The following is a 57,671-nucleotide window of genomic DNA, read 5'->3' on the forward strand; positions in this document are numbered from 1 at the left end:
GGCATCAGAGAAGCCAGTGCCACCAGTTGGGAAATGGTGTGTTCAAACAAGCCGATAACGCGTGAGGCGACAAACGCGGTACACAAATTTATTGCCAGCCACGCCCAGCGCGCTTTAACCGCTTTACTCACCGGGGCAAACACATCTTCTTCTGCGCTCAAGCCACCCATCCGGCGCAAATCATTGTCGGTTTCTTCGTAAACCACATCAACGATCTCATCAATCGTCAGGCGACCAATCAGTTTGCCGCTGCTGTCGATGACCGCCGCACTGACTAAGTCATCACGTTCAAAGGTACGCGCCGCAACTTCGTCATTGTCTTCGGGAGCAAAGCAGGTTGGGTTGTCGTCCATCACGTTCATGACCAGCGTCTGCGGAGCATGCAGTAAGATGGTGGTTAACCCCAGCTCCCCAAGCAGCGTTTTATCCCGCGTGGTGACAAAAACTTTATCCGTGTTTTGCGGCACTTTGCCGCGTAAACGCAGGAATCGTTGTACCACCGCAAGCGTTACATCCGCCCGTACGGTGATCACTTCGAAATCCATAATCGCGCCAACACTGTGCTTTTCGTAGTGCAACACTTGCCTGACACGGACGCGTTGTTCCTGTGGCATGGTCGCCAGCAAACGCCCCATCAAGTCGCGAGGCAGATATTGCGCAAGGTAAATTTGGTCGTCGATATCCAATGGGCGAATGATATTGAGCAGCGCTTTATCGCTCATCCCTTCAATCAGGTCATCCCAAACAGTTTCCGAGGCTTCAATTAATATCTTACCGCGCTGATCATCTTTGAGCAGTCGCCATAACGCATGGCGTTCTTCCGTCGGTAAGGCTTCCAGGACGTCAGCAAGATCGGCCGCGGGCAGTCTTGCCACAAGCGTGGCTACCTCTGAAATATCCTGTTCGGGAGTGTGGGCATCAGGTTGCGGCAACCTGCCCAGAATGCCTGTGGCAACGGCTTTATTGGTTAATAGAATTTGGAGGATGCGGGCTCGGTCTTGCGCACGTTGTTTAGTGCTGTACTTTGGAGTGACAGACATCTGGCAATATTCCCTGAGAACGACGAGCTAAGTTATAGTCCTTTCAAGCCCATAAAACAAAAAACCAGCCGATTAAGGCTGGTTTTATTGATCAGTTGACCGTTCGCGCGACGGCGTCGCGCGAAGCATGCTCTCGCTCGTGGCCGGTTAACTCACCGAGTTGCCCGTGGCGCATTTCCAGTAACCGATCCGCATGAACAAAATAGTGATCGTCATGACTGATGGCAAAAATGGTTTTGCCCATTTGCTGCATTAGCGGCAATAGCGTCTGGTAGAACTCGCGGCGGAAATGCGGGTCCTGGTCGGCGGCCCATTCATCTAACAAAATAATGTCGCGCTCTTCCGCTAACGCCAGCAGTAAGGCCACGCGTTTTTTCTGCCCTTTCGACAGTTTCAAATTGAGAATAGTGCCGTTTTCCAGCTCGAGCTTGTCGCTCATTTTCAGGCGCTCAATCCATTGCGTAACCAACTCTGGGTTAGCCTGTTCACCCTGTGGCCCGAGCAGGCGGTCAAACAACCAGACGTCGGTGAACACCGCAGAAAACAGCTTGCGATAATCGTCCTGATTACCGGCATCAATCTTTTTACCGTCCAGATAAATAGCGCCAGATACTGGCTGATAAAGCCCGGTCAGCAGCATCGCCATGGTCGATTTTCCGCTACCGTTGCCGCCAATGAGGAACAACAATTCGCCACGTTCAATTTTGAGATTCAGCGGCCCAACGGAGAAGCTGTTGTCACCGTACTGGAACACCACATCGCGCATTTCGAGGGTTTGCCAGTGGGCAGGTTCAAGGCTTCGTGGGAATGCGGCATCGTAAGGTGCAAGATGGAATTTGTTCAGTTTGTTGAATGCCACCTGCGCGGTAAGCAACGTCGGTAATGCGCCAATCGCCGACAACATCGGCGTGCGTAAGAACAGAAGTGTCAGAGAAAACGTGGCGGCAACGTTGGTATCAGACCAACCGAGGCTGTTTGCCATCCAGAACACCAGGCCAATCACGCCGAGCATCATAATATTCGACCAGTTCACCGCACTCAGATGGTAGGTATCCGCGCGAATAATATGGCTGCGATAATCGTTAGCATGAGGAATATAAGTGTCTTCATAGACGCGTTCAGCACGTTCGCGGTTTAAAGCCAGTTCTTTGCGCCCTTCAATCACGGTCTGGTAATCGTTGTAAAGCTGGTCTTCAATTTCGCGCAGTTGCGCAAGGTGCTTGTAAACTCGCGCCACCAACACATAGCCGCCATAGATGGTTACAGCGACCCAAATCGCCGTGACACCCAGCATTTTTGGTGACAGCCAGGCCAGATATGCCGCTGAACCAAAGGTCAAAATAATGCCCTGCACTAGTTCCGGCAGGCGCACAAAGGCAATGGTAATATTGCGCACATCACTGGTTAAACCCGCCAGCAGTGCCGCATTGCCGAGTTGTTCAACCCGTTCCACGTGCGTGTCCATCAGGCGTTTAATAAATTCACTACGCAGGCGGAACACAAAATGGTGGCCGAGTGTGGTCAACGCCAGCTGCGAGCCTAATGTGACTGCCATTAATAGCAGTAATAAGCCAAGAAATTCGGGTAGCACCGAAAGAGAGAGATCGGGCGTTTCAATCAGCCGCAAATTAATAAAGGCAATTAAGCCGATACCTAACGCCGCGCTGAGCAGGCTTAATGCCATGACTGTCAAGAAAGGCCAGCGATACTGCCGGTAAACCACACGTAAAAGTTCCATCACTCACTACCCAAAATCGAAAACAGCGAGCAGTTTAAACGGCAATTACTGTACAGCAAGAATAATTCTTATTTATATTCGTGTTACCGGGTGCGGCGGAAAGTGAGATTGTAGCGAAACTCGTCAGTAGCAGGATGATGGCCCGGTTTAAGCGGTAAAATACCATGATAAAACAGCCTTGATGACCCGCCCCAAACCACGACATCACCGTGTTCGAGCATCACTCTTTTCAGCGGGTCATTGCGCTTAAGCCCACCAAACTGAAACACGGCGGGTAACCCAAGCGACACCGAAACAATTGGCTGTTGCAGATTTAGCTCATCTTTATCCTGATGCAGCGAAAGTTTAGCGCCCGGTGCGTAGCGGTTAACCAGGCAGGCATCAGGATTAAAATCAGGATACCCCGCAGCCTTTGATGCGGCATCGGACAACTGGCGAAAAACGGTCGGTATCGCGGGCCAGTGTTGTGACGTCAGCGGGTCAATCGGGGAATAGAGGTAGCCGTGAGCGTTAGTCGTCCAGCCGACTTCGCCGCAGTTGGTCATCGCCACCGACATCGTGTACCCGCCTGGCGTGACCATCTGGCGAAAGGGGGAAAATGCAGCAACTTCCTCAATTTGCGCGATAAGCAGCCGTGCATCCGCGCAGGCAAAGCGGCGCAAAATAACCGCGCCATCAGCCAACGGCTCTAGCCACGGTGCTTCATCGGCAAATAAATCGAGCATCACTCACTCCCCCTGCTGTTCGGCTTCGATCTTAAGAAGTTGGCGTTTACGCTCAACGCCCCAACGGTAGCCAGAAATCGCACCGTCATTACGCACAACACGGTGGCATGGAATAATGACCGCCAGTTTGTTTGCGGCGCATGCTCCGGCCACTGCACGTACTGCCTGCGGCTTGCCGATGCGTTCGGCAATGTCGCGATAGCTCGCAGTCTGCCCAGCAGGGATGTCACGCAACGCCTGCCAAACTTGTTGCTGAAATGCGGTGCCCTGAATATCCAATGGCAAATCAAACTGCTGGCCTGGGCGCTCCAGTAAACTCACCACCTGCGCGACATTTTGCGCAAAGAGTTCGTCGCCGGCCATTAATGCAGAGTGCGGGAACAGCGTTTCCAGTTCGGCAATCAGCGTTTTGGCCTCGTTACCTAACAGTATGGCGCAAATACCTCGCTCGCTCTGCGCGACCAGAAACGCCCCCAAACGACATGACCCCACCACAAATTGAATCACGGTGCGGTCACCTCCCTGGCGGTATTGTTTCGCCGTCATCCCTAAGACTTTATCCGCCTGCTGGTAATAGTTGCTTCCTGACTGAAAACCAGCGTCGAAAACAGCCCGTGTGACTGGCTCACCCTGGGCCAACTGCGCACGTAACCGTTTTGCCCGCAACGCCTTTTGCCACGCGTGAGGCGTTAGCCCGGTGACTTGTTTAAACAGACGATGAAAATGGAACGGGCTCATTGCTACTTGCGAAGCTAAGTCGGCAAGAACGATTGAATCGTTGCTGGCTTCAAGGATTCTGCAGGCCTGCGTGATGCGGTCAATACGTTGTTGCTCAGGTGCTTGTTTGTCCGGCTGGCAGCGTTTGCACGGGCGAAAACCGGCATCAACGGCGGCGTCAACGCTTTCAAAGAACAGCACATTTTTGCGTAACGGATGACGCGCGCTGCAAGAAGGACGGCAGCAGATCCCGGTAGTTTTCACCGCAAAGACAAACTGCCCATCAGCGCGACTATCACGGGTTTCCACAGCCTGCCAGCGGCTTTCATCGTTGGCTTTATCAAAAAAATGATTCATGACTGGCTCCTGTATTTTGCTGTCATGGTATGACTTTGACAGTTTGAGGACGCTGGGGAACCCGCAATCTTGCTTTCTAATTTTACTCGCTAAGTAAGAAGGTTTTAAACTGAGGAGACATCCAGGTGGTAAAACTATCGCCCTCTTTGGTTATTAAATAAACCGCCAGCCCCTCTTTTTCAGCCACCTGTTTGGCTTTTTCAGTTCCAAGCACCATCAAACCAGTATCCCAACCGTCGGCTTCCATCGCCGTTGGTGAAATCACCGTCGCGGAAACTAATTTATGCTGAATCGGTTGGCCTGTTTGTGGGTCAATCACATGGGACAAACGCTTGCCATCAAGTTCATAATAATTGCGATAGCTGCCGGAGGTGCTTATCCCGTGCCCGTTGAGATCAACCACCGCCTGCACCGCGTTTTCGCGATCGGTCGGTTTCTGAATGGCGACGCGCCAGGCTTTGCCATCGGCATTCGTGCCACGCGTGACCACTGCCCCACCAACGGAAACTAAATAACGGCTGATGCCATTTTGTTCCATCAAACGCGCCAGATGATCGGCAGCATAACCCTCACCCATCGTGGAAAGATCAACATACAAACCCACAAGATCTTTCTGTAACCACTGTTTCCCGGCCTGGTTTATCACCGTGAGATGATGCAAACCGGTCAGCGCTTTCGCAGCATCAATCTGTGCCTGATTAGGCGTTTTTATCGGTTGTTTATCTGGGCCAAATCCCCACAGATTCACCAACGGACCGACGGTGATATCCATCGCGCCATCGGTCTTCGCGCCAATGCGCAAAGCCATAGTCACAATATCGCTCATTGCTTCAGCAACGGGATAAGGTTCCGTCGAAGAGGACTGGTTAAAGCGCGATAAGGCAGAATCTTTTTTGTAGGTCGACAAGAGGCGATCGTCACCATCTAGCAGTGTCTGAATTTTTTCCCGCAGCTCAGTCTGTCTTGCATTATCCACACCCGCGAGACTTGCACGCCAGTATGTCCCCATGGTTTTGCCTTCCAGCACCATGCCAGTATTACCTTTTGCTGCTGGGTTATCGCAGCCTGCCAAAGCACCCAAAACTATGGCAAACAGGCCATAGCGTAATAATCGTAAGTCCATTGTTTCTCTCTCCTGTTTGAGCGCAAAAGGGTACACCAACTGGCAAAGAATTGGATTAAAAGTGAAGGATTGTTGAGAGTTCAGACGTAAAAAAGGCGCCCTAAGGCGCCTTTTATAACGAACACTGCGAAAGCAGGAATTAGAACTGGTAAACCAGACCAACACCTACGATATCGTCAGTACCAATGCCAGCGGCTTTGGTGAACTCGTTCTCGTCCAGCAGGTTGATTTTGTAATCAACATAGGTGGACATGTTTTTGTTGAAGTAGTAAGTCGCGCCAACATCAACATATTTCAGCAGGTCCTGGTCGCCGTAGTTGGTGGCGCCATTGTTGATGTCCTTACCTTTAGATTGCAGGTAAGCAATGGATGGACGCAGACCGAAGTCGAACTGGTACTGTGCAACTACTTCGAAGTTCTGTGCTTTATCAGCAAAACCGTAAGCGTCCGAGTCAGAGCTGCCGCCGAAACGAGTTGCGTTATAAGTCTGGGTGTACTGTGCAGCCAGGTAGACATTGTTGGCATCATATTTCAGGCCACCGGTATAAGTCTCAGCACGGTCGCCGTTACCATAGATACCAGCTTCGCTGTTCTGGTCAGCAGTACGTTTGGAAGAAGACATCGCTGCACCAGCACCGAAACCTGAACCCAGATCGTAAGTTACAGACATACCGTAAGCATCACCGTTCTGTTTCAGAACGCTGCGGCCGCCAAAGTCTTCACCGCTGGTGCTACCGTTTTTACCCTGGTATTGCAGAGCAAAGTTCAGGCCATCAACCAGACCGAAGAAATCGGTGTTGCGGTAAGTTGCAACGCCGTTAGCACGGGATTGCAGGAAGTTATCTGCACCATAAGTGTCGCCGCCAAATTCTGGCAGAACGTCGGTCCAGGATGTTACATCGTAAACTACGCCGTAGTTACGACCATAGTCGAAGGAACCATAATCGCTAACGCGCAGACCAGCAAACGCCACACGAGTCCATGCATTGTTTTCGCTTTCAGAGGTGTTGCCCTGAATCTGGTATTCCCACTGGCCGTAACCGGTCAGTTGGTCATTTACCTGAGTTTCGCCTTTGAAGCCCAGACGCATATAGGTCTGATCACCGTCAGCGCTTTTGTCGTCGGAGAAGTAATGTAAGCCATCTACTTTACCGTACAGATCTAATTTGTTGCCATCTTTGTTATAAATTTCGGCCGCATGAGCGGTGCCTGCTACCAGCAATGCTGGAACCAGGAGGGACAGTACTTTAACTTTCATGTTATTAACCCTCTGTTATATGCCTTTTTATATGCCACTGCTTACTGATTAATTTACTAATCAGTCGGCTAACCCATTCTCCAAAACAAATACAGATTAATCCAATCCGAATATGATACTAAAACCACAGAGATGTTTCATTTGTCTATATACGTGTTTCAAAATGTAAATATGATGGAACTTTTTTCCGCACAAAAAGACAATGATATAAGCACTAATCGTCAAAAAAATTAAAATAATCAACAAAATCAATTTGATGAATTAAATAAATATACGTAGCACTGAATGATAAAACACACTCAATATTTATATATAAAATAACTCCCGCTATCATCATTAACTTTATTTATTACCGTCATTCAGCTTTGAATGTCTGTTTACTAGTATTTTGGACCGGATGCTTGCATCCGGTTTTTTTACGCTTCTTTACGTAACTTTAATCATTTTGTGCTACTCCCTTCAAAAAATAACGTCTATTAACAAATTGCCGCTTCGCTTACAGACAAATCTCACTTCTCATGCGGGAACTTTCTCAAAAAAGAAAACCTAAATAGACAATCATTTCATATTAAATAATTGTACAAATGAAATTAATTTGTACAAAAACACCGCGAAAGATTGGTTAAAATACACTCCGTTTAATGGCGTTATTTCGGCTAATTATCAACAGCCTGGAAATATCACGATTTCGAATTATACTCGTTGAGTTTTAAGACACAGACGATGACGCCAACGCCTGTTGCAGGTATTCTTAATCTGGATATGTTGGTTTACTTACTAACAGCTATAACGCCTGCTGGCTTGCCTTGCAGAGCAGTGGATTTTTTTAAGTGGCGAATGCTCGCCGGGTTGCGCGCTAACAATGAGTCAGTCAGACCGAATGATCCCTAATAAATTTTCGCTTATCCCCAGCAATATCACGCGCTTCTTCCTGCTATTGATAGTCGTGCTACTGGTTGCCATGGGGGTCATAGTGCAAAGTGCCGTCAACACTTGGCTTAAAGATAAAAGCTATCAGATTGTCGACATCACCCACGCGCTTCACAAAAGGGTCGATACCTACCGTTACGCTACCTGGCAAATCTATGACAACATCGCCGTCTCAACGGCGCCAGCAAGCGACGGCCTGCAAGAAACGCGTCTACGCCAGGATGTGTATTATTTAGAGAAGCCGCGTCGTAAAACCGAAGCCCTGATTTTTGGCTCACATGACAGCTCAACACTGGATATGACACAACGTATATCTACTTATCTTGATACGTTGTGGGGTGCTGAAAACAGCCCATGGTCGATGTACTATTTAAATGGCCAGGATAACAGCATGATCCTGGTCTCGACCTTGCCACTTAAAGATCTGTCTTCCGGTCTTAAAGAAAGCGGCGTCGGTTCCATAGTCGACTCACGCCGCGCTGAAATGCTTCAGCAAGCAAACGCACTGGATGAGCGCGAAAGCTTCTCTCAACTACGCCATCTTGCGTGGCAAAACGGTTATTACTTTACCTTGCGAACAACCTTTAACCAGCCAGGCCACCTGGCAACGGTCGTAGCGTTTGATTTACCCATCAACGATTTGATTCCACCAGGGATGTCACTAGACAGCTTCCGTCTGGAAAATAACGATGCTCCAATGGCGGCTAACGGCATAGAAAAAGAAGATCCGGATAGCATCGCCATTAATTTTAATGGCGCGAAGATTGAAATAGCTTCCCCGCTTGCTACAACCCATATGCGGCTGGTCTGGCAGGTTCCTCTCGGCACTTTGCTGATGGACACCTTGCAGAATATTATATTACCTCTGCTACTCAATATCGGCCTGCTGGCGCTGGCGCTGTTCGGCTTCACCACTTTCCGCCAACAGGCAGCCCGTCCCGTAGAAGTGCAAAACGGCAACGGCGAATTACAAATTTTACGTGCACTTAACGAAGAGATTGTCTCGCAATTGCCACTAGGCCTATTGGTACATGACCTGGATTCAAATCGCACAGTCATCAGCAATAAAATTGCCGACCATTTGTTGCCACACCTTAATTTGCAAAACATCATTGCCATGGCCGATCAGCATCAAGGTGTAATTCAGGCAACTATCAATAATGAACTGTATGAGATTCGCCAGTTTCGCAGCCAGATTGCGCCGCGCACGCAGATATTTGTGATTCGGGACCAGGACCGCGAAATTCTGGTTAACAAAAAGCTCAAGCAAGCTCAGCGTTTATATGAAAAAAACCAGCAGGGACGAATTACGTTCATGCAGCATATTGGTGAAGCGCTACAGCTACCGGTGAAAAATATCGCCGAACACGCCAGTGCACTAAATACTCCAGAGGGGCATGCAGTTGCCAATGAAGCCCAAAGCATTGTGCGCCTGGTGGATGAGATTCAGTTGCTGAACATGCTGGAAACCGATACCTGGAAAACTAATGCAACGCTGTTCGCAATCCAGCCATTGATTGATGAAGTTGCACTTGAGATGTTGCCCATTATCAAGCGTAAAGGTTTGCAGCTGCTGATTAACAACCATCTGGCAGCAGATGAAGAGCGTCATGGCGACCGGGAAGCACTACGTAAAGTGCTGCAGTTATTGCTGCATTATTCGGTAACGACTACCCAAATTGGCAAAATCACCCTGGATATTACTGAAGAAGAGTCCGGGCCTGACCGTCTACTATTCCGTATTTTGGATACCGGTGAAGGCATCAGTAGTGGTGAAGTCGATAATCTCCACTTCCCTTTCCTCAACGAAACCAGTGAAGATCGTTACGGGCGTGCTAATGGATTAACATTCTATTTATGCGATCAGCTTTCACGCAAACTCGGCGGGCATCTGAATATCAAGACCCGAGAGGAAATTGGTACACGTTACAATTTGCACATCAGAATGACAGCCGAACCGCAGCAGGAAGAGCAGGAAGAGAAACTGCTCGATGATGTGGTGGCGATGATTGATATCACCTCCAATGAAGTCCGAAATATTGTCACTCGCCTGCTGGAAAACTGGGGCGCGCAGTGCATCACTCCGGATGAAAGACTGGCAAGTCAAGAGTTTGATATCTTCCTGACAGATAATCCGTCTAATCTTACATCTTCGGGTTTGCTTTTAAGCGATGATGAGAACGGAATGCGGAGGCTAGGCCCGGGCCAGTTCCGAGTTAACTTTAATATCAGTAATGCTATGCAGGATGCGGTGCTGCAGCTGATAGAAGAGCAACTGGCGCAAGAAGGTATTTCAGAATCACCATTGGGTGGCGATGAAAATGCACAACTTCATGCCAGCGGCTATTACGCGCTGTTTGTCGACACAGTACCGGAAGATGTTAGGAGATTGTATACTGAATCAGCGGCGCACGATTTCGCAGCATTAGCACAAACAGCTCACCGCCTGAAGGGAGTGTTTGCAATGCTCAATCTGGTACCCGGCAAGCAGTTATGTGAAACGTTAGAGCATCACATTCGTGAAAGTGATGCTACCAACATACAAAAATATACCAGCGATATTGACACTTACGTCAAGAGTTTGCTGTAGCAAGGTAGCCTATTACATGAACAGTATGAACGTAATTATTGCCGACGACCATCCGATTGTCCTGTTCGGCATTCGTAAATCACTCGAGCAGATCGAGTGGGTGAATGTTGTCGGTGAGTTTGAAGATTCCACAGCGCTTATCAATAACCTGCCAAAACTTGATGCTCATGTTTTGATAACCGATCTCTCAATGCCTGGCGATAAATACGGCGACGGCATTACGCTTATCAAGTACATCAAGCGTCACTTCCCTAGCATTTCTATCATCGTTCTGACGATGAATAACAACCCAGCTATTTTGAGCGCGGTGTTAGAACTGGATATCGAAGGAATTGTGCTCAAGCAAGGCGCGCCAACTGATTTACCAAAAGCGCTGGCAGCACTGCAGAAAGGCAAAAAATTCACACCGGAAAGCGTATCTCGCCTGCTGGAAAAAATCAGCGCCGGCGGTTACGGTGACAAGCGTTTGTCTCCGAAAGAGAGCGAAGTTTTACGTCTGTTCGCCGAAGGTTTCCTTGTGACTGAGATTGCCCGCAAACTGAACCGCAGCATCAAAACCATCAGTAGCCAGAAGAAATCAGCAATGATGAAACTGGGTGTGGAAAATGACATTGCGTTGCTGAACTATCTTTCGTCGGTAAGCCTGTCTCCGGCCGACAAAGACTAATTCAATGTCGGATGACGCTGCGCTTATCCGACCGACAAGAAAGCAATTGTAGGGTGGATTAGCGTAAGCGACATCCACCATTTTTTTATCTGCCGCTACGCACCCTTGCAGCATACAGATCGACCGTCGTTTTCAGAATATCCAGCGTGACCGGTTTCGACAGGCAGCTATCCATTCCCGACTCAATACAGCGTTGTTTCTCTTCTGCCAGCGCATTTGCCGTCACCCCCACCACCGGCAAAGTCAAACCGAGCTGACGAATCCGTTGTGTCAGACGATAACCATCCATATTCGGCATGTTGACGTCGCTCAGCACAATATCAATGTGATTTTTACTCAACACATTCAATGCATCGACACCGTCGTTTGCCGTTTTACATTGATAACCCAACGATCCCAACTGATCTGCCAGCAAACGTCGGTTGATAGGATGATCATCGACAACAAGAATCATCATATCGTCATTTTTTTCATTGCTATCAACGGCTACCGGTTGGGTGGAGTCGGTCCCTGGCAGATTAACCGTAATGCTGTAAATGCGCCCAAGGAGCAGCAATAAATCATGGGGTGCTGCGAGGCTATGTAACCAGCAACCCGGTGAGGCTTCAATTGGGATCCCGATATGGCGACGGCAGAAGATAATGGCGCCGCGCCCTTCCCAGGCTTTTTCCAGCTCATCATCGGTTATTAAAATATCGTCGTTATCCGGCCTCTGACCCTGATACTGCCGAACATCGATTTGGTTACGAGCAAGCACAGACTCGAGATATTTACTCAGCGAAGCATTACGCACCGCCAGCCAGCAGCGTTTATTAACCAACCCTTCGACCTGGGATTGCTCGGCGTATTTTGCAGCGTATAAAGGAATACGGATCGTAAACTGGCTACCCATCCCCACTTCAGTATCTACGGCAATATCACCATCCATCATGCTAATTAGTTTCTCGCAGATGGCCAGCCCAAGCCCTGTACCCTGGAAGTTGTGCTGCACGCCTGTGCCCACCTGGAAGAATGGGTCAAATAAGCGCGTGACTTCTTTAGCCGGGATACCCACGCCGGTATCACGCACACGCCAGGAGAGGTAGTCCCCTTCCACACTGACGTGAAGAACAATACAGCCAATATCGGTAAATTTGATGGCGTTACTGAGCAAGTTGGAAATGACCTGCTGCAAACGCATTGGGTCGCCTTGCAGCGTTAACGGCACATCCGGTTCGATAAAACAGTACAGTCCGAGCTGTTTACGCACCACTAGCGGCAGGTAGTTTGCGGTGATATGGCTCATCACTTCACGTGGTGAGAACTCATGCGGCTCTATTTTTAACTGCTCGGATTCAATTTTTGAGAAGTCGAGAATATCGCTGATGATTTTCAGCAACAGGCTCGATGAGTTGTTCATCGCCGTCACCAGGCGATCGACCCCTTTCGGTAGCTCTTTAGTCTGCAATAAATCCAGGTTACCGATGATGCCATATAGCGGTGTGCGCAGTTCGTGGCTCACGGTGGCTAAGAACATAGATTTTGACTGGCTCGCCTGCTCTGAGGCTTGTGCCATTTCCTGGAGCGACTCTTCCATCTTGACGCGCGCACTGACATCCACCAGCACACAAATTGCGACGTTTTCATTACGATAACGCGAATGGACAAAGCTAATCTGCAAGTTGGTGTGGCTACTGGTCAACACATCGACAAAGTTAACCTGCTGGCCACAGATAATTTGCGTTAACCGCTGTCGGTCTTCATGTGTCAGCATATTGAGATAATTGTGCGCCAGTTCGTTACTCAGAATGTTTGTCCCATCCTGAGTGCGCAAAATACAGATACCGACCGGCGCTGAGGCGACAATTTTACGGTTGAACTGCTCGTGCTCTTCGAGGCGCAGGGCATCATTTTCCGCCGGAATAAAGATCCGTTTTTCATACATACGCGCCAGAGTAAACAGCACAACTCCAACCAGGATATTCAGCAGCACCGCATTGAGAATCAACATGCGAATGCGTTCCAGCACCATATCCACAGGTACGGAGTACACCACGCTCATCGATGACGGCGGCAAGTTTTTCTTGAGAATAAATTGCTTATATCCGGCGGTATAGCCAAACCAGGAACGTTCCTGAAGCCATTTTTCATCAGGCTGAATGTTTGCTTCCGGGCCGGTAAGTGAAATCAATGGATGGCTATTTTCATCGAGAATTGTCACGCCAATTGGCATTGAACCCGGTGAAAGGAAGTTCTCCATACGAATGGTTTGCTCAACCCCCAACAGAGCCTGCAAGCGGTTAGCCAGATACACCGGCGTAAGAGTATAGAAATACCCGACTCCTGGGCGTGAACCCTGACCAATCCAGTAAATACTATTGCTGCGCTCATCCTGTGGTGCATTGCGATATTTCATGATGCGCTCATGCAGCGTTTTCAACGCTTTTTCACGCTCAAGGGGCATTTCACGTAGGCCGAAATCCGCCATGCAAAGATTGTCACCGCCAATTAAAAAGACGCGATTGAGATCGTAGGCCGCCGAGAAATTGTCTCGCCAATAGCGTAAAAACCACGCCAGGGATTGCAAAGATGAACGCCAGGTTGAGCTGACAGCTGAACAGTCAGAGTCGGGGAACAACGGCATGAAACTCGGTGGGTCGACTCTGTTGTCATCATTTTCCACGGACGGCAACACGCCATTAGCGGCGGTCAGGCGATTTTCCGCAATGTACTTGAGCTCTTTCACCACATCAGACGTACGCTGGATATAACGCTGAGCCTGGTCAAAGCTGATATTAAATTCCTGGCGAATTTCTGACTCTTTTTCGTGTAGGGCATTCATGATGTAGAACACCGAAAAGAGCGCAATCAGCAGCCAAAGCAATAAAGCCAGTGCCCGAAACAGGTAGCGGGAGACTTTTAGTGTGGCGCGAAAGGAGACAAGATATTTCAAATTGAGCCTGGTCGTGGAAATAGCAAAACTTTGGATGCCGTTAAGGTAGCCGCAAAAATGGCAGCCCGCAACGGCAAACCGGTAAGGTTTATCGCGATCGATACCTACAAATTGCCGTGGCGGGCGCCTGTATTTATCCGATCGCGAGGTATTACTTTCAGAACTTTTCGATAACCTTGAAGTGCATCAACACCAGTGTCATATCCGGAGAGAACAGATCGTACTCTTCAAAAAAGCGTTTATGCTCGTTACGCCAGTACGCCAGCGTGCGGTCACCTTCACCTTCTGCCAGAGCGTGGGCTTCGCCCACCTGTTCAAAAGTAGTCATTTCCGTGGTGGTCAGTTCAATCGCGCAAACCGGCTTATTCTTGCCATCTACCACCACAAAGATATCGCCTGGCTGGGCAATACCCTCGCCATCCAGATTAGCGCAGGTGGCTGTTTTCACGCCATCGAGCACTAATTTAACCAGTTCGTCCGCCTGTTTTTCTGTATCACCAAACGCCCAGCGTTCTACATCTTCATACTTCTCAGGAATAGCCATTGAATTACCTTATGAGTTAAACCAAGCCTAACTTGATATTAAAATAAAAAACGCCCGATGCAATAAATGCATCGGGCGTTATGAGTCATATCAAACAACAAAATTCAGATTATTCGTCTGCTTCGTCGTCTGCTTCATCAGAAGCGTTGTCATCTACGTCTGCTTCAGGTGCGATTTCGTCATCACCTTCCGCAACGGTACCGTCGATAGCATCCAGTTCTTCTTCATCAACCGGTTCTGCAACACGTTGCAGGCCCACCACGTTTTCATCATCCGCAGTACGGATAAGAATAACGCCCTGGGTGTTACGGCCAACGACACTCACTTCAGAAACGCGAGTACGAACCAGAGTACCAGCATCGGTAATCATCATAATCTGGTCGGTATCTTCCACCTGTACCGCGCCAACAACACTGCCGTTACGCTCGGTCACTTTGATGGAAATAACGCCCTGAGTCGCACGTGACTTAGTCGGATACTCATCAGCTGCGGTACGTTTACCATAACCATTCTGCGTCACGGTCAGGATAGAACCTTCGCCGCGTGGAATGATCAGGGAAACGACTTTGTCTTCACCCGCAAGCTTAATACCGCGAACACCTGTTGCAGTACGGCCCATGGTACGAACGGCGTCTTCTTTGAAGCGCACCACTTTACCCGCAGCCGAGAACAACATCGCTTCGTTACTACCGTCGGTCAAATCAACACCAATCAGCTCATCACCCTCGTTGAGGTTGACGGCGATGATGCCCGCTGAACGTGGACGGCTGAAGTCGGTCAACGCAGTTTTCTTGACGGTACCGCTTGCGGTCGCCATGAACACGTTAACGCCTTCGGCATACTCACGTACCGGCAGGATCGCGGTAATACGTTCGTTCGCTTCCAGTGGCAGCAGGTTCACAATTGGACGGCCACGCGCACCACGGCTCGCTTCCGGCAACTGATAAACCTTCATCCAATACAGACGACCACGGCTGGAGAACAGCAAGATGGTGTCGTGAGTATTGGCAACCAACAGACGGTCGATGAAATCTTCTTCTTTAATACGTGCTGCGGACTTACCTTTACCACCACGACGTTGTGCTTCGTAGTCGGTCAGCGGTTGATATTTCACATAGCCCTGGTGGGACAGAGTCACAACCACATCTTCGCGGTTGATCAAATCTTCAATGTTGATATCAGAGGTATTTGCAGTGATCTCAGTACGACGTTTGTCGCCAAACTGATCGCGCATCGCAACCAGCTCTTCGGTGATCACTTCCATCAGACGTTCAGCGCTGCCCAGAATGTGCAGCAACTCAGCGATCTGCTCCAGCAGCTCTTTGTATTCGTCGAGCAGTTTTTCGTGCTCAAGGCCAGTCAGTTTCTGCAAACGCAGATCCAGAATTGCCTGAGCTTGTTGCTCGGTCAGGAAATATTGACCATCACGAATACCAAATTCTGGCTCCAGCCACTCAGGGCGCGCAGCATCGTCGCCTGCACGTTCCAGCATGGCAGAAACGTTGCCCAGCGCCCATGAACGGGCAATCAGGCCAGCTTTCGCTTCTGCGGCATTTGGAGAATGACGAATCAGCTCGATAATCGGGTCGATGTTCGCAAGAGCAATCGCCAGACCTTCGAGGATGTGTGCACGGTCGCGTGCTTTACGAAGTTCGAAAATAGTACGACGAGTCACAACTTCACGACGGTGACGCACAAACGCAGAAAGAATGTCTTTCAGGTTCATGATCTTCGGTTGGCCCTGGTGCAGCGCAACCATGTTGATACCGAAGGAAGTTTGCAGCTGAGTCTGAGAATAAAGATTATTCAGAACCACTTCGCCCACTGCATCGCGTTTGATTTCGATAACAATGCGCATGCCGTCTTTATCAGACTCGTCACGCAGAGCGCTGATGCCCTCAACGCGTTTGTCTTTCACCAGTTCAGCGATTTTCTCAATCAGGCGTGCTTTGTTAACCTGGTATGGAATTTCATGAACAATGATGGTCTCACGACCTGTTTTCGCATCTGCTTCAACTTCTGCACGGGCGCGAATGTAAATCTTGCCACGACCAGTGCGATACGCTTCTTCGATGCCACGACGGCCATTGATGATAGCGGCAGTTGGGAAGTCTGGGCCTGGGATGTGTTCCATTAACCCTTCAACGGTGATGTCTTCGTCTTCAATAAACGCCAGACAGCCGTTGATTACTTCAGTGATGTTATGAGGCGGGATGTTAGTTGCCATGCCTACTGCGATACCGGACGAACCGTTAACCAGCAAGTTAGGAATTTTGGTCGGCATAACATCAGGAATGCGCTCGGTTCCGTCGTAGTTATCGACGAAATCTACCGTATCTTTTTCGAGATCGGCCATCAGTTCGTGAGCGATTTTCGACATACGGATTTCCGTATAACGCATCGCCGCGGCGGAGTCACCGTCCACAGAACCAAAGTTACCCTGGCCATCTACCAACATGTAACGCAATGAGAATGGCTGCGCCATACGCACGATAGTGTCATAGACAGCGGTATCACCATGAGGGTGATATTTACCGATTACGTCACCAACAACACGGGCGGATTTTTTGTACGCTTTATTCCAGTCATTGCCCAATACGTTCATGGCGTAAAGTACGCGACGGTGTACCGGCTTGAGTCCATCGCGGACATCTGGCAGTGCGCGGCCGACAATAACCGACATCGCGTAATCCAGATATGAGCTCTTTAGCTCTTCCTCAATGTTGACCGGTGTAATTTCTCTGGCAAGGTCGCTCATGTATCCGCTATCCCTCTACTGTGTCCCGGATTCAAAGGTCGCAAATTATAACACAATCGCCCTACTTTGGGGAAACCACAACATGGTTGCCGAATGGTTTATTCACACACATTGACTGATATACTCCTGCCACGAAACGAACAAGGAGTGAGTAGCCCCATGAATGCCGAAAACCAGCCGGTTATCCAGAACGTCGACCATGATGAAATCGCCAAATTCGAAGCCGTAGCTTCACGCTGGTGGGATCTTGAAGGCGAATTTAAGCCTCTGCATCGCATCAACCCGCTGCGTTTGGGTTATATCAGCCAACGCGCAGATGGGTTGTTTGGTAAAACGGTGCTTGATGTCGGCTGTGGCGGTGGGATTCTGGCAGAGAGCATGGCGCGCGAAGGCGCTAATGTGACCGGGTTGGATATGGGTTTCGAGCCATTACAGGTTGCTAAGCTCCATGCGCTGGAAAGCGGTATTAAGGTGGATTACGTTCAGGAAACCGTTGAGCAGCACGCGGAAAAATTTGCCGGGAAGTATGACGTCGTCACCTGTATGGAAATGCTCGAGCACGTGCCGGATCCGAAATCGGTCGTCACTGCCTGCGCGAAATTAGTAAAACCGGGTGGCCACGTCTTTTTCTCCACTCTTAACCGTAATGGCAAATCCTGGTTGATGGCGGTGGTTGGTGCTGAATACATCCTGCGCATGGTGCCAAAAGGCACGCACGACATTAAGAAATTCATCAAGCCTGCGGAATTACTCTCCTGGGTTGACGACACCCCACTGCGCGAACGCCACATCACAGGGTTACATTTCAACCCGCTGACCAATACGTTCAAACTTGCACCAGGTGTCGATGTTAATTACATGCTGCATACAAAAGCTGAAAAATGATTTGTATCCATAAGCCAGATTGATGAAAATTGCGCGGTATCAAACCGCGCACTTATCAATGAAGTTTAAGAAATCAGCACTCGATCAAAAATATCATTTTTTTTGCATCCCATTGACAATTGTCACAGGCCTTATGTGACGTGGACTTAGCGAAATTCCGCTTGTCACAACCTTAAATCCGTCTCGAAATCAATACTTGTTCTCAGCCGATTAGTTACTAGAATACTCACCATATAGTGATCAAGTAATCCACAACCCCCTACATATAGTATTTATCCACAAGGTTAGCCACTAGAGGCCAACTGTGGATAAACGGGGCATTTTTCATTTCACGGACAGGTACAAACGCACATGAATCAGAGTCTGCTGGTTACAAAACGTGACGGTCGCACTGAGCGTATCGATCTGGATAAAATCCATCGAGTTCTGGATTGGGCCGCCGAAGGCTTAAATAACGTATCCGTATCACAGGTTGAACTGCGCTCGCACATCCAGTTTTATGACGGCATCAAAACCTCTGACATTCATGAAACCATCATCAAAGCAGCGGCCGATTTAATCTCTCGCGATGCGCCTGATTACCAGTATCTGGCTGCGCGCCTGGCTGTGTTCCATCTGCGCAAAAAAGCTTACGGTGAGTTCGAGCCGCCTAAACTCTATAACCATGTCGTGAAAATGGTTGAGATGGGCAAATACGATCAACATCTGCTGGAAGACTACACGGAAGAAGAGTTCAAGCAGATGGACGATTACATCGACCATGAGCGCGACATGAGCTTCTCCTACGCGGCTGTAAAACAGCTCGAAGGTAAGTATCTGGTTCAGAACCGTGTCACCGGCGAAATCTACGAAAGTGCACAGTTCCTTTATATTCTGGTTGCCGCGTGTCTGTTCTCCGGCTATCCGCGTGAAACCCGTCTGAGCTACGTGAAACGTTTTTACGATGCGGTTTCCTTGTTCAAAATTTCTCTGCCTACGCCAATTATGTCAGGTGTGCGCACTCCTACTCGCCAGTTCAGCTCTTGTGTACTGATCGAGTGCGGCGACAGTCTGGACTCCATCAACGCCACTTCCAGCGCGATTGTGAAGTATGTTTCCCAACGAGCAGGCATCGGCATCAACGCCGGTCGTATCCGTGCGCTGGGTAGCCCAATTCGCGGCGGTGAAGCGTTCCACACTGGCTGTATCCCGTTCTACAAACACTTCCAGACCGCAGTGAAATCCTGTTCTCAGGGCGGCGTGCGTGGCGGTGCTGCGACACTATTCTACCCAATGTGGCACCTGGAAGTTGAAAGCCTGCTGGTACTGAAAAACAACCGTGGTGTTGAAGGCAACCGCGTCCGTCATATGGACTACGGTGTGCAAATCAACAAACTGATGTACACCCGTTTGCTCAAAGGCGAAGACATCACACTGTTCAGCCCGTCTGACGTTCCAGGTCTGTATGACGCATTCTTTGCCGACCAGGAAAAGTTCGAGAAGCTGTACACCAAATACGAAAAAGACGACAGCATCCGCAAGCAACGCGTGAAAGCCGTTGAGCTGTTCTCACTGATGATGCAAGAGCGTGCCTCAACTGGCCGTATCTACATTCAGAACGTTGACCACTGCAACACCCACAGCCCGTTTGACCCGACTATCGCACCAGTTCGCCAGTCTAACCTGTGCCTGGAAATCGCGCTGCCGACCAAACCACTGAATGACATCAACGACGAAGACGGTGAAATTGCACTGTGTACGCTGTCTGCATTCAACCTGGGTGCTATCGAAAGCCTGGATGAGCTGGAAGAATTAGCGATTCTGGCTGTGCGTGCTCTGGATGCGCTGCTGGATTACCAGGACTACCCAATCATTGCCGCTAAACGCGGTGCGATGGGTCGCCGTACTCTGGGTGTGGGCGTGATTAACTTCGCTTACTACCTGGCGAAGAATGGCGTTCGTTACTCCGACGGCAGCGCCAACAACCTGACGCACAAAACCTTCGAAGCGATTCAGTATTACCTGCTGAAAGCCTCAAACGAACTGGCGAAAGAGCAAGGCCCTTGCCTGTGGTTCAACGAAACCACCTACGCAAAAGGCATTCTGCCAATCGACACCTATAAGAAAGACCTGGATGTGATCAGCAATGAGCCGCTGCATCTGGATTGGGAAGCGCTTCGTGAGTCAATCAAGACCCACGGCCTGCGTAACTCAACACTTTCTGCTTTGATGCCGTCTGAAACCTCTTCACAGATTTCTAACGCTACCAACGGTATCGAGCCACCGCGCGGCCATATCAGCATTAAAGCGTCAAAAGACGGTATCCTGCGCCAGGTTGTGCCAGATTACGAAACGCTGAAAGACAACTATGAGCTGCTATGGGACCTGCCGAATAATGACGGTTACCTGCAATTAGTGGGTCTGATGCAGAAGTTTATCGACCAGTCGATCTCTGCAAACACCAACTATGACCCAACACGCTTCGCGTCTGGTAAAGTGCCGATGCAGCAGTTGCTGAAAGATTTGCTCACTGCTTATAAATTCGGTGTTAAAACGCTTTATTATCAGAACACCCGCGACGGTGCGGAAGATGCGCAAGACGACCTGGCGCCTTCAATCCAGGACGATGGCTGCGAAAGCGGCGCATGTAAAATCTAACTTAAAATCCCCTCACCTTGCTGAGGGGATTTTTTCGACGCATTACAGGATTTAACCTCATGGCTTACACCACTTTTTCACAGACGAAAAACGATCAGCTTGCAGAACCGATGTTCTTTGGCCAGTCGGTTAACGTGGCTCGCTACGATCAGCAAAAATATGACATCTTCGAAAAGCTGATTGAAAAGCAACTCTCCTTCTTCTGGCGTCCGGAAGAAGTGGACGTTTCCCGTGACCGTATCGACTATCAGGCGCTGCCCGATCACGAAAAACACATTTTCATCAGCAACCTGAAATACCAGACTCTGCTGGACTCCATTCAGGGCCGCAGCCCGAACGTGGCCCTGCTGCCGCTGATCTCCATTCCTGAGCTGGAAACCTGGGTTGAAACGTGGGCGTTTTCCGAAACTATCCACTCACGCTCTTACACCCACATCATCCGTAATATCGTTAACGATCCGGCGATTGTGTTTGACGATATCGTCACTAACCAGGAAATCTTAAAGCGCGCGAAAGATATCTCCGGTTATTACGACCGTCTGATTGAGATGACCAGCTACTGGCATCTGCTGGGTGAAGGTACGCACAACGTTAACGGCAAAACCGTGACCGTGAACCTGCGTGCGCTCAAGCGCCAACTCTATTTGTGCCTGATGAGCGTGAATGCGCTGGAAGCGATTCGCTTCTACGTCAGCTTCGCTTGTTCCTTCGCATTCGCCGAGCGCGAACTGATGGAAGGCAACGCGAAAATCATCAAATTGATTGCCCGTGACGAAGCGCTGCACCTGACCGGGACTCAGCATATGCTGAACCTGATGCGCTCCGGTGAAGACGATCCTGAAATGGCAGAAATCGCCCAGGAATGCCGCCAGGAATGCTATGACCTGTTCGTACTGGCCGCCGAGCAAGAGAAAGAGTGGGCAAGCTACCTGTTCCGCGACGGCTCGATGATCGGTCTGAACAAAGATATTCTGTGCCAGTATGTTGATTACATTACCAACATCCGTATGCAGGCAGTCGGCCTGGATTTGCCATTCAAGACGCGTTCAAACCCAATCCCATGGATCAACGCATGGTTGGTTTCTGACAACGTGCAGGTCGCACCGCAAGAAGTAGAAGTGAGTTCTTATCTGGTAGGTCAGATTGATTCGAACGTTAACACCGACGATTTAAGCGATTTCCAGCTGTAAGTTATGGCTCGAATTACGCTACGAATCAGCGGAGCACAGCTCATTTCTGAAGAGAATCACCCTTCTTTGCTGGCGACACTGGAATCCCACCAGGTCGCCGTGGAATATCAGTGCCGGGAAGGTTATTGCGGCTCCTGCCGCATCCGTCTGACGGCAGGCGAAGTGAAGTGGCTTACCGAACCGCTGGCGTTTATCCAGCCCGGTGAAATACTGCCCTGCTGCTGCCAGGCGCAGGGTGATATTGAGATAGAGATGTAAAAAAACCTCCCGCAGGAGGTTTTTTATTTTCTGGGGATTACTGACCTTCCCGCGCTTTCATTTCCTGGTGATGTTTGTTTTCACCCACCATCACCACCAGCAGCAGAATCACGGCCATAATACTGCCGCCGATCATCACCATAAAACCGCCATCCCAACCGAAGAAATCAACGGTGTAACCGACAATCGCACTCGCCGCGACCGACCCACCAAGATAGCCGAACAAACCAGTGAAGCCCGCTGCCGTTCCCGCGGCTTTTTTCGGTGCCAGTTCCAGCGCGTGCAGGCCAATCAGCATCACCGGTCCGTAGATCAGGAAGCCAATCACAATCATACATGCCATATCCACGCCCGGATTTCCCGGCGGGTTCAGCCAGTACACAATGGTCGCAATCGTCACAAGAATCATAAAGAACACACCAGTAGCACCGCGGTTGCCTCTGAACACTTTGTCCGACATCCAGCCACACAGCAGCGTGCCAGGGATCCCCGCATACTCATACAGGAAGTAGGCCCAGGATGATTTATCCAGCGCGAAGTGCTTCACTTCTTTCAAATACGTTGGCGACCAGTCGAGAATGCCGTAACGCAGCAAGTAGACAAAAACGTTAGCAATGGCGATGTACCACAGTAGCCGGTTAGGGAAGACGTACTGCATGAAGATCTGTTTAGCCGTCAGTTCCTCTTCCGTTTTGTCGTTGTAGTCGTCCGGGTAATCATTTTTGTACTCTTCGATTGGTGGCAAGCCGCAGGATTGCGGGGTATCGCGCATTAATGCAAAGGCAATCAATGCCACCAGAATCGCCGCAAAGGCTGGCATATAAAGTGCCGCATGCCAGTCGTTAAACCACGCCATCCCGAGTAAGAACAGCAACGGCGGCAACCCCCCACCCACGTTATGTGCGCAGTTCCAGACAGAAACAATTCCGCCACGCTCTTTCTTAGACCACCAGTGCACCATGGTGCGCCCACACGGCGGCCAGCCCATGCCCTGGAACCAGCCACATAAGAACAGCAGCACAAACATTACTGCGATGCTCGATGTCGCCCATGGCACAAATCCCATGAATAGCATGACTAACGACGCCAGAATTAAACCGGCGGGTAAGAAAACGCGTGGATTAGAGCGGTCAGAAACCGACCCCATGATGAATTTTGAAAAGCCGTAGGCGATAGAAATACCGGAAAGCGCGAATCCTAAATCCCCTCGCGAGAAACCTTGCTCAATCAAGTAGGGCATCGCCAGGGTGAAGTTTTTACGCACCAGATAGTAGGCCGCGTAACCGAAGAAAATACCCAAAAAGATTTGCCAGCGCAGGCGTTTATAAGTTGGATCTATGTGCTCGCTTTTCAGCCGTGGCTGATGGGCGGTAGGTTTGAAAATGCTCAGCATAAATGCCTCCGTGGCAGGTTTTATCAGGCAATGTTCTTTTGCGAGCGCATGTTAAGAATTATCCCGTCTGGTTAGTGTGAAACACCCCACAAATTATTACATTTTTATTACAAACTATCGAAATAGTGCATAACATCACACTTAACTTTCGATTTATGCTCGAATTTGCTCGATATCAAACATTAATAATCTTTTCTGTGGCTGAATAGCGTTCAAGAGGTTCTTTCCAGGAGAAGCGCATGAACGCGGATAGCAAAGAAAGGGATGTCATTATTATTGGTGGAGGTGCAACGGGTGCCGGGATTGCCCGCGATTGTGCGCGACGCGGGTTACGCACGCTACTACTGGAAAGGCATGATATCGCCACCGGTGCGACAGGCCGAAACCATGGCTTACTCCACAGCGGTGCGCGATACGCCATGACAGATAGCGAATCAGCCCGCGAGTGTATTGAAGAAAACCGCATCCTTAAACGCATTGCTCGCCACTGTATTGAGCGCACAGACGGGTTGTTTATCACCCTTCCTGAAGATGATTTAGCCTTGCAGTGCATGTTTATTGCGGCGTGCCAGGACGCCGGAATCAATGCTCAACAGCTCGATCCTAAAGAAGCATTACGGATAGAACCTGCGGCCAATCCTGCGCTTATCGGTGCGGTTCGCGTGCCGGATGGAACTGTCGACCCCTTCCGCCTGACCGCCGCCAATATGCTCGATGCCAGAGAACATGGCGCAGAAATTCTTACCGGGCAGGAGGTTACCGGGTTGATTCGCCAGGGCAGTCGCGTAACGGGTGTCAGGGTCTACAACCACCAGAGCCATCAACGCCACGATTTATATGCAAATATCGTCGTGAATGCTGCCGGGATCTGGGGGCAGCGTATCGCTGAATATGCTGATTTAAGTATTCGTATGCTGCCTGCAAAAGGCTCGTTGCTGATACTCGGGCATCGCATCAACAATATGGTGATCAACCGCTGCCGCAAACCTGCTGATGCCGATATTCTGGTGCCCGGCGATACCATTTCGCTGATTGGTACCACGTCAACACCTGTTGAGTACGACCAAATCGACAATATGCGCGTCACACCGCAAGAGGTCGATATCCTGATTCGTGAAGGGTCTAAACTTGCGCCCAAACTCGCAGCCACCCGCATTTTGCGTGCCTATGCTGGCGTTCGCCCACTGGTTGCCAGCGATAACGATCCGAGCGGGCGCAACGCCAGCCGGGGGATCGTATTGATGGATCACGCAAAGCGTGACGGAATGGACGGCTTTATCACCATCACTGGCGGCAAACTCATGACCTATCGCCTGATGGCTGAATGGGCCACCAATGCGGTGTGCGAAAAACTCGGTCATTCCAGCCCCTGCACCACCGCAACCGTCCCACTTCCTGGTTCAGGAAGCTCGCAAGAAGAGACACTCAGTAAAGTCATTTCGCTACCGCCAACCATCCGCCGCTCTGCTGTCTGGCGCCACGGCGATCGTGCTGAACAACTTCTGGCGGGCGACCGCCTGAGCAACAGCCTGGTTTGCGAATGTGAAGCGGTAACGGCCGGTGAAGTTCGCTACGCGGTCAATAAACTGGCTGTCGCCAATCTTGGCGATTTACGCCGTCGAACCCGCGTAGGAATGGGTACCTGCCAGGGTGAGTTATGCGCCTGTCGCGCCGCCGGTTTATTACAACGTTTTGGCACGTCATCGCCTGCGCAATCGCTCGACCAGTTATCGCTTTTTCTCAATGAACGCTGGAAAGGGATCCGCCCTATTGCCTGGGATGATGCGCTGCGAGAAAGCGAATTTACCGCTTGGGTGTACCAGGGGTTGTGCGGGCTAAAAAAAGGAACGCCACAATGAAATTCGACAGCCTGATTATTGGCGGTGGACTCGCCGGACTGGTGTGCGGTATCCGTCTGGCGGAAGCGGGGCTGCGTTGCGCTATCGTCAGTCGCGGGCAAAGCGCACTTCATTTTTCGTCAGGATCGCTGGATTTACTGGCGGAGTTGCCCGATGGCACTCCGGTAAACTCTCCCCTGGATGCACTGGCAGCATTAAAACTGCAGGCACCAGAACATCCTTATAGTCTTATGGGGGCGCAAAACGTACAGCGTTTCGCGATGGAGAGTGAAGCGCTGCTGGCCCGTTGCCATATCACACTTACGGGCAGCTATAAGCAGAACCACCAGCGTATTACGCCGCTTGGAATTGAACGTGCAACGTGGCTTAGCCCAATGGAAATCCCCGTAGCACCCCTTCCGTGGAAACACATCACGGTAGTCGGTATTGCCGGTTTTCTCGATTTTCAGCCAGAACTTGTCGCTGGTTCACTGGCAGAAAACCACATCAATGTGAAAACCGCGGAACTGACACTTCCCGCACTGGACACGTTACGCAATAACCCCAGCGAGTTCCGCGCTGCCAATATCGCCCGCGTACTGGATATGCCAGAACAACAACGCCTGCTTATTGATGAGCTTAAAACGCTGGCGCATGACACTGATGCCCTGTTCCTTCCGGCATGCCTCGGGAGTGAAGATGATAAAGCCTGGCAGGCGGTAAGCCGTGAATTACCCTGCCCGCTTCGCCTGTTACCCACACTTCCCCCTTCGGTGCTCGGTATGCGGTTGTATCACCAGTTGCGCCGCCGTTTTCAGCAGCTCAACGGGATAATGATGCCCGGTGACGCCGTGGTGAGGACGGAAACACAGCAGCAAAATATCAGTGCGATTTTCACCCGCAACCACGCAGAAGTCCCGCTGCGGGCAAACCATTATGTCCTCGCCAGCGGCAGCTTTTTCAGTAACGGCCTTGAGGCAAAATTCAGCGGCATACGCGAACCCGTTTTTGGCCTCGATATCTGCGCCCCAGCCGAGCGTGAAGCGTGGTGCAAAGAGGACTTTTTCAGCCCGCAGCCGTATTTGCAGGCAGGTGTTGCCGTTGATAAGCATTTCCACCCTGCCCGCGCCGGGCAACGTACCGAAAACCTTTACGCCATCGGTTCGGTACTGGCCGGGTTCGACCCGCTGCAACAAGGTTGCGGCGCGGGTGTGTCAATGACTGGCGCACTGCATGTCGCACAACGCATTCTTGAATCGCAGGGGGCAGCGCATGAATCTGCTTGATGAAACCAGTTTTGAAAACTGCATTAAATGCACTGTCTGCACTACTGTCTGCCCGGTCAGCCGGGTTAACCCGGACTACCCCGGTCCTAAGCAGTCCGGGCCTGACGGAGAGCGCCTGCGCCTGAAAGATGCCGCACTTTATGACGACGCCCTTAAATTTTGCACTAACTGCAAACGCTGCGAAGTCGCCTGCCCGTCTGATGTGAAAATTGGCGATATTATCCAGCGTGCTAAAGCGCGTTATGGCAAAACACCCTTTAAATTAAGAGATGCCATTCTCAGCCATACCGATTTGATGGGCACCCTTTCGACGCCATTTGCACCGCTGGTGAATACCGCGACATCTCTTATGCCGGTGCGAAACTTGCTTGATAAAACGCTCGGCATCGACAGCCACCGCACATTACCGAAATACTCCTCGGGAACATTTCGTCAGTGGTATCGCAAACATGCCACGGCGCAAAAATCCTTTGCTGAGCAAGTGGCGTTTTTCCACGGTTGCTATGTGAATTACAACCACCCGCAGTTGGGCAAAGATCTGGTCAGCGTGATGAATGCCATGGGCTTTGGCGTACAACTGCTGGAACGTGAAAAGTGCTGCGGCGTACCGTTAATTGCTAACGGTTTTATCGACAAAGCGAAAAAGCAGGCGGCAATTAACGCGGCTTCTTTGGGCAAAGCCGTACTCGAGCAAGGGCTGCCGGTTATCGCGACGTCCTCCACCTGCACGTTTACATTGCGCGATGAATACCCGCAGGTGTTGGATATCGACACGCGCCCAATGCGTGACCATATTGAACTGGCGACTCGCTTTATCTGGAAGCAGCTCGAAGACGGGCGGGAGTTGAAACTGAAAGCATTACCACTGCGTATTGCTTACCACACGCCATGTCATATGGAGAAAATGGGCTGGTCACTCTATACGCTAGATTTACTGCGGCGCTTGCCGGGTGTGGAGTTGATAATGCTCAAATCCCAGTGCTGTGGAATTGCAGGCACGTACGGGTTTAAAAAGGAAAACTACCAATTTTCACAAAGCATTGGCGCACCGTTATTCCAGCAGATTGAGGAGAGCGGCGTCGATTTGGTGGTCACAGATTGCGAAACCTGCAAATGGCAGATTGAGATGTCCACCAGCAAGAAATGCGAGCACCCGATTACGCTTTTGGCTCGGGCACTCGCATAATTTTTAGATTTCTAGTGAGTCGACAACATTCACCCAGCCATGCTCAGCGGCGACATCCCAGCCGTTGAGCCAGCGGCGCAGCATGTTGAGGGCCATCATCGCGCAGACTTCCTGGCGTGTACGCAGGGCATAGCGAGTAACGTTGAATTTCACTTGCAGGCCATAAGTCCCTTTTGGCGTGTGCAATGCGAAATGAAGATGCTCATCATCAAGGCACCCCACCACCAGCGCCAGAGCACTACCCGCTTGCAGCGCGAAAGTTTTTGCACGCTCAGTTATCTGCTGCAGTGTTTCAGGGCGTGCGGAAAGCACTTCACTATTACCCAATGGCGCTTGCGCACTGGCGAGTTGCAGGCACAACAGCCCGGCGGTGAATTGTTCACTGACGGCAATATTGTGTGACTGCTCGCGCAGGCGTTCCGCTAACTGTGCAGGCAAACCATCCGTGCCCTCAAAGATAGCGCTTTCTCCCGCCACACGTTGCACTTGCGGCCAGACAGCTTCCATTTCCACCCGCTGAGTGGCAGGCCCGGTCAGTTTCAGCTCGATAATCGGCATTGATGAGCGATAGCCCATTACCGCGCCTTCAGGTAATGACAGAGGTTCAAGGCTTTGCGCCAACTCACTTTCAGAACGCCCGAAGGTCGTCAGGCGCAGGCAAACTGGCGGCTCAGGCAACACAAAACGCTCACGCAGGCGCGGCATGATTTGTTGATCAACCATCACTTTAAATTCGGAAGGAACGCCTGGGGTGAAGAACATCAGGCAGCGGTTGAGTTGTAGAGCAAACCCGCATGCGGTGCCGACTGGGTTATCGACCATTTCGCTGGTAGCCGGAATAAGCGCTTGTTTGCGGTTGCTCGGTGCCATTTCACGCCCGCGTTCGGCAAAGAATCGTTCCATATGCTCAAGCCATTGCTGGTGCATAACCAGTTCAACGCCTGCGGCAGTAGCGGCTGCCTGCGCACTGAGGTCATCGCTGGTTGGCCCAAGGCCACCGTTCACAATCAGGACATCGGCATGTTCGCTGCGCTCTTTGAGCACCGCGATTAAATCGTCAAGACTATCGCCCACCGTATTACGGCGCGACATTGGTAAACCCTGGTTAAAGAAATAATCAGCAAGCCAGGCTGCGTTGGTATCAATAATTTGACCATGCAGCACTTCGTCGCCGGTAGACAGCATTTCCACTTTTATCATTGTTGTGCTCCGCGGGAAGAAAACGGTTCACTATAGCGCAAATCATTTTAGGTATAGAGAGGGAATCAGAAATGATAATCCACGATAGACTTCACGTTGCAGGAGGGCAGCAAGAGAACGAATCCCGAATCGCTTAGTAAACTAAGTGATTCGGGTAAGCGAACGCAGCAAACGTACCTGCAACGCGAAAGACGAAGGGTTTAGAAGCCTGCGCTCACGCCCACATACGGACCATCGGCGATAGCGTTATCACGGCTGCCATCTTTACCGTTAACACCGATATAGCGATAACCAGCTTCAACAGTGATTGGGCGAATCACAGTCCAACGAGCACCCGCACTGGCTTCCTGGTAATCTTTCACGCCACTGGAAAGAGAGTCTGGAGAGTAGTAGTAATCACCGAATACGGAGATGCTATCAAATACCTGCCAGCTCAAACCACCACCCACTGCCAACGCATAACCTTCATCACCATCTTTCGGATTCAGATAAACCGCACGGCCACCAACTGTACCCATAAATGGACCCAATGGCACATTCAGACCGAGTCCCAGACCTGCGGTATCACCGTCGTCATCATTATGCGCGTAGTTACCGTTCATGGTCAGACCGGCAGAATCCTGGCCGAAGCCTACTGCGATGTTTGTATATTTTTCACCCGCCTGGCCGCTAACGCTAATAGCGCTTGCAGATGCAGATACGAGTGCTAAACCGGCAAAGCCAGCCAAAAGTAATTTGTTCATGCTTTCAATCCTGAGCAGTAAAAAGGGATGTCCCTGAAAAAACGCCGATTTTACAGCCAGGGGTGAGGTAATCAATGCGTTAGAAATGCTTTTCTTCATTCGTTTGTAAGAAAATGAAAAAACGCCCTGTTAAACAGCCGCCAGTTTCACTCTCACCAACAACCCACCAGGCGCTGAACGTAGCAATTCAGGCCGAGTGCGATGATAACGCGCAATATCATTAACCAGTGCAAGCCCAATCCCCGCCCCACTTTGTTCAGCACTGTTATCTAAACGATGGAATGGCATCAACGCATGGCGAACCTGCCCACTCTCAATACCCGGGCCGTTATCTTCTATTTCTAGCCAGACAATTTGCGATTCATCACGGGTGACGCGAATAGTCACAATGCCGTTCTCGGGAGTATATTTCAACGCATTATCCAGCAGATTCATACACATTTCCCCCAGCAACAACGGCTCGCCGGTTATCCATGCCGCTGATAACCCTTCATAACCTAAATCGATATTTTTACTTCTCGCCTGCGCCATACAGGAGAAACAACACGCCTGGGCTATTTTCACCAAATCCACCGCTTCCATCGTTTGCCCTTCCGCCTGGTCCAGGCGACTGAGTCGCGAAAGTTGTAATAACCGCTCGGTTAAATGGATGGTGTTATCCAGCGTTACTTGCATTGCCTCAAGACTTTCACGCCATTGCATTGGATTGGGACTACTGAGTGCTACTGACACCTGAGTTTTTAGCACCGTGAGTGGTGTGCGCAGTTGGTGGGAAGCATCGGCACTGAACCGAGACTGCCTTGTCACCAGGCCACGCAGTCTGTCGATATAGCGGTTAAACGAAATGATCAATAATCGCGTTTCCGACCATGGCAATAAATCGGGTAGCGGATTGAGATCGCCAGGATCGCGGCGCACCATCAGCACTGAAAGTTGGCGCATCGGTTTTAGCACACGCCTTAATAACAGCCAGGCGAGCGTCAAGGTCAGTAGCACCAGCCCCCCTTGAGTCAGTGTTGCAGACATCAACAAACGAACAGCAAGTGCATGTCGCGACTGAACGGTTTCGGCAACAAAAATTTGTGCCATCCCATTGACCCCACCTTCGTTGACAGGCTGGAGCAGGCGCGCAACACGTAATGTCTGTCCCTGGTATGTTGCGTTATAGAACCACGCTAGCGCGGGGTAGAGATCGGTGCCGGGGGTATTTTTCGGCATATCGGGTAAGTCGTCGTAACCCGAAATGACATTACCCTGGGTATCGGTGACTTTGTAATACAACCGGTCGTTCATATTGCGCTCGAAACTATCGAGCACGACCCACGGAACATTCACAGCGAGCTTACCGTCATGGACCACCAACTGTTCCGCCACAGTGCGTGTCGAGGCCAATAATGTACGGTCATATGCCTGAGTGGCAGCATTCATCGCGCTTAAATAGCCGCTTACCGCTGATAAGCCCCACAAAATAAATAATGGTAACCCCAGAAAAAGCAGCAACTGTCCGAATAAAGATTGCGGTTTAATGGCCCGCATCGCTGCACTCCAGCACATAGCCGAGCCCACGTAGCGTAGTTATTTGGACATTGCTGGTGATTAGTTTTTTCCGTAGCCGGTGAATATAAAGTTCAATGCTTTCCGGGCTGGCGTCGTCGCTCAAACTAAACACCTGTTCAAACAGCTGCTGCTTGGGAACCGGACGAGTACGGCGATACATCAATACAGTCAGGATCGCGTGTTCTCGTGGGGTTAATGCCAGCGGTTTGTTATCCAACAGGAAATAACCATCATCATGAAAAGCAAGTTGCCCCAACTGTTGTTGCTCATGGATTTGCCCCTCGCTGCGTCGTACCAGTGCCCGCAACCGGGCATCAAGCTCCTCCAGCTCAAAAGGCTTTGGCAGATAATCATCAGCCCCCGTATTCAACCCTTTCACGCGATCGCTCACCGTACTGTGTGCTGTTAGCAATAGTACTGGCACAGTCTGCCCGCGTTTACGCAAGCGCTGTAAAACCTCCAGACCATCCATTCTCGGCATTCCGATATCCATTACCGCGACCGCATAGCGTTCGTTTTGTAATAGATGATCGGCGGCCTGCCCATCAAATACGCAATCCACAGCAAAACCCGCTTGTATCAGGGCTTTCTCGAGCCAGTGAGCCAGCTCACGGTTATCTTCCGCTAGTAAGAGACGCATATCACATCCTGTAAAGTTTCGGTCGCCCTGAAAGGTAAATGAAAGGTTACTGCTTTAACAATCACGCAACGAAGCAGCTGTAATGCGCTTCACATAATGCGAAACATCTACCGCCTTTTTGACGTGAGGATGAATAAAAAATGAAACGTACCCTAATCTCTGGTTTTATTGCTTCAGCTTTTTTATTAACCGCTTTCAGTACACTGGCAGCAGAAGTCCCTTCCCGCACCGAATGTATCGCCCCGGCCAAACCTGGCGGTGGTTTCGACCTGACGTGCAAACTGATTCAGGTCAGCCTGCAAGAAACTGGCGTGCTAGAAAAACCGATGCGCGTTACCTACATGCCTGGCGGCGTCGGCGCTGTAGCTTACAACGCAATTGTCGCTCAGCGCCCTGCGGAAGCAGGCACCGTTGTCGCTTTCTCCGGCGGTTCTTTGCTAAACCTGTCACAAGGTAAATTTGGCCGTTATGGCGTAGATGATGTGCGCTGGCTGGCCAGTGTCGGCACCGATTACGGCATGATTGCCGTACGTGCTGATTCACCGTGGAAGGATCTGAAGTCACTGTTGGCTGCGATGGAAAAAGATCCTAACAGCGTGGTGATTGGTGCCGGTGCATCCATCGGCAGCCAGGACTGGATGAAGACTGCCTTGCTTGCGCAAAAAGCCAACGTTGATCCACATAAAATGCGTTACGTCGCTTTTGAAGGTGGCGGCGAACCAGTAACGGCGCTGATGGGTAATCACGTTCAAGTGGTTTCAGGCGATCTGAGTGAAATGGTGCCTTATATCAACGGCGACAAACTGCGCGTATTGGCAGTGTTTGCTAACGAACGTTTGCCAGGTGAACTGGCGCAAATCCCTACCGCAAAAGAGCAAGGTTATGATTTGGTATGGCCGATAATCCGCGGTTTCTACGTCGGCCCGAAAGTAAGCGATGCGGAATATCAGTGGTGGGTCGATACCTTCAACAAACTCCAACAAACCGACGACTTTAAAAAACAGCGCGATCTGCGTGGCCTGTTCGAATTCAACATGACTGGCAAAGAGCTGGATAATTACGTGAAGAAACAGGTCACTGATTATCGCGAGCAAGCCAAAGCATTTGGCCTTGCTAAGTAATCGGAGGCGATGATGAGCGATCGTATTTTTGCCAGTATCTGGATTGCTTTGTGTATTGGCGGCCTGTTTATCGGCTGGCAAATTCAGAGCGAATACAGTTATGAACCCCTAGGGCCTCGCCCGTTTCCTTTAACCATTATCGGCCTGATGTTGATGTGCGCTGTGTTGTTGATACTGCGTCATCCCGACGTGGTGGAGTGGCCGCACCGCCAAACGCTGCAGCGCTTACTGATTATGGTCGCAAGTCTTGCACTGTATGCATGGGCATTCGAATGGCTCGGTTTCCCTCTGGCAACAACGCTCCTCACCGCCTGTATCGGCTTGCTATTTGGGGCGACAATTCCGGCGGCATTAATTTCCGGGGTGGTGATGGGAGGCGTGTTGTTCTTCTCCTTTGACCGTCTGTTGGATGTCACTCTTCCTCTCGGCGTTTGGCTGAACTGACCTACGATCTAGCCCCTTTAGATTTCGAGGTGCAGGAAGGCGGCAAACTCAGGTATCCCCAGGAGCTTACTAAAGTAAGTGTCTGGGGTGCGTGAGTGCAGCCAACGCATCTGCAACTTGAAAGATGACGGGGCGAACGGAGTACTTATGGATACCTGGTTCTATTTATCACAAGGTTTTGCCGTTGCTCTGACGCCAGAAAACCTGATGATCGCCCTGATTGGCTGCTTTGTTGGCACCATCGTTGGGCTGCTGCCGGGCCTCGGCCCGATTAATGGCGTGGCGATTTTGCTGCCACTGGCCTTCGCACTTAAATTACCACCAGAGTCAGCATTAATTCTGCTGGCAACGGTTTATATCGGTTGTGAATACGGGGGACGCATCTCATCGATACTGCTTAACGTTCCGGGAGATGCGGCCGCCATTATGACCGCACTCGATGGTTATCCGATGGCGAAGCAGGGTCGCGGTGGCGTGGCGTTATCCATTTCCGCCGTTAGTTCGTTTATTGGTTCCCTACTGGCAATTACTGGCATCATTCTTTTTGCACCAGCACTGGCGCAATGGTCGCTGGCATTTGGACCTGCTGAATACTTTGCATTAATGGTCTTTGCCATTGCTTGCCTTGGCAGCATGATGGCGCAAAATCCGCTGAAATCGTTCCTTGCAGCGTTGATTGGTCTGGGTCTGGCCACCGTCGGAGTGGATGCCAACACCGGGGTATATCGCTTCACATTCGATAGCGTTCACCTCTCCGACGGTGTGCAATTTATTGTGGTCGTGATTGGTCTGTTCTCGGTTTCAGAAATTCTGTTAATGCTAGAAAGCACCAGCAGCGGGCAAGTGCTGGTGCGTAAAACCGGGCGCATGATGTTCAACATGAAGGAGGCGGCACAGTGTACAGGTGTTGCGCTGCGTTCTTCGGTTATCGGCTTTTTCGTTGGGATTTTGCCGGGAGCTGGAGCTACTATCGCCAGTGCCATTGCTTATATGACGGAGAAGAAGATAAGCGGTAATAGCGACACGTTTGGTAAAGGTGATATTCGCGGCGTCGCAGCACCGGAAGCGGCAAATAACGCTTCTGCCTGCGGTTCGTTTATCCCAATGTTAACGCTCGGCGTACCGGGTTCTGGCACTACGGCGGTGATGATGGGTGCGCTGACGCTCTATAACATTACACCTGGACCTGCGATGTTTACCGAGCAGCCGGATATTGTTTGGGGATTGATTGCTTCATTGCTGATCGCCAACGTTATGTTGCTTATCATGAACATCCCGTTAATCGGCTTCTTTACCAAGATGTTGAGCATTCCATTGTGGTTCCTGGTGCCCGCTATTGCTGCAGTTTCTGCGGTTGGCGTGTATGCCGTGCACAGCACGACGTTTGACTTGTTGTTGATGGTTGGGTTGGGCGTGCTGGGTTACATCCTGCGTAAAATGCACTTCCCGATGTCACCATTAATTTTGGGCTTCGTGCTGGGCGAAATGCTCGAGCAAAACCTGCGTCGCGCCCTGTCTATCAGCAATGGCGGCCTGAGCATTCTGTGGGAAAGTGGTGTGGCAAAAGGGCTGCTGATTATGGCGATTGTGGTTATTGTTGTGCCGCCGGTTCTGCGTTTGATTCGTCGCCAGCGTAATAAATCAGCCTTAGAATCGGGTATGTAAGTCGGATTAGCGTTAGCGACATCCGACATTAAAACGGGCGGGTGGCATTAAATTGTAGCCACCCGCTTTACCCATAACTTTAACTGCACTCGCGAAATCTTAATCCCGCCCTGCTTGAATTCATCAGGCAAGCGCAACCAACGCACCGGATGCTGAAAACGGGCTACTTTTCCCGGCAACCACTCAGACAATAGCGACAGGTCAAAATCCTCGTCGGCTTCAACCACCGCAACCGGGCGTTGGCCAAATTCGGGATCATCGATTGGTACGACAAAAACCTGTTTCACCGCGGGATGAACTGCAATCACGCGCTCAACTTCTTCTGGTTGGATACCTTCCCCACCACTGAAAAACAGATTATCGAGGCGGCCAATAAGCGTTAGACGGTGCGCATTCAGAACACCGCGATCGCGTGTTGCAAACCAGCCCTGGGAATTAACCAGCGGTACGACAACACCCTCTTTCCAGTAGCCTGATGCCAGGCTATCGGCACGAATCCACACTTCTTGATCAACGATTTTCACTTCCCGGCCTGGCAGAGCTTCACCCACATCAGGCAACCCATCAGCACGTTTGGCGCAGACCGTTGAGGCCAGTTCCGTTAACCCATAACCACACCAGCAATTGATGCCTTTTTCCTGCGCCGCTTGCGTGAGCTCAACGGGAATTGCCGCACCACCCAACAACACCTCACGCAAGGATTCCGGAGGAGATTGCTCAAGCATGCGCCAGAGCTGGGTCGGCACCAGTGACGCATGCGTACAGCCTTGCAGCGCATCACTCAAAGGATGTAAATCGCGCACTACCATGCAACCACCCACCAGCAGCCAGCGCCACAAAATGCCCTGGCCGGAGACATGAAACAGAGGTAGTGATAACAACCAACTGTCATTCGCGCCGTAGTTCATCACCGCCAGCACACCTGCAGCACTAGCAAGATGAGCATCACTGGTATGAACCGCCGCTTTGGGTAAGCCCGTTGAGCCGGAGGTAAGCGTCATCGATGCAAACCTTGCAGGCTGCCACTCAACCTTGAAAGGTTCGCTTTCCAGCAGAGTTAATGGGTTGATATTGGCAACAGTAAGCGGCACATCAAAGGTCAAGGCATGGCTGATAGTCAGCGTGGGAAGTAACTGTTCGAGCACAGGTGCAGGCAACTGTGGGTTAAGCGGCAATACACGCGCCCCACATTGCAACAACGCAAGCAGTGCGAAAACCATTTCCGGACTGTTTTTCGCACGTAGCGCAACGCCTTGCCCTTCAAGCACACCCTGCTGGCGGAAGCCCCCTGCCAGCGCATCAACGCGCTGGCATACCTCGCACCAATTCAGGCTTTCATGGCCTAACGTAAGTGCTGGTTGGTCACCACGAATTTGTGCCCAATACTGCCAGGGGAAATCTTGAAAACTCATAACACTCGCTCAAGAGATTCCAGTGACCAGCACGGCGATGGGCTGCCAGGCCATTCGCGCGCCAATTGTGCCTGCATCAACGACAGCGTATCGAGGCCAGGCAACGTTTGCGGCGTCAGCCACGCGGCAATACGCGCCAATTGTGTTAAGCCAAGGCTCGACTCAATCGAAGAACTGATAACCGCCGTCAATCCCAGGGCATGAGCCTGCTCAACCTGTTGGCGCACTTTCTCAAGACTACCGGTTAAGGTCGGCTTGATAACCACCGCACTCAAACCAGGTTCGGCGGCAAACTCAAAATCAGGCTCACGCAGGCTTTCATCCCAGGCGATCGCAATTCCCGTTTCACGGGCAAACTCACGGGATTGCTCACGGGTTTTGCACGGTTCTTCGATAAACGCGATTCGCGGTCGGAAATCAGGATTGACGTATTTAGCGAACTGCTGCGCTTTGAGCGGTGTCCAGCCACGGTTGGCATCAAGACGCAGACGCAAATCTGGCATCGCTTCCAGCAGAAGATTGACCACCATTCCGTCGCGCACAGCTTCATACAAACCCACTTTCACCTTGGCGATTTTCTCACCGGGAATAGCAGCCAGCATGGCAAACAGTTCGTCCGGGTCACCGGTGCACAAGGGCGCCGCGCGGTAATCCGCCGCCTGAGGCAATTCACCGCTGATTTCGGCCAGCGCACAACTCAGGCCAAACGCCACCGATGGCATTTCTGGCAAGTCGATTTCCGCGCCTGTTTGCCAGGCTTGCAACCAGGTTTGTGCCACGTTCAATGCGTCATCGACAGTTTCTACGCTAAAACCAGGCAACGGTGAGATCTCGCCGAAGCCCTGTTTTTCGCCATCTGTCAGGCACACTAACAGCCCGTCGCGTGATTTCAGGCGCCGCTCACGCAGCACCACACCCGCATCCATCGGCACCTGAAAGCGCCACAGTTCGACGCTACGCATTACGGGTTCCGTTTAAATTTGCTGAAGTCCGGCTGGCGTTTTTGGTTGAACGCGTTGCGACCTTCCTGACCCTCTTCAGTCATGTAGAACAGCATGGTGGCGTTGCCAGCCAGTTCCTGTAAACCTGCCTGACCGTCGCAGTCGGCATTTAGAGCAGCCTTCAGGCAACGCAACGCCATTGGGCTGTTTTGCAGCATTTCGCGGCACCAGCGCACGGTCTCTTTTTCGAGATCTGCATTCGGCACAACGGTGTTCACCAGGCCCATATCCAACGCTTCTTTTGCGTCGTACTGGCGGCACAGGAACCAGATTTCACGCGCTTTTTTCTGGCCGACGATACGCGCCATATAAGAAGCACCCCAGCCACCGTCAAATGAACCCACTTTCGGGCCAGTCTGGCCGAATACCGCGTTTTCAGCAGCAATTGTCAGGTCGCACATCATATGCAGTACATGACCACCACCGATGGAATAACCCGCAACCATCGCCACAACTGGTTTTGGACAGGTGCGAATCTGGCGCTGGAAATCCAGCACATTCAGGTGATGGGTGCCGCTTGCATCCTGGTAGCCACCGTAATCGCCACGTACTTTTTGATCGCCGCCTGCGCAGAAAGCTTTTTCGCCTTCGCCGGTCAGGATGATGGTGCCAATGTTGTCGTCGTAACGGGCATCAGCCAGCGCATTAATCATCTCTTTTACGGTCAACGGGCGGAATGCGTTACGCACTTCAGGGCGGTTGATCGTTATTTTAGCGATACCGTCAGCTGATTTGTGATAGCGAATATCGGTGTAACCTTCCGAGCAATCCTGCCATTCAACTGGCGCATAAAGCATTTCTTCATCTGGATAAATCATGGTGTTTCCTCGATAGGTTTTCGCAATAAATTGAGCAGGCAGGCTGTGAAAGCAATTGGGTTTTCCCGATGTGCATTATGGCCTGCGGCAGTAATAAGCTGCGGTGACAATTCCAGGCTGGTTGCCACGGCGCGGAATTTTTCATCCCGCTCACCGCAAAAATAGTAAAAAGGCAACGGCAATTGTTTGAGCGTAGCCTTTAAATCTGGTTGGTTGCCAAGAGACGTCGCCTCAAGCATTGCGGCAAGGCTTTGGGCATTATTCTGGCTGCGTTGTGCGATAAGCGAAGCGCGTTGCTGATCATTGAGCGACTGGAAAACAGCTTGATGATACCAGTCGTTCAGCACCTCTTTTAGTGGTTGTGTGCGTAACCGCTGCGCCCATTGCTGGTCGCTACTTTTTCTTTCTCGGCGGGCAGTCTCATCCGTAAGTCCAGGATGGCTCCCCTCAACAATCAAGCCGCACAAACCGGAATTCTCAAGCTGACAAGCATGATACATCGCCACTCGTCCACCAAGAGAGTAGCCAATTAGCCAGTAACTTAGAATGTTGTAACTAACAAGCGTATTTCGCAGTAATTTATCGACTTGAGCAAAGCCTTCAGCCGTAATATCGGCTGATTTCCCGTGACCGGGCAAGTCGATGAAGAGTTGCGGCCAATCGGTGAAATGTTCGCTGAAAGTTTCCCACTCCTTCCGGTTGCCTAAAAAACCGTGCACCCAGACCAGGCACGGCAAGTTGGCATCGCGGCCTTCATGAAAAACAGCATGCAGAATCATGCCTGACTAACCTGTGCGAGCAAATGCTGCAAGGTTTGCGCACCGTCAGTTTCACTAACGGTGAGCTCAATGATGGTCGCATGAGGAGAACGCCAGGCATGGGTCACGGCTTCCTGCAACTCATCCCAGCTTGCCGGATTGTTATAGGAGAGGCTGAACATCGCTGCTGCGTGGGCAAAATTGACGTTTTGCGGCATGGTATAGAAGCGTTCGCGTTCGTCTGCCGGCGTTGGTAACAGCGAGAATATTTGCCCGCCATTATTATTGACGATCAGCAAAACGAAGGGAGCGGAAACCTGACGTAATAATGCCAGTGAGTTGATGTCGTAAAGTGCCGAGAGATCGCCAACAATCGCCAGCGTCGAGCGCGCGGTGGCTCGTTGCACGCCAGCAGCTGTTGAAAGTAAGCCGTCGATACCGCTCGCACCACGATTGCTAAATACCGGATAACCAGCGGGCAATTGCGCAAAAGCATCGACCAGACGAACAATCAGGCTATTGCCGACAAACAGCTGCCCGGCTTCCGGTAATAATTCAGCCAGTCGCGCCGCGACCTGGGCTTCGCCGAATTCAAGAGTGCCCTTTTTCACCGCCTGCTGAGCTATTTTTGCAAGCGTAGTTAATTTCTCATCCCACGCCGCGCGCTTTTCAGCGGGGTGAAGTTCCAGCCATTGTGTAATATCGCAACACAAGCGACGGCCACGATGATTCGCGGGATCAAGCCGGCCTGGGAGATTATCCACCAGCCAGTACTCTTCAGGCTCACAGGTCGCTTGCCATTGCAGAACGCGTTTTCCGGTCAGGCTACTGCCAAACTGAATAATAATTTGTGCTTCGGCAAGTTCTGTCACTGCCTGGCTGTTGCTCAGCCATAAATCTGCACATGGCAACGGCTGCCCAGTTTGCGATAGCACATCGCCAATTAACGGCCAACCGAGCATTTTCGCCCATGCAGCGACCTGTTTTCCTTCTTCAGAATTCAAACGCCCGGCAATTACAACGCCACGTTTTTGACGCCAGAAGAACCAGTCACGCTGTTTAAGCACTTCCTGAGTCAGGCCCGTACGTAACCAGGGTTTATCACCTTGCCACCAGTCGCCCAATGCCTGTTGCCAACTCATGCCAGTTTCATCAGGCTCGCCATACAGCGGCTCGGCGAATGGGCAATTGATGTGAACCGCACCAGCCATCTGCTGGCCCAACGCGTTATCGATAGTCGAAACTAACCAGCGCGCAGGAATATCCTGCGTTGGGCGAGGTAAATTAATCGATTGAGTAGGATGGGTGCTAAAAATCCCTGGCTGGCGAATCGCCTGATTGGCGCCGCAATCAATAAGTTCCGGTGGGCGGTCAGCGGTAAGAACCACCAGTTTTTCGCCCGTCAAACCGGCTTCAATAATTGCCGGATAGAGGTTGGCCACCGCTGTACCCGAAGTCACGATAATAGCGACGGGAGCCTGGCTTGCTTTTGCCAGACCTAATGCCAGGTGACCTAAACCACGTTCGTCAAAATGGGTATGACAAATAAAAGCCCGATTTTCAGCCGCCCCAAGGGTCAGAGGTGTAGAACGCGAACCGGGAGCGATGCAGACGTGGCGCACACCGTGGCGAGTCAGCGCTTCAAGGATTACCGTAGCCCAACGGCGGTTAAACGAGCTTATCGACATGATTCAGTCCTGAGTCAATTTTGCTGACTCATTATAATTATTGCTGGAACGGTTATTTTGATATGGGTCGGTAATACCCTTCAAACTGCATTTTTGTTGGCAACAAGCACGATTAAGTCCGAATTGTCTCAGACATGCCTATAGTTTAGAACGTTGATTTTGTTAGCAACGTTCGCAACCCGGCGGCTTTATTTTCTATTTCCTGCCATTCTTCCGCCGCATCAGAACCTGCGACAATTCCAGCTCCGGCGTATAAGCGCACCATATTATTGATTACTTTTGCCGAGCGTAAAGCAACGCAGAACTCACTCTGCCGTTGCGAGATATAACCCGCCGAACCCGCATACCATTCACGCTCAAACGGTTCATTATGGGCGATAAACCCGCGTGCCACATCACGTGGCAACCCGGCTACAGCGGCAGTAGGTTGCAACATTGCAAGACATACAGCATCGTCAGGCTGAGCCAAATCGGTCCAGATGCAACGGCGCAAATGTTGTACCTTTCTCAGGCGCACCACCTGCGGCGGCAATACATCAATAGCCCCCACCGTTTTTTGCAAACGCTGGCAAATATCTTCAACGACCAACATGTTTTCACGTTGGTTTTTATCGTCTTTAAGCAACCACTGCCCCAAAGACCAGGCTCGATGATCGTCGGGATGGTTAGCGACCGTTCCGGCTAGCGCTTCGGTGCGCAAAGCACTATCAATGCGCCGCCACAAGCGTTCTGGGCTCGAGCCAAGGAACGCATGGCTGCCATCAAACACCATCAAGAAATGATAGCAATTCAGGTTCACCCGGCGACTGGCCGCCATAAATCCGGCTGCGGAAACTGCGGTAGTAAATTGCAGATCGGTGGCTCTCGCCAGGACGACTTTATCGAGCTCATGCTGCTCAATGGCAGATATTGCACGGTCAACTAACTGATTCCATTCTGGTTGCGTTGGAATATGTTGCTCACCGACACAATTTAAACGCTGCAATGGCAATTGCTTTGCAGGCAGCATTTTTTCAAGGAATTGAAGGGCTACCCGCGCATCATCTTGCAGGGAAGTTTCGCTATAAATATTAAGGTAGAGAAAAGCATCGCCACCGATGCGCCGCCATTCGAGGCGTGGGAGAAATAAAAAACTGCTGGTGGGTGAAAATGCATTTACGCCAGTAATACGAACAGCTGGCTGGTCGGCATAGTCATCAATAAATGCCCCGGCGGCATCTAAGGTATCGAACAGACGCACAGCACCGAGGGCGGCAATTTCGTCATCGCCATTGCGCTGTTGCCAGTAAAACTGGGGATAAAGACGCTGGCTGGCCAACCATGCGAGTGCATCAGAGGCATCACTTAGGGTGACAGCACAAGATAATTGCTGTAAACCCGGTGCATCCGCAAATTCTGCGTTCAATGCAAGCTGTAACTGTTGCAGCGCGACGACAACTGAATTCACGTTTACCTCACCTTCCCTGAAAACCCCTGATTATACGTGGTCATGGCGGCAAAAAAATCCCACCCAATGGGTAAGATTTTTCTGCTGGCACTCGACGCAATTATTATACCCAAGTTACTTCGAGATGCAGGTAGGCGGCAATCGAGTAAATCCCGATGAGCTTACTGAAGTCAAGTGATTCGGGTGCACGAGAGCAGCCAACGCCCCTGCAACTTGAAGGGCGAAGGGTATCTAGCGTCTGGCTAATAAAAGCCCTAGTACCAGACCAGCGGCAGCGCCAACGCCAACTCCTTGCCATGGTTTTTCACGCACATAATCATCGGCGCGATAAACGGCTTTTTTTGCACGATAGTAATAATTGTCCGACGCACTACTGACCCGGGCTTTGACTTCGCTGAGCGCCGCTTCTGCACGTGCTTTCAGCTCAATGTATTTTTGGTCAGCAGGATCGCCTGAGGAACGCAGCACTTCTTCTAACGTTTCACTAAGCAGAGTTAAATCATCATCAAGACGAGATTCATACGGTTGCATCACTGTTCTCCGTGTTTAAAAAATACTCGTCCGCTAACTATAGACAACACTAGTGCTTTTTACCTGGCGATTAATCTGTCATTAACGATTTGCCATACCGATATGGGGAATACCGTCTTCGTCATACACGTCAGTAACTGGGGTAAACCCGAAGTGGGCGTAGAAAGATTGCAGATGAGCCTGAGCGCCTAAATAGACTGTTTTCTCTGGCCAATACTGCTGGCACGAAGCCATCGCCAGTTCCATCAACTGGTAACCCAGTTTTTCGCCACGCACGCTTTTATCGACAATGACACGGCCAATCACTACCGGTTCAAACTCGCTGTCGCTTTGCAGGATACGGGCATAGGCCACCAATTTCCCGCCCTTCCAACCAAGAATATGGCGGTTCTCACCCACCAGATCATCACCATCAATGTCCTGGTAGGGGCAATTCTGCTCGACGACAAACACTTCATTGCGTAGCGCCAGAAGCGTGTAGAGATCGGTTACGCTCAATTCTGAATGGTGTAAATCCTGCCAAATCAACATGCTGCTGCCCCAGTGATTTCGATGAGTAGTGCCTTATCTTCACACATTTTGCGCGATAAATAACAGTGCCGAGGGCGTTGTTGTTCAGATGACTTACTGACGCATGTCAAAGAAACAATTCATCAAATGAATATATCTATGCTTATTGATGCCTTTAAGTATATTAATGCCCGTTGATAGCAAATTTAATAAAACCGTTTAAAACGGTAATTCTGCGCGGATGTTATTTATATGTTAAGTAGAGCACGCCAATTTATTCCTTTGGGGATAGGTATATTGATTGTGGCTGTAGCTAATGTTTTGTTTGCTCCGGCACATGTTATGTTTCAAAGATTAATAATATTTGTATTGTTAATGTTATCTTTGAGTTTAATTAAAAATAAACTCGTCCGCTTATTAGCCGCAGTGTTGCCAATATTGTGGGTGGCATGGGATGTCACACTGACGTTCTATGCGCGAGGCACCTTTGGCTCCGGGTTTAGCTATGGCTTTGCGATGAGCATTCTGGATAGTGATAGCCACGAAATCAGCGCGATGTTGTGGTTATACCAAAAATACTGTTTAGGTTTTCTGGCGCTGGTCATTTTGTTATTAGGCAGCGTTGCGATGATGCCTGCTGCTGGCAGTAAATGGCTGGCAAAATACCCGTTTTATTTATTAGCCATTTTACTTATCAGTAATATTGTGCAAGCGACTGTCCATCATATTAAGAAAAACAGTCAGGGAAGTATCACCGCGCGTGTCATGAACTATTTACCCATAAGTAATACTAAATATTTTCTTCAGGCATGGAGCGATCAACATTTAATTAAGCAGATCGCAAGCCAGATTCCCGATTACTCCCTGCAAACCCAGGAAACCGGGATTGATACTTATGTGTTGGTTATCGGGGAGTCCGCACGTAGCGAAAACATGAGTATTTATGGTTACCCGCAACCCACCACACCGCAATTAGAAGCTGAACGCAGCCATCTGCTACTGTGGAATCATGCCATTAGCGGAGCACCTATCACCATTACCGCCGTGCCGCTGGCGATCACAGCCGATACCGTGATAAACCATAATATCCAGCACTATTCGGACAATATTATTAATCTGGCTAATCAGGCGGGTTTTGATACATCGTGGTTTAGCAAGCAAGGGATGCTGGGTGACTACAATAACGCGATTACCGGTATCGCGATGAATGCCGCCCATAAACACTGGGTTAAAGATGGCTATGATGATGCGTTATTACCTGACTTGCGCAAGGCATTAAACCATCAAGGTAAACAGCTCATTGTGCTGCATATTTATGGTAGCCATGAACCGGAATGTACACGTTTTCCAGCAACTGACGCACTATTCACGCCGCAAAGCGATGGTATTGATGCCTGTTATGACAACTCAATCCGCTTCACTGATAAGCTACTGGGCAATATTTTCGCGCTGCTGAAAGACAGGCGAGCTTCTGTCGCTTATTTTTCCGATCATGCACTGGAACGCGAACCGATACAAAGCGTGGTTTACCATCATGGTGGGGTAAAACCAAGCCAGCACGCTTTTGAAGTGCCCATGTTTATCTGGTACAGCCCGCAGGTTAATAACCCGGATACCGGAACGGTAGAGGATATTTATTCAACCGCCAATAACGATAAATTAATGCGTCGCTGGATGGGGATTTTACTACCTGGAGATAGGCCTGAAGAAACAGTGCAACACATCGCTAACAGGCTGGCAGGAAAAGCGCCCGTAATGGATACCACCAATCAGATTTATAACTGGAAAGAGCTGGCACATTAATCCGCGTCCATCAGCCGTAAAAAAGCCCCATCAGTTGTGAACTGATGGGGCTTTGATGTTTTGTATCCGTAGTAATGACTTCTCAGCAAGCTTAGTAAAAATCAGCGGATGCGGCTTCAGCCTGAGCCATCCAAACTGGTTTTTCGCTGGTTTTAGACCAGACGCGGTGCAGGTAGCTGTAGAAACGGGCGCGATCTTTCCAGAACAGCATCACTGGCAAAGCCAGAACACCTGCTACAACAACAAAAGTGCGACGCAGGATGACCTGATGCAATGGATAGTCTTTATATAGAGTCATAGGCTTCTCCCTTAAATTGTGACCGGTAGCAAAAACCGGGAAGTTGGAACTTGTTATCTGGCCAAAATAGTATCGCATTGGCTGAAAGTTTACTACTCATCCGACCACTAAAGGACACTTTTTGCCACTAATTTACATTTCCCGGTGTAATAAAGTTACAAAATAGTTAAATAAATACTAACCATTAGTTAATTAATGGCTTTATACCAAATCCCCCCGCATCTTGAAGGGCGACGGATATATGGCATTTTTATACTTTTTTTACACCCCGCCCTCAGACTTTTACGACATCTTTGCACCGAAACTTTCACACTTATTCCAATTACTTATCAGCCCTAAATAATTCGAGTTGCAGGACAAAAGGCTTAATCCTTTTGAACAGCGCTTGCGCTGGCCCCTACGGGGCGAGGCTCTGCCGAGTAACGCGGCAATCGAGCGAATCCCGATGAATGACTTAAGGGTGAACGAGAAGAGCCTACACACCTGCAACGCGAAGTATGACGGGCAACTGGGGGTGGACTGTGAGCGCAGGACTAATTGCAGGTGTAGTGCTGGTATTTATGCTGTTGGGATACTTAATTTATGCCCTGATTAATGCGGAGGCGTTCTAATGGCCGCTTCTGCATTCTTATTAATTGCCAGCTTCCTGCTGGTACTTTTTGCACTGGCAAAACCGCTGGGTAGCGTGCTGGCACGGTTAATTGAAGGAGAACCGCTGCCGGGCGTGGGTCGTGTTGAGTCGGTGATGTGGAAAGTGCTGGGAAGCGAAACGGCTGAAATGAGCTGGAAACGCTATCTTGCCGCGATCCTGGCCTTCAACGTTTTAGGTCTACTACTGCTTTTCCTCATCTTAATGACGCAAGGGAGTTTGCCGCTTAACCCGCAGCAATTGCCTGGCCTTTCCTGGCATCTGGCGTTAAACACCGCTGTTAGTTTTGTCTCCAATACCAACTGGCAATCCTACAGTGGCGAAACCACGCTGAGTTATTTCAGCCAGATGGTTGGCTTGACGGTGCAAAACTTCCTTTCCGCCGCAACGGGTATTGCCGTGGTGTTTGCGCTTATTCGCGCATTTTCCCGCCATAGCGCCACTACGCTGGGTAACGCGTGGGTCGATTTAACTCGCATCACATTTTACATCCTGCTGCCGATTTCACTGTTGATTGCACTGTTCTTTGTTAGCCAGGGAACCTTGCAGAACATCGCCGCATATCAGCCGTTCACCTCGCTTGAAGGTGTGCAGCATGTCTTGCCGATGGGACCGGTGGCTTCGCAAGAAGCTATCAAAATGCTCGGTACCAACGGCGGCGGTTTCTTTAACGCTAACTCCTCTCACCCGTTCGAAAACCCAACGGCGCTGACCAACTTTGTGCAGATGCTGGCGATCTTCCTGATCCCAACCGCTCTGTGTTTTGCGTTTGGTGAAGCAGTGGGCGACAAACGCCAGGGGCGCGCCATTTTGTGGGCGATGGGTATCATTTTTGTTATCTGCGTTGTGGTGGTGATGTGGGCTGAGACACAAGGTAACCCGCATTTCATGCAGCTTGGCGCGGATAGCAATATCAATATGGAAGGTAAAGAGAGCCGCTTTGGCATTCTGGCCAGTAGCCTGTTTTCGGTGATTACCACTGCAGCATCTTGTGGCGCTGTTAATGCAATGCATGACTCCTTCACGGCTTTAGGCGGCATGATCCCAATGTGGCTGATGCAGATTGGTGAAGTGGTGTTTGGCGGCGTCGGCTCCGGGCTATACGGCATGCTGTTGTTTGTCTTGCTGACGGTGTTTATCGCCGGGTTGATGATTGGCCGCACGCCGGAATATCTCGGTAAAAAAATCGACGTTGCGGAGATGAAAATGACTGCGATGGCGATCCTCGTCACCCCGACGTTGGTACTGCTCGGTACCGCCCTTGCGATGATGACTGAGGCTGGTCGAGCCGGGATATTCAACTCTGGCATCCACGGCTTTAGCGAAGTGCTTTACGCCGTCTCATCTGCCGCTAATAACAACGGCAGCGCATTTGCAGGACTTAGCGCCAATACGCCTTTCTGGAACGTGCTTCTGGCTGTGTGCATGTGGTTCGGCCGCTTTGCGGTGATTGTGCCGGTGCTGGCGATTGCCGGAACGCTTGTCACTAAAAAGTCGCAAACCGCAGGCGTCGGTACGCTGCCGACTCACGGCCCGCTATTTATTGGCCTGCTGATTGGTACCGTATTGTTAGTTGGAGCACTGACCTTTATCCCCGCCCTCGCATTAGGCCCGGTTGCGGAACACCTTTCCTTCGTGAATTTGTGATTAAGAGGCTTCCATGAGTCGCAAGCAACAGGCGCTATTTGAACCAGCACTGATTCGTCAGGCGCTAATAGATTCCTTTAAAAAACTTACCCCGCAGGTGCAATGGCGTAACCCGGTGATGTTTATCGTCTGGGTGGGTAGCGTGATGACTACGCTTCTGGCCATTGCCATGTTCAGTGGAAAACTTCAGGGCGATGCTCCGTTTACCTTAGCCATCAGCATCTGGCTGTGGTTTACCGTACTGTTCGCAAACTTTGCCGAAGCGCTGGCTGAAGGCCGTAGCAAGGCGCAAGCCAATAGCCTGAAAGGGGTGAAGAAAACCAGTTGGGCGCGCAAATTACGCGCTCCTCACCATGATGCGCAAATGGACCACGTACCCGCCGCAGATCTGCGTAAAGGCGACATTGTGCTGGTTGAAGCGGGCGACATTATCCCTTGTGATGGTGAAGTGCTGGAAGGAGGTGCGTCGGTCGATGAAAGCGCGATTACCGGCGAATCCGCACCAGTTATCCGTGAATCGGGTGGCGACTTTGCCTCGGTGACTGGCGGGACGCGTATCCTTTCCGACTGGCTGGTGATTCAGTGCAGCGTGAATCCGGGTGAAACCTTCCTCGACCGCATGATTGCGATGGTGGAAAGTGCGCAACGCCGTAAAACACCGAACGAAATCGCGCTGACGATTTTACTGGTGGCGCTGACTATCGTCTTTTTACTGGCAACCGCCACGCTGTGGCCCTTCTCGCAATACGGTGGTGTGGCAGTTAGCGTTACAGTGCTGATTGCCCTGCTGGTCTGTTTGATACCCACCACCATCGGCGGGCTACTTTCAGCGATTGGTGTTGCCGGGATGAGCCGTATGCTGGGTGCCAACGTGATTGCCACCAGCGGGCGTGCCGTTGAAGCAGCGGGCGATGTCGATGTATTGCTGCTGGATAAAACCGGCACCATAACGCTTGGTAACCGTCAGGCTTCTGATTTCCTGCCTGCACCCGGTATTGATGAAAAAACTCTGGCCGACGCGGCACAACTTTCGTCTCTTGCTGATGAAACGCCGGAAGGCCGCAGCATTGTGGTGCTGGCAAAACAACGCTTTAACCTACGCGAACGCGACGTGCAAAACCTGCATGCCACCTTTGTGCCGTTTACCGCGCAAACCCGCATGAGTGGCATCAATATTCAGGACCGCATGATTCGCAAAGGTTCGGTGGATGCTATTCGTCGCCACGTTGAGGCGAACGGCGGACACTTCCCGCCGCAGGTCGACACTCTGGTAGAAGGTGTTGCCCGCACTGGCGGAACACCGCTGGTGGTGGCAGAAGGTGCCAATGTGCTCGGCGTTATCGCCCTGAAGGATATCGTGAAAGGCGGTATTAAAGAGCGCTTTGCACAACTGCGCCAGATGGGGATTAAAACGGTGATGATCACCGGGGATAACCGTCTGACGGCGGCAGCAATTGCTGCCGAAGCGGGTGTTGATGATTTTCTCGCGGAAGCAACACCAGAAGCCAAGCTGGCGCTAATTCGCCAGTATCAGGCGGAAGGCCGTTTAGTGGCAATGACCGGTGATGGCACCAACGATGCCCCGGCGCTGGCGCAGGCGGATGTGGCGGTGGCCATGAACTCCGGCACGCAAGCGGCAAAAGAAGCGGGCAACATGGTGGATTTGGATTCTAACCCTACCAAGTTGATTGAAGTGGTGCACATCGGTAAACAGATGCTGATGACCCGTGGCTCGCTGACCACCTTCAGTATTGCCAACGACGTAGCGAAATACTTCGCGATTATCCCTGCCGCGTTTGCCGCGACTTACCCGCAGCTCAATGCGCTAAACGTGATGCACCTGCACTCCCCTGCGTCGGCGATTTTAAGTGCGGTAATTTTTAACGCGTTAATCATCATCTTTTTGATTCCACTGGCGTTACGCGGCGTGAGCTACAAACCGCTCAGTGCCGCAGCGATGTTACGCCGCAATCTGTGGATTTATGGCCTCGGCGGATTAATTGTGCCGTTTATTGGTATCAAAGCTATCGACTTGCTGCTAACCGTTTGCGGCCTGGTTTAAGAGGAAAAACAAATGTCTACCTTACGTCCCGCTATACTGTTACTGATTTTGCTCACCCTGATTACAGGGGGGCTGTACCCACTAATGACAACGCTGCTAGCCCAGTGGTGGTTCCCGGCGCAAGCCAATGGTTCATTGATTATTGATACCACGGTAGTACGTGGCTCGAAGTTGATTGGGCAAAACTTCACCGAGGCGAAGTATTTACAAGGCCGCCCTTCTGCTACGGCTGAAACGCCCTATAATCCCATGGCTTCAGGCGGTAGCAACCTGGCGGGAAGTAACCCAGAGCTGGATAAGGTGGTCGCGACACGTATTGCGGCGTTACGCGCGGCAAATCCGCAGGCTAATCCAGCGGTTCCCGTCGAACTGGTGACCGCATCAGCCAGCGGCCTGGACGGGCAGATTTCCCCGCAAGCGGCTGCCTGGCAAATCCCGCGTATCGCTAAAGCACGCAATCTGCCGGTTGAACAAATCCAACGGTTGATAGCCGAAAATACCACTCAGCCTTTGGTCGGTTTTCTCGGTAAACCGGTGGTGAATGTGTTGTTGGTTAACGTGGCGTTGGATGCTTTGCAGGCACCGTAAGCGACATCTACCCAAGTCAGGTTCAAAGGAGTTGTTATGACACAGGAACCACAGCGCCCCGATCCAGATAAGCTGCTAGAGCAGGTTAGCCGCCCAACACGCGGGAAGCTGAAAATATTTTTCGGTGCCTGTGCGGGTGTAGGGAAAACCTATGCCATGCTCCAGGAGGCGCAGCGCCTGCGCGCACAAGGGCTAGGTATTCTGATTGGCGTGGTGGAAACTCACGGGCGTAAAGAGACGGCTGCATTGCTTGACGGGCTGGATCTGCTGCCCGCCAAGCGCACGCACCATCGTGGACGCTGGGTTCATGAGTTCGACCTCGACGCTGCACTGGCGCGTAACCCGGCCCTGATTCTGATGGACGAACTGGCGCACAGCAATGCGCCAGGTTCTCGTCACCCTAAGCGTTGGCAGGATGTGGAAGAGTTGCTGGACGCCGGTATTGATGTGTTCACCACCGTCAACGTGCAGCATCTTGAAAGCCTCAACGACATTGTCGGCGGCGTGACTGGTATTCAGGTGCGCGAAACGGTTCCCGACCCCATCTTCGATGCGGCCGATGAAATCGTGCTGGTCGATTTGCCGCCTGATGATTTACGTCAGCGCCTGCACGAAGGCAAAGTTTATATCGCAGGCCAGGCTGAACGCGCCATTGAACACTTCTTCCGTAAAGGGAATTTGATTGCGCTGCGTGAACTGGCACTGCGCCGCACCGCCGATCGCGTTGACGACCAAATGCGGGCCTGGCGTGATAATCAGGGTGAAGAGAAAGTCTGGCACACGCGTGATGCCATTTTGTTGTGTATCGGCCACAGTTCTGGCAATGAGAAACTGGTTCGTACCGCCGCACGCCTGGCAGCAAAACTAGGTAGCATCTGGCATGCTGTGTATGTCGAAACGCCACAGCTTCACCGTTTACCTGAACATCAACGTCGCGCTATTTTAGCTTCGCTTCGACTCGCTCAAGAGTTGGGGGCAGAGACCACCACACTTGCCGACCCGGCAGAAGATAAAGCGATTTTGCGTTACGCGCGCGAGCACAACCTCGGCAAAATTATTATCGGCAGGCGCACCACGCGTCGCTTCTGGAGCAGGGAATCCTTTGCCGACCGTTTAGCCCGCCGTGCCCCAGACCTCGATTTAGTGATCGTCGCCCTCGACGATAAACCTACGTCAGCATCACCATCGGCCCTGGACTCGCGCAGCTTTGCGGAAAAATGGCGCGTACAATTACGCGGCTGCGGGGTGGCGATTGCTTTGTGTGCCATCACAACGTTTATTGCCAATCAGTGGCTGATGGACTTCGATGCCGCCAACCTGGTGATGCTCTATTTGCTAGGTGTCGTTATCGTCGCGCTATTCTACGGGCGTTGGCCTTCGGTGCTGGCAACTGTGATTAGCGTTCTTAGTTTTGATCTCTTTTTTATTGCCCCTCACGGCACGCTGGCGGTTTCTGATATTCAGTACCTGCTAACGTTTGCCGTAATGCTAACGGTCGGCCTCGTTATCGGTAATCTCACCGCAGGTGTGCGTTATCAGGCACGAATTGCCCGTTATCGCGAACAGCGCACTCGTCATCTTTATGAGATGTCGAAAGCCCTCGCCGCAGAACGTACTCCGCAAGATATTGCTGCCACCAGCGAGCTATTTATCAATAACAGTTTCAATGCCCGTACACAGTTGTTGCTGCCCAACGAAAATGGCCAATTAGAGCGGGTAAATGCCAGGGGTGAACCTCAAAACTGGGACGAAGCTATCGCGCGTTGGAGCTTTGATAAAGGCCAACCAGCCGGTGCCGGGACAGATACACTGCCCGGCGTGCCGTATCAAATTCTGCCGCTAAAAACGCCGGAAAAAACTCTCGGCCTGTTGATTGTCGAACCCAGTAATTTGCGCCAGTTAATGATCCCCGAGCAGCAACGGTTACTGGAGACCTTCACGTTACTGGCGGCGACTGCACTGGAGCGATTGTTACTGACCGCCAGTGAAGAACAAGCCCGGCTTTCCAGTGAGCGAGAACAAGTGCGCAACTCGTTGCTTGCAGCACTTTCACACGACTTGCGCACACCACTGACAGTGCTGTTTGGTCAGGCAGAAATTCTGACGTTAGATCTAGCCTCTGAAGGTTCGAAACACGCTCCGCAAGCAAACGATATTCGCCAGCACGTCCTCAATACCACGCGCCTGGTGAACAACTTACTGGATATGGCGCGTATTCAGTCCGGCGGGTTTAATCTGCGCAAAGAGTGGTTAACGCTGGAAGAAGTGGTGGGCAGCGCGCTGAAGATGCTGGAGCCGGGTTTGGGTGGGCGGCATATTGCGTTGGATTTGCCTGACCCGCTGATGCTGATTCATGTCGACGGCCCGTTGTTTGAACGTGTGCTGATAAACTTGCTGGAAAATGCGGCGAAGTACACAGGCTTTCAGGCAAACATAGGCATCCGCGCGCACCCATTGGCTGATAAACTCGATCTTGAAGTCTGGGATAGTGGTCCTGGCATTCCGGTTGGGCAAGAACAGAAGATTTTTGATAAATTTTCCCGAGGCAAAAAAGAGTCAGCCATCCCTGGAGTCGGATTGGGGCTGGCAATTTGCCGGGCGATTGTCGAAGTTCACAATGGGAAAATTGCTGCAGCCAATCGACCAGAAGGTGGCGCCAGTTTTCATGTTATTTTACCTCTGCCCCCACCACCTGAGCTGGCTGAGATGAACGAGGTTATGTGATATCAGTTCTGATTGTTGAAGACGAAAAAGAGATCCGTCGTTTTCTGCGTACCGCGCTGGAAGCTGAATCGCTGCGCGTACATGAAGCAGAAACATTGCAACGTGGTTTGCTGGAAGCCGCCACGCGTAAACCCGATATAGTGATTCTCGATCTCGGTTTGCCCGATGGCGATGGTATTGATTTTATCCGCGATTTTCGCCAGTGGAGCCAGACCCCGATTGTGGTGCTTTCTGCCCGTAGCGATGAGCAAGTGAAGATTGACGCGCTGGATGCCGGCGCCGATGACTATCTCAGCAAACCCTTTGGTATTGGTGAGCTGCAAGCGCGACTGCGTGTAGTCTTACGTCGCCATGCAAGCCTTGCGCAACCCGATCCGGTTTATCAGTTTTCAAATATCAGCGTTGATCTCGCGAACCGCCGCATTACCCGCGATGGCACGGAAATCCACCTCACACCGATCGAATTTCGCCTGCTTGCCACCCTTATCAATAACCATGGAAAAGTTCTGACACAACGCCAGTTGCTAAACCAGGTCTGGGGGCCAAACGCCGTGGAGCACAGCCATTATTTGCGGATTTATATGGGGCATTTACGTCAGAAGTTGGAAAACGACCCGGCTCGACCCACTCATCTGCTTACCGAAACCGGAATTGGCTACCGTTTTATGCTTTGAATCTGAATTTCGTAGGTCGGATTAGCGTAGCGACCTACGACACAACAGACGTAAAAAAGGCGCCTTCCGGCGCCTTTTCAGATTCACATCTTACTTCGCGTTTTTCAGCACTTCGCTGACAATCTCTACCGCTTCTTTCTCAATTTGCAGGCGATGCTCTGCACCTAAGAAACTTTCACAATAGATTTTGTACGCATCTTCCGTACCGGAAGGACGTGCAGCAAACCAACCGTTTTCAGTCATGACTTTCAGACCGCCGATGGAGGCGCCGTTACCCGGAGCCGCAGTTAAGCGTGCGGTGATTGGATCACCCGCCAGGGTACTTGCGCTAACCATTTCCGGGGAAAGTTTAGAAAGTGCCGCTTTCTGCGCAGAAGTGGCAGAGGCTTGCAGACGGTTATAGCTTGGCGCACCGAAGCGAGCAGCCAGTTCGTCGTAATGCTGCTGCGGGTTCTTACCGGTAACGGCAGTGATTTCTGCCGCCAGCAGGCACATGATGATGCCGTCTTTATCGGTAGACCACGGTGTGCCGTCGAAACGCAGGAACGATGCCCCAGCACTCTCTTCGCCACCAAAACCAAAGCTGCCATCGAACAGACCATCGACAAACCATTTGAAACCAACCGGTACTTCTATCAGTTTACGCCCCAAATCGTTCACTACACGGTCAATCATTGCAGAAGAAACCAGTGTTTTACCCACGGCAACATCTTTGCCCCACTGTGGGCGATGCTGGAACAGGTAGTTAATCGCAACAGCCAGGTAATGGTTCGGGTTCATCAGGCCAGCTGGCGTGACGATACCGTGGCGGTCGTAATCCGGGTCATTGGCGAAAGCCAGGTCGAATTTATCGCGCAGCGCTAACAGGCCTCCCATCGCACATTCGGACGAGCAATCCATACGGATCGCGCCATCTTTGTCGAGGTGCATAAAGCGGAAGGTCTGATCAACGTGATCGTTAACAATCGTCAGATCCAGATTGTAGTGCTTCGCGATACGCTGCCAGTATTCGATACCGGAACCACCGAGTGGATCAACACCCAGTTTCAGGCCTGCTTTCTGGATGGCGGCCATATCTACGATATCCACCAGCCCTTCAATAAACGGCTGCACTAGATCTTGCTCTTGTACGTGGCCACTTTTCCACGCCTGATCAAGAGAGATACGTTTCACGTCTTTCAGATCTGTGGCCAGCAATGCATTAGCGCGATCTTCTACGACTTTGGTGACGTTGGTATCAGCCGGGCCACCGTTAGGTGGATTGTATTTGATACCACCGTCATCCGGTGGGTTGTGCGAAGGCGTAATAACGATGCCATCAGCCTGCGCGCCACCCTTTTTGTTATGCATCAGAATGGCGTGAGAGATAGCTGGCGTTGGCGTGTAGCCGTTCGCCTGCTGCACAATAACATCCACACCGTTCGCAGCCAGCACTTCCAGTACGGAGATAAACGCAGGTTCAGACAGCGCGTGGGTATCTTTACCCACATAGCACGGCCCGGTAATGCCATTTTTTGCACGATCTTCTGCAATCGCCTGAGCAATTGCGAGAATGTGAGGCTCGTTAAAGTTTTGACGTGCCGCACTACCACGGTGACCGGATGTTCCGAACTTCACCGCATGTTCGCTATTCCCCACTTCGGGCTTCAGTACATAATACTGAGCCGTCAGTTGGGCTACGTTAATCAAATCGCTCTGTTGTGCCGGTTGTCCTGCACGAGGGTGGTTAGCCATTGGCCTTTCCTTCTGACGCGAGGTGTTAAATTGTGCCGCAAACCTTTTCAATCAATTCCGCCGGGAACTGCATTGATTGCATGATGTGTTCGACCATGCTGCATTTACGGCCAGTATTGGTGTTAGTAATAACCCAGTATGGCGTTCCTGGAACATGCTTAGGTTTGGTCTGGTTTCCATTTTGCAGCAACGTCTGTTCATTACCTGCAAAATAGACACGTGTACGACCATGCAGCGATTCAGTCGCTTCACCAAAAGCTTGAGCATCAAGTGTATACAGAGTTGAAAGCACCATCATGAAACGGTTAACCGCTTTCTTTTGCTCCGCATATTCATCGGACAGCAATAATTCACGAACCGCACGAACGCGATCGCGTGCTTTATTTACGGGTTTGGCTTCCGGAGCAGGTGCAGCAGTTGCGCCTGTCTGGCCGGTAATTGCAGGTGTAGCTGGGGTTTGGCCGGCGGTAAATTTCAACATGCGCCGTAAAATATCGGACGCGCTTTCACCAATGTGCTGCGTGTGGCTGGCAATATAGCGATAGAGCTCGTCATCAACTTCAATTGTTTTCATCTTAATCCAGTGCGATATCTTTTCTGAATGCAAGTAATTGGGATTATAAGGACAAATCCCAACCTCGGGTAGAGCCAAGCTTTTGTCACACCACAAAGTCAGACTAAACTGGAAATTTGCGGCAGTGCGGCAGGATGCCGTTATGATACCCTAACCGCACGAAGTAAAAAAAGAACTTTGCCATGAAATTGAATGCTCGCCTGCAAACTGCGCAACAATCGACTAGTAATTCCCCCATCGTCCTTATTCACGGTCTTTTTGGTAGCCTTGATAACCTGGGCGTGCTGGCCCGTGACCTTGGGCAGGATCATACGTTGCTGCAAATCGATCTGCGCAACCACGGTTTATCACCACAAAGCTCTGAGATGAACTACCCTGCTATGGCGCAGGATGTCGTCGAAACGCTCGATGAATATGACTTTGAGAAAGCCATTATTATTGGCCATTCAATGGGTGGCAAAGTGGCGATGGCTTTGACGGCGATTGCCCCAGAGCGTATCGACAAATTAGTACTGATTGATATTGCACCGGTGGATTATCAGGTGCGCCGCCACGATGAAATTTTCACTGCAATAAATGCCGTCAGCGCCGCTTGCGTTAAAACACGGCAGCAGGCCGCGACCGTGATGCGCGAGCATCTTGATGAAGAAGGTGTTATTCAGTTCTTGCTAAAATCCTTTGCCGATGGCGAATGGAAATTCAACGTGCCGGTGCTGTGGGAGCAATATGAGAATATTGTCGGCTGGGAAAACATTCCTGCATGGAATGAACCCTCGCTATTTATTCGCGGCGGCGCATCTCCTTATGTCAATGAATCGCATCGTAGCCAGTTGCTTTCACAGTTCCCTCAGGCGCGTGCTCATGTGGTTGCAGGTGCCGGACACTGGGTTCACGCAGAAAAACCTGATGCTGTTTTGCGCGCAATCCATCGTTTTATCGACACAACAGCGGCAAACTGATTAAAAACAAACCGACTGGCCGCAAGATGTGGCTAACGCGTTGGCGCGCAAGCCATGCTGATGTATGATTGCGCGCTAAATTGCGCCAGAGCACCCCGCTCCGTGCCACCTGAATTCCCTGTCAGTAGTCTAATCATGGCAAAAGAACAAACGGACCGTACTACATTAGATCTGTTCGCGGACGAGCGTCGCCCGGGGCGACCAAAAACCAATCCGCTAACGCGTGATGAGCAATTGCGTATCAACAAACGCAACCAACTCAAGCGCGATAAAGTACGCGGCCTGAAGCGAGTGGAGCTAAAGCTCAATAACGATGCGGTAGATGCTCTCAATCAGCTGGCTGAAGCGCGCAATATCAGTCGTAGTGAATTG

General features: G+C 51.0%; 46 protein-coding genes (2 of these 46 only partly in view). 21 read left to right on the forward strand and 25 right to left on the reverse strand.

Features of this window, described 5'->3' with window-relative positions:
* The 6 genes from mgtE to AC0IXI_RS17115 form a co-directional block, all read right to left on the reverse strand.
* On the reverse strand, nucleotides 1-1,040 hold the 5' portion of the coding sequence (mgtE, locus tag AC0IXI_RS17090; RefSeq protein ID WP_064517167.1) for a magnesium transporter. Its footprint begins 388 nt before the window's first position; the window shows 1,040 of its 1,428 coding nt (coding positions 1-1,040); its start codon is at nucleotides 1,038-1,040; its stop codon lies off the left edge, out of view.
* A 91-nt stretch (nucleotides 1,041-1,131) separates the two neighbouring features.
* Nucleotides 1,132-2,778, reverse strand: a complete 1,647-nt coding sequence (locus AC0IXI_RS17095) for a multidrug ABC transporter permease/ATP-binding protein (protein WP_064517165.1) — start codon at nucleotides 2,776-2,778, stop codon at nucleotides 1,132-1,134.
* A gap of 83 nt (nucleotides 2,779-2,861) precedes the next feature.
* Nucleotides 2,862-3,503 (reverse strand): DNA oxidative demethylase AlkB, encoded by a 642-nt coding sequence (gene alkB, locus AC0IXI_RS17100; protein ID WP_064517164.1) that lies wholly within the window; start codon nucleotides 3,501-3,503, stop codon nucleotides 2,862-2,864.
* Nucleotides 3,504-3,506: 3 nt separating this feature from the next.
* Complete coding sequence (ada, locus tag AC0IXI_RS17105; protein ID WP_134183705.1) at nucleotides 3,507-4,577, reverse strand: bifunctional DNA-binding transcriptional regulator/O6-methylguanine-DNA methyltransferase Ada; 1,071 nt, start codon at nucleotides 4,575-4,577, stop codon at nucleotides 3,507-3,509.
* Nucleotides 4,578-4,659: 82 nt separating this feature from the next.
* Nucleotides 4,660-5,700 (reverse strand): FAD:protein FMN transferase ApbE, encoded by a 1,041-nt coding sequence (gene apbE, locus AC0IXI_RS17110; RefSeq protein WP_413497956.1) that lies wholly within the window; start codon nucleotides 5,698-5,700, stop codon nucleotides 4,660-4,662.
* A gap of 139 nt (nucleotides 5,701-5,839) precedes the next feature.
* The gene (locus AC0IXI_RS17115; RefSeq protein WP_064517158.1) at nucleotides 5,840-6,958 is read right to left on the reverse strand and encodes a porin OmpC; all 1,119 of its coding nucleotides are present in this window, start codon (nucleotides 6,956-6,958) and stop codon (nucleotides 5,840-5,842) included.
* Between the two features lie 862 nt (nucleotides 6,959-7,820).
* Here AC0IXI_RS17115 and rcsD point away from each other — a divergent pair.
* Together rcsD and rcsB are read left to right on the forward strand one after the other, a co-directional pair.
* On the forward strand, nucleotides 7,821-10,478 hold the full coding sequence (gene rcsD, locus AC0IXI_RS17120) for a phosphotransferase RcsD (RefSeq protein ID WP_471682820.1): 2,658 nt from the start codon (nucleotides 7,821-7,823) through the stop codon (nucleotides 10,476-10,478).
* A 16-nt stretch (nucleotides 10,479-10,494) separates the two neighbouring features.
* Nucleotides 10,495-11,145, forward strand: coding sequence for a response regulator transcription factor RcsB (rcsB, locus tag AC0IXI_RS17125; RefSeq protein ID WP_064517154.1), 651 nt, complete (start codon nucleotides 10,495-10,497; stop codon nucleotides 11,143-11,145).
* Between the two features lie 85 nt (nucleotides 11,146-11,230).
* Here the strand turns inward: rcsB and rcsC are convergent, their stop codons facing one another.
* The 3 genes from rcsC to gyrA form a co-directional block, all read right to left on the reverse strand.
* Nucleotides 11,231-14,077 carry a two-component system sensor histidine kinase RcsC gene (gene rcsC, locus AC0IXI_RS17130; RefSeq protein ID WP_064517151.1) on the reverse strand — a complete coding sequence of 949 codons (2,847 nt, stop codon included), beginning with the start codon at nucleotides 14,075-14,077 and terminating at the stop codon, nucleotides 11,231-11,233.
* 157 nt (nucleotides 14,078-14,234) lie between these two features.
* A complete protein-coding gene (locus AC0IXI_RS17135) occupies nucleotides 14,235-14,621 on the reverse strand; it encodes an ASCH domain-containing protein (protein WP_064517149.1) in 387 nt (128 codons plus the stop codon).
* A gap of 109 nt (nucleotides 14,622-14,730) precedes the next feature.
* A complete protein-coding gene (gyrA, locus tag AC0IXI_RS17140; RefSeq protein ID WP_151992844.1) occupies nucleotides 14,731-17,379 on the reverse strand; it encodes a DNA topoisomerase (ATP-hydrolyzing) subunit A in 2,649 nt (882 codons plus the stop codon).
* A 159-nt stretch (nucleotides 17,380-17,538) separates the two neighbouring features.
* Here gyrA and ubiG point away from each other — a divergent pair, with 159 nt between their 5' ends.
* From ubiG to yfaE, 4 genes are all read left to right on the forward strand, one after another.
* Nucleotides 17,539-18,264 (forward strand): bifunctional 2-polyprenyl-6-hydroxyphenol methylase/3-demethylubiquinol 3-O-methyltransferase UbiG, encoded by a 726-nt coding sequence (ubiG, locus tag AC0IXI_RS17145; RefSeq protein ID WP_064517145.1) that lies wholly within the window; start codon nucleotides 17,539-17,541, stop codon nucleotides 18,262-18,264.
* 351 nt (nucleotides 18,265-18,615) lie between these two features.
* On the forward strand, nucleotides 18,616-20,901 hold the full coding sequence (gene nrdA / locus AC0IXI_RS17150; protein ID WP_471682821.1) for a class 1a ribonucleoside-diphosphate reductase subunit alpha: 2,286 nt from the start codon (nucleotides 18,616-18,618) through the stop codon (nucleotides 20,899-20,901).
* A gap of 59 nt (nucleotides 20,902-20,960) precedes the next feature.
* Nucleotides 20,961-22,091, forward strand: coding sequence for a class Ia ribonucleoside-diphosphate reductase subunit beta (gene nrdB / locus AC0IXI_RS17155; protein ID WP_064517141.1), 1,131 nt, complete (start codon nucleotides 20,961-20,963; stop codon nucleotides 22,089-22,091).
* 3 nt (nucleotides 22,092-22,094) lie between these two features.
* Complete coding sequence (yfaE, locus tag AC0IXI_RS17160) at nucleotides 22,095-22,349, forward strand: class I ribonucleotide reductase maintenance protein YfaE (RefSeq protein ID WP_310608211.1); 255 nt, start codon at nucleotides 22,095-22,097, stop codon at nucleotides 22,347-22,349.
* Between the two features lie 37 nt (nucleotides 22,350-22,386).
* Here yfaE and glpT read toward each other — a convergent pair whose 3' ends face one another.
* Complete coding sequence (gene glpT / locus AC0IXI_RS17165) at nucleotides 22,387-23,742, reverse strand: glycerol-3-phosphate transporter (protein WP_471682822.1); 1,356 nt, start codon at nucleotides 23,740-23,742, stop codon at nucleotides 22,387-22,389.
* A gap of 239 nt (nucleotides 23,743-23,981) precedes the next feature.
* On the opposite strand from glpT, the gene glpA reads away from it, so the two are divergent.
* Genes glpA through glpC form a run of 3 tightly spaced genes read left to right on the forward strand, consistent with a single transcriptional unit; the run spans nucleotide 23,982 to nucleotide 28,052 of the window.
* Complete coding sequence (gene glpA / locus AC0IXI_RS17170; protein WP_471682823.1) at nucleotides 23,982-25,601, forward strand: anaerobic glycerol-3-phosphate dehydrogenase subunit A; 1,620 nt, start codon at nucleotides 23,982-23,984, stop codon at nucleotides 25,599-25,601.
* Nucleotides 25,598-26,866 carry a glycerol-3-phosphate dehydrogenase subunit GlpB gene (gene glpB, locus AC0IXI_RS17175; RefSeq protein ID WP_471682824.1) on the forward strand — a complete coding sequence of 423 codons (1,269 nt, stop codon included), beginning with the start codon at nucleotides 25,598-25,600 and terminating at the stop codon, nucleotides 26,864-26,866. The genes glpA and glpB overlap by 4 nt, the downstream gene beginning before the upstream one ends.
* The gene (glpC, locus tag AC0IXI_RS17180; protein ID WP_471682825.1) at nucleotides 26,853-28,052 is read left to right on the forward strand and encodes an anaerobic glycerol-3-phosphate dehydrogenase subunit GlpC; all 1,200 of its coding nucleotides are present in this window, start codon (nucleotides 26,853-26,855) and stop codon (nucleotides 28,050-28,052) included. Before glpB ends, glpC begins: the two co-directional genes overlap by 14 nt.
* Before the next feature lie 3 nt (nucleotides 28,053-28,055).
* Here the strand turns inward: glpC and AC0IXI_RS17185 are convergent, their stop codons facing one another.
* The 4 genes from AC0IXI_RS17185 to tctD form a co-directional block, all read right to left on the reverse strand.
* Complete coding sequence (locus AC0IXI_RS17185; protein WP_064517130.1) at nucleotides 28,056-29,252, reverse strand: nicotinamide mononucleotide deamidase-related protein YfaY; 1,197 nt, start codon at nucleotides 29,250-29,252, stop codon at nucleotides 28,056-28,058.
* Nucleotides 29,253-29,452: 200 nt separating this feature from the next.
* On the reverse strand, nucleotides 29,453-29,995 hold the full coding sequence (locus tag AC0IXI_RS17190; protein WP_064517128.1) for a YfaZ family outer membrane protein: 543 nt from the start codon (nucleotides 29,993-29,995) through the stop codon (nucleotides 29,453-29,455).
* 129 nt (nucleotides 29,996-30,124) lie between these two features.
* Nucleotides 30,125-31,531 carry a sensor histidine kinase gene (locus AC0IXI_RS17195; RefSeq protein ID WP_471682826.1) on the reverse strand — a complete coding sequence of 469 codons (1,407 nt, stop codon included), beginning with the start codon at nucleotides 31,529-31,531 and terminating at the stop codon, nucleotides 30,125-30,127.
* Entirely contained in the window at nucleotides 31,518-32,192 is a 675-nt protein-coding gene (gene tctD / locus AC0IXI_RS17200) for a transcriptional regulator TctD (RefSeq protein WP_471682827.1), read from the reverse strand. Before tctD ends, AC0IXI_RS17195 begins: the two co-directional genes overlap by 14 nt.
* A 140-nt stretch (nucleotides 32,193-32,332) precedes the next feature.
* Between tctD and AC0IXI_RS17205 the strand changes: the two genes are divergently transcribed.
* From AC0IXI_RS17205 to AC0IXI_RS17215, 3 genes are all read left to right on the forward strand, one after another.
* Entirely contained in the window at nucleotides 32,333-33,313 is a 981-nt protein-coding gene (locus AC0IXI_RS17205) for a Bug family tripartite tricarboxylate transporter substrate binding protein (protein ID WP_471682828.1), read from the forward strand.
* Between the two features lie 12 nt (nucleotides 33,314-33,325).
* Entirely contained in the window at nucleotides 33,326-33,757 is a 432-nt protein-coding gene (locus AC0IXI_RS17210; RefSeq protein ID WP_422568629.1) for a tripartite tricarboxylate transporter TctB family protein, read from the forward strand.
* 147 nt (nucleotides 33,758-33,904) lie between these two features.
* On the forward strand, nucleotides 33,905-35,422 hold the full coding sequence (locus AC0IXI_RS17215) for a tripartite tricarboxylate transporter permease (RefSeq protein ID WP_471682829.1): 1,518 nt from the start codon (nucleotides 33,905-33,907) through the stop codon (nucleotides 35,420-35,422).
* Between the two features lie 47 nt (nucleotides 35,423-35,469).
* Here the strand turns inward: AC0IXI_RS17215 and menE are convergent, their stop codons facing one another.
* The 8 genes from menE to AC0IXI_RS17255 form a co-directional block, all read right to left on the reverse strand.
* Nucleotides 35,470-36,834: an o-succinylbenzoate--CoA ligase gene (menE, locus tag AC0IXI_RS17220; protein WP_471682830.1), complete on the reverse strand. Its 1,365-nt coding sequence runs from the start codon at nucleotides 36,832-36,834 to the stop codon at nucleotides 35,470-35,472.
* Entirely contained in the window at nucleotides 36,831-37,796 is a 966-nt protein-coding gene (gene menC / locus AC0IXI_RS17225; protein WP_471682831.1) for an o-succinylbenzoate synthase, read from the reverse strand. The genes menE and menC overlap by 4 nt, the downstream gene beginning before the upstream one ends.
* Nucleotides 37,796-38,653 (reverse strand): 1,4-dihydroxy-2-naphthoyl-CoA synthase, encoded by an 858-nt coding sequence (gene menB / locus AC0IXI_RS17230; protein ID WP_034456650.1) that lies wholly within the window; start codon nucleotides 38,651-38,653, stop codon nucleotides 37,796-37,798. The genes menC and menB overlap by 1 nt, the downstream gene beginning before the upstream one ends.
* A complete protein-coding gene (gene menH, locus AC0IXI_RS17235; RefSeq protein ID WP_471682832.1) occupies nucleotides 38,650-39,432 on the reverse strand; it encodes a 2-succinyl-6-hydroxy-2,4-cyclohexadiene-1-carboxylate synthase in 783 nt (260 codons plus the stop codon). Before menH ends, menB begins: the two co-directional genes overlap by 4 nt.
* Nucleotides 39,429-41,099, reverse strand: coding sequence for a 2-succinyl-5-enolpyruvyl-6-hydroxy-3-cyclohexene-1-carboxylic-acid synthase (gene menD, locus AC0IXI_RS17240; protein ID WP_471682833.1), 1,671 nt, complete (start codon nucleotides 41,097-41,099; stop codon nucleotides 39,429-39,431). Before menD ends, menH begins: the two co-directional genes overlap by 4 nt.
* A gap of 145 nt (nucleotides 41,100-41,244) precedes the next feature.
* Nucleotides 41,245-42,546 (reverse strand): isochorismate synthase MenF, encoded by a 1,302-nt coding sequence (menF, locus tag AC0IXI_RS17245; protein ID WP_134183731.1) that lies wholly within the window; start codon nucleotides 42,544-42,546, stop codon nucleotides 41,245-41,247.
* Nucleotides 42,547-42,777: 231 nt separating this feature from the next.
* Nucleotides 42,778-43,077, reverse strand: a complete 300-nt coding sequence (elaB, locus tag AC0IXI_RS17250) for a stress response protein ElaB (protein ID WP_064517114.1) — start codon at nucleotides 43,075-43,077, stop codon at nucleotides 42,778-42,780.
* An 81-nt stretch (nucleotides 43,078-43,158) separates the two neighbouring features.
* Complete coding sequence (locus AC0IXI_RS17255) at nucleotides 43,159-43,608, reverse strand: GNAT family N-acetyltransferase (protein WP_134183733.1); 450 nt, start codon at nucleotides 43,606-43,608, stop codon at nucleotides 43,159-43,161.
* Between the two features lie 363 nt (nucleotides 43,609-43,971).
* Between AC0IXI_RS17255 and AC0IXI_RS17260 the strand changes: the two genes are divergently transcribed.
* A complete protein-coding gene (locus AC0IXI_RS17260) occupies nucleotides 43,972-45,390 on the forward strand; it encodes a phosphoethanolamine transferase (RefSeq protein ID WP_166671954.1) in 1,419 nt (472 codons plus the stop codon).
* A 91-nt stretch (nucleotides 45,391-45,481) separates the two neighbouring features.
* On the opposite strand, the gene AC0IXI_RS17265 is transcribed toward AC0IXI_RS17260, so the two are convergent.
* Complete coding sequence (locus AC0IXI_RS17265; protein WP_034456665.1) at nucleotides 45,482-45,688, reverse strand: YbfA family protein; 207 nt, start codon at nucleotides 45,686-45,688, stop codon at nucleotides 45,482-45,484.
* Between the two features lie 521 nt (nucleotides 45,689-46,209).
* Here AC0IXI_RS17265 and kdpF point away from each other — a divergent pair.
* From kdpF to kdpE, 6 genes are read left to right on the forward strand one after another with little or no spacing between them, the layout of a single operon-like run.
* A complete protein-coding gene (gene kdpF, locus AC0IXI_RS17270) occupies nucleotides 46,210-46,299 on the forward strand; it encodes a K(+)-transporting ATPase subunit F (RefSeq protein WP_081908377.1) in 90 nt (29 codons plus the stop codon).
* A complete protein-coding gene (kdpA, locus tag AC0IXI_RS17275; RefSeq protein WP_422568622.1) occupies nucleotides 46,299-47,984 on the forward strand; it encodes a potassium-transporting ATPase subunit KdpA in 1,686 nt (561 codons plus the stop codon). Before kdpF ends, kdpA begins: the two co-directional genes overlap by 1 nt.
* A 13-nt stretch (nucleotides 47,985-47,997) precedes the next feature.
* Nucleotides 47,998-50,046 carry a potassium-transporting ATPase subunit KdpB gene (gene kdpB / locus AC0IXI_RS17280; protein ID WP_413497970.1) on the forward strand — a complete coding sequence of 683 codons (2,049 nt, stop codon included), beginning with the start codon at nucleotides 47,998-48,000 and terminating at the stop codon, nucleotides 50,044-50,046.
* A 12-nt stretch (nucleotides 50,047-50,058) separates the two neighbouring features.
* On the forward strand, nucleotides 50,059-50,634 hold the full coding sequence (kdpC, locus tag AC0IXI_RS17285) for a potassium-transporting ATPase subunit KdpC (RefSeq protein WP_134183741.1): 576 nt from the start codon (nucleotides 50,059-50,061) through the stop codon (nucleotides 50,632-50,634).
* 36 nt (nucleotides 50,635-50,670) lie between these two features.
* Nucleotides 50,671-53,358, forward strand: a complete 2,688-nt coding sequence (gene kdpD / locus AC0IXI_RS17290) for a two-component system sensor histidine kinase KdpD (RefSeq protein WP_471682834.1) — start codon at nucleotides 50,671-50,673, stop codon at nucleotides 53,356-53,358.
* Nucleotides 53,355-54,032: a two-component system response regulator KdpE gene (gene kdpE, locus AC0IXI_RS17295; RefSeq protein ID WP_134183745.1), complete on the forward strand. Its 678-nt coding sequence runs from the start codon at nucleotides 53,355-53,357 to the stop codon at nucleotides 54,030-54,032. The genes kdpD and kdpE overlap by 4 nt, the downstream gene beginning before the upstream one ends.
* A 90-nt stretch (nucleotides 54,033-54,122) precedes the next feature.
* Here kdpE and pgm read toward each other — a convergent pair whose 3' ends face one another.
* Together pgm and seqA are read right to left on the reverse strand one after the other, a co-directional pair.
* The gene (pgm, locus tag AC0IXI_RS17300; protein WP_471682835.1) at nucleotides 54,123-55,766 is read right to left on the reverse strand and encodes a phosphoglucomutase (alpha-D-glucose-1,6-bisphosphate-dependent); all 1,644 of its coding nucleotides are present in this window, start codon (nucleotides 55,764-55,766) and stop codon (nucleotides 54,123-54,125) included.
* Between the two features lie 25 nt (nucleotides 55,767-55,791).
* Nucleotides 55,792-56,340, reverse strand: coding sequence for a replication initiation negative regulator SeqA (gene seqA / locus AC0IXI_RS17305; RefSeq protein WP_134183749.1), 549 nt, complete (start codon nucleotides 56,338-56,340; stop codon nucleotides 55,792-55,794).
* A 182-nt stretch (nucleotides 56,341-56,522) separates the two neighbouring features.
* On the opposite strand from seqA, the gene ybfF reads away from it, so the two are divergent.
* Together ybfF and ybfE are read left to right on the forward strand one after the other, a co-directional pair.
* Nucleotides 56,523-57,299, forward strand: a complete 777-nt coding sequence (gene ybfF, locus AC0IXI_RS17310) for an esterase (protein WP_064517089.1) — start codon at nucleotides 56,523-56,525, stop codon at nucleotides 57,297-57,299.
* Between the two features lie 135 nt (nucleotides 57,300-57,434).
* Nucleotides 57,435-57,671: the 5' portion of a LexA regulated protein gene (gene ybfE / locus AC0IXI_RS17315; RefSeq protein ID WP_064517087.1), read on the forward strand. The gene runs 45 nt beyond the window's last position; 237 of the gene's 282 nt are visible here — the first part of the coding sequence; its start codon is at nucleotides 57,435-57,437; its stop codon lies beyond the right edge, outside the window.

Source organism: Buttiauxella sp. AC038 (assembly GCF_979253565.1).

Coding starts and splice junctions, on each gene's coding strand:
- AC0IXI_RS17095 (WP_064517165.1), bottom strand. CDS start 2,778: ATGGAACTTTTACGTGTGGTTTACCGGCAGTATCGCTGGCCTTTCTTG.
- alkB (WP_064517164.1), bottom strand. CDS start 3,503: ATGCTCGATTTATTTGCCGATGAAGCACCGTGGCTAGAGCCGTTGGCT.
- ada (WP_134183705.1), bottom strand. CDS start 4,577: ATGAATCATTTTTTTGATAAAGCCAACGATGAAAGCCGCTGGCAGGCT.
- apbE (WP_413497956.1), bottom strand. CDS start 5,700: ATGGACTTACGATTATTACGCTATGGCCTGTTTGCCATAGTTTTGGGT.
- AC0IXI_RS17115 (WP_064517158.1), bottom strand. CDS start 6,958: ATGAAAGTTAAAGTACTGTCCCTCCTGGTTCCAGCATTGCTGGTAGCA.
- rcsD (WP_471682820.1), top strand. CDS start 7,821: ATGAGTCAGTCAGACCGAATGATCCCTAATAAATTTTCGCTTATCCCC.
- rcsB (WP_064517154.1), top strand. CDS start 10,495: ATGAACAGTATGAACGTAATTATTGCCGACGACCATCCGATTGTCCTG.
- AC0IXI_RS17135 (WP_064517149.1), bottom strand. CDS start 14,621: ATGGCTATTCCTGAGAAGTATGAAGATGTAGAACGCTGGGCGTTTGGT.
- gyrA (WP_151992844.1), bottom strand. CDS start 17,379: ATGAGCGACCTTGCCAGAGAAATTACACCGGTCAACATTGAGGAAGAG.
- ubiG (WP_064517145.1), top strand. CDS start 17,539: ATGAATGCCGAAAACCAGCCGGTTATCCAGAACGTCGACCATGATGAA.
- nrdA (WP_471682821.1), top strand. CDS start 18,616: ATGAATCAGAGTCTGCTGGTTACAAAACGTGACGGTCGCACTGAGCGT.
- nrdB (WP_064517141.1), top strand. CDS start 20,961: ATGGCTTACACCACTTTTTCACAGACGAAAAACGATCAGCTTGCAGAA.
- yfaE (WP_310608211.1), top strand. CDS start 22,095: ATGGCTCGAATTACGCTACGAATCAGCGGAGCACAGCTCATTTCTGAA.
- glpT (WP_471682822.1), bottom strand. CDS start 23,742: ATGCTGAGCATTTTCAAACCTACCGCCCATCAGCCACGGCTGAAAAGC.
- glpA (WP_471682823.1), top strand. CDS start 23,982: ATGAACGCGGATAGCAAAGAAAGGGATGTCATTATTATTGGTGGAGGT.
- glpB (WP_471682824.1), top strand. CDS start 25,598: ATGAAATTCGACAGCCTGATTATTGGCGGTGGACTCGCCGGACTGGTG.
- glpC (WP_471682825.1), top strand. CDS start 26,853: ATGAATCTGCTTGATGAAACCAGTTTTGAAAACTGCATTAAATGCACT.
- AC0IXI_RS17185 (WP_064517130.1), bottom strand. CDS start 29,252: ATGATAAAAGTGGAAATGCTGTCTACCGGCGACGAAGTGCTGCATGGT.
- AC0IXI_RS17190 (WP_064517128.1), bottom strand. CDS start 29,995: ATGAACAAATTACTTTTGGCTGGCTTTGCCGGTTTAGCACTCGTATCT.
- AC0IXI_RS17195 (WP_471682826.1), bottom strand. CDS start 31,531: ATGCGGGCCATTAAACCGCAATCTTTATTCGGACAGTTGCTGCTTTTT.
- tctD (WP_471682827.1), bottom strand. CDS start 32,192: ATGCGTCTCTTACTAGCGGAAGATAACCGTGAGCTGGCTCACTGGCTC.
- AC0IXI_RS17205 (WP_471682828.1), top strand. CDS start 32,333: ATGAAACGTACCCTAATCTCTGGTTTTATTGCTTCAGCTTTTTTATTA.
- AC0IXI_RS17210 (WP_422568629.1), top strand. CDS start 33,326: ATGAGCGATCGTATTTTTGCCAGTATCTGGATTGCTTTGTGTATTGGC.
- AC0IXI_RS17215 (WP_471682829.1), top strand. CDS start 33,905: ATGGATACCTGGTTCTATTTATCACAAGGTTTTGCCGTTGCTCTGACG.
- menE (WP_471682830.1), bottom strand. CDS start 36,834: ATGAGTTTTCAAGATTTCCCCTGGCAGTATTGGGCACAAATTCGTGGT.
- menC (WP_471682831.1), bottom strand. CDS start 37,796: ATGCGTAGCGTCGAACTGTGGCGCTTTCAGGTGCCGATGGATGCGGGT.
- menB (WP_034456650.1), bottom strand. CDS start 38,653: ATGATTTATCCAGATGAAGAAATGCTTTATGCGCCAGTTGAATGGCAG.
- menH (WP_471682832.1), bottom strand. CDS start 39,432: ATGATTCTGCATGCTGTTTTTCATGAAGGCCGCGATGCCAACTTGCCG.
- menD (WP_471682833.1), bottom strand. CDS start 41,099: ATGTCGATAAGCTCGTTTAACCGCCGTTGGGCTACGGTAATCCTTGAA.
- elaB (WP_064517114.1), bottom strand. CDS start 43,077: ATGCAACCGTATGAATCTCGTCTTGATGATGATTTAACTCTGCTTAGT.
- AC0IXI_RS17255 (WP_134183733.1), bottom strand. CDS start 43,608: ATGTTGATTTGGCAGGATTTACACCATTCAGAATTGAGCGTAACCGAT.
- AC0IXI_RS17265 (WP_034456665.1), bottom strand. CDS start 45,688: ATGACTCTATATAAAGACTATCCATTGCATCAGGTCATCCTGCGTCGC.
- kdpA (WP_422568622.1), top strand. CDS start 46,299: ATGGCCGCTTCTGCATTCTTATTAATTGCCAGCTTCCTGCTGGTACTT.
- kdpB (WP_413497970.1), top strand. CDS start 47,998: ATGAGTCGCAAGCAACAGGCGCTATTTGAACCAGCACTGATTCGTCAG.
- kdpC (WP_134183741.1), top strand. CDS start 50,059: ATGTCTACCTTACGTCCCGCTATACTGTTACTGATTTTGCTCACCCTG.
- kdpD (WP_471682834.1), top strand. CDS start 50,671: ATGACACAGGAACCACAGCGCCCCGATCCAGATAAGCTGCTAGAGCAG.
- pgm (WP_471682835.1), bottom strand. CDS start 55,766: ATGGCTAACCACCCTCGTGCAGGACAACCGGCACAACAGAGCGATTTG.
- seqA (WP_134183749.1), bottom strand. CDS start 56,340: ATGAAAACAATTGAAGTTGATGACGAGCTCTATCGCTATATTGCCAGC.
- ybfF (WP_064517089.1), top strand. CDS start 56,523: ATGAAATTGAATGCTCGCCTGCAAACTGCGCAACAATCGACTAGTAAT.